We start from the raw sequence: 51,877 nt of genomic DNA on the forward strand, positions 1-51,877 counted from the left end.
GATCCGGCGTGCCGGGGTGCGCTGGAAAGGGTGTTGATCATCGGGTCGCGGGCACACCGAGCGGGGCGACGGGCGACGTGGCGGGTGTCGGTCCCGCTGGTTAGTGTCGACGCGTGACAGACGTCGAGGCCTCCGCACCACCGTACTCGACCCGGTCGGCGGCCGGCGGCTCCAGCCTCGCCCTCTACCGCAAGTACCGGTCGTCCACGTTCGCCGAGGTCATCGGCCAGGATCACGTCACGGTGCCGCTGCGGCAGGCCCTCGCGGCCAACCGCATCAACCACGCCTACCTGTTCAGCGGGCCACGTGGCTGCGGCAAGACGTCGAGCGCCCGGATCCTCGCTCGCAGCCTCAACTGCATCCAAGGGCCGACGCCCGACCCGTGCGGTGTCTGCGACTCGTGCACGGAACTCGCCCCCAACGGCCCCGGCTCGATCGACGTCATCGAGATCGACGCGGCGAGCCACGGCGGGGTCGATGACGCCCGCGACCTGCGCGAACGCGCGTTCTTCGCGCCCGTCCGCGACCGCTTCAAGGTCTACATCGTCGACGAGGCGCACATGGTCAGCAACCAGGGCTTCAACGCCCTGCTCAAGCTGGTCGAGGAGCCACCCGACTTCCTGGTCTTCGTCTTCGCGACGACCGAGCCGGACAAGGTGCTGACCACCATCCGGTCGCGGACGCACCACTACCCCTTCCGGCTCATCCCGCCGACCGTCATGCGGGCGCACCTCGAGACGATCTGCACGGCCGAGGGCATCGCGGTCGAGCCGGCCGTCCTGCCGCTCGTGGTGCGCGCCGGCGGCGGCTCGGCGCGCGATTCGCTGTCGATCCTCGACCAGCTGCTGGCCGGCGCCGGTCCCGACGGCGTCACCTACTCCAGCGCCATCGCGCTGCTCGGCGTCACCGACGGTGCCCTGCTCGATGACATGGTCGACGCGCTGGCCGCCGGCGATGCCGCGGGCGTGTACGGGACGGTCGACCGGGTCGTCGAGGCCGGGCACGACCCGCGGCGCTTCTCGGTCGACCTCCTCGACCGCTTCCGCGACCTCATCCTGCTCGACGCGGTCCCCGACGCCGGCGAGCGCGGCCTGATCGACGTGCCGCAGGACCAGCTCGCGCACATGGCCAACCAGGCGCTGCGTCTGGGTGGCGCCTCCCTCACCCGCTACGCCGAGATCGTGCACACCGCGCTGATCGAGATGCGGGGGACGACCGCGGCCCGGCTCGTCCTCGAGTTGCTCTGCGCCCGCATGATGCTGCCCGACGCCTCGACCGACGCGGCCGCCGTGCTGCAGCGCGTCGAGCGGCTGGAGCGCAGGCTGGCGGTGGCCGGTGACTCGGCCTCCGCCGTGACGAACGCGCCTAAGCAGGCGGACAAGCCGGTCACGCCGGCGAAGGCGGCGAGCAAGCCGTCGGTGCCGGCCGGCCCGGCCGCCGAGCGAGCCCACGAAGCGCAGCCCACGGCCACCGTCCGCCCCGAGGCAACCGAGCGCCCCCCGGCCGTGGCGGCGACGGCGCCGGCGCCCGCGACCGAGTCGGCGACAACCCCGGTGACAGCGCCGTCCACTACGCCGGGCGATCCCGGAGTGCTCGACGCCAACGCACTTCGCCGGCTGTGGCCCGAGGTGCTCGAGGTTGTGAAGCTGACGAGCCGGCGCACCCGGGCATTGCTCGACAACGCGCAGATCACCGAGGTCAGCGGCGAACTGGTCACGCTCGCTGCACCGGGCGCGCTGGCCAAGATGATCGGCGACGACAGCAACACCTCGGTGCTGCGGGCGGCCCTCACCAAGATCGTCGGCGGCGAGTGGAAGATCAGTGTCGACGGTGCCCCGGTCGCCGCGTCCGCCGGCGAGGCGACGCGTCCGGGCGGCGCCGCGCCCGCTGAGGAGCCCGACCCCCGCGACGACGCCGAGTACGAACCGGCACCGCGTGACCGCGCCGCGGCGCCGCAGAACGATCCCGAGGCCGAGGCGATGAAGCTGCTGCGCGACCAGCTCGGCGCCCGTCCGCTCGAGGGCTGACCGCCGGTTCATCGCGAAGACGACGAACGCGGCGCCCCCGTGCCCAGGGACGCCGCGCTCGCGCTTGATTCGAGGTCAGATCAGGCGGGCGCACTGTCCGAGCGCGTGGCCACCGACCGTGTTCAGGCCGTACCCGGGCGGCGCACCCTCGACCGCGTCGCCGAGCTGGTTGGCCGGGCTGTTGCCCGAGCAGATCAGGTTCCTCCCGATGGTGTTGGCAACGACCTCGTTGCCGTCCGGATCGCCGAGGTTGACGTTCTTGAGGATGACGTTGCCGCCGATGGTGCTGCGGATGACACCGAACCAAATCGTGGACAGGTTCGTCACGACAACGTTCTTGCCGATGGTGTCGTCCTTGATCGAGAACGGAATGAAGCCGGGGAAATCGACGCCGGCCCCACCGCCGGAGGAAATGACACTGCCACCGATGGTGTCGCCGTTCAGGGCGGCGTTGAACACGCCATTGAGGATGACGTTGTGAGCCACGTAGTCGTGGGTGGACGTGGTTTCCGATGCGTCGCCGTTGCACGGGTGCGCGGGCGTACAGCCGAGGCCCACACGGGAGCCGCGGCCCCCGATCAGGTTGCCGTAGATCGTCACCGTCGAATGCGTTTGCGCGTCGAAGGTCGCGTTCGCGGCCACTCGGACGTTGTGCTTGACGGTGACGTTCGCGCCGTCGGGCACCGTGCAGTTCCCGCTTAATGTTTTCGGATAAGCCAGCGCTGTTGGTCGGAACCGCGCTGGCCAGCCGGGTCAACGGCCGAGAAACGCGAGAATTCCCGCCGCCACCGCGCTCGCGATGCGCTCGCGGCCCGCTGCCGACGACTGCCGAGCCGCGTCGCCGGAATTGCGCATGTTCCCGAGCTCCAGGAAGGTCGCCGGCCGGGTGGCCAGATTCAGCCCGGCGAGGTCGCTGCGGTAGTAGTAGCCGTTCGATCCGATGTAGGTGGACGGGACGAGCCCCGACGACTGCTGCAATGCATCGTGCAGCGCCCGGCCCAGGTCCAGCGAACGCTGGGCGGTCGCGGCGCTCGCCCCGTCGGGTCGCCGGCTGTCCTGGTTCACGTGGAACCCGTGCCCTGAGCTCGGGGCGCCGTCGGCGTGGATCGAGATGACAGCGGCCACGCCGGCCCGGTTGCCGATGGCGGCGCGCTCGTCGACGCACGGCCCGACGCCGGTGTCGTCCGGCCTGGTCATCACGACGTGAACGCCGTGCGCCTGCAAAAGGGCCCGGACCCGCTTCGCGACATCCCAATTGAACGCGTGCTCGCTGTAGCCCGCGTTGGTCTCGGTGCCGGTCGTGTCGCACGCCTTGTAGTCGCCGTACCCGGCGGGCACCAGCCGGCTTATCTCGGCGGTATGACTGGCGTTGCCGCCGTTGTGGCCCGGATTGAGGACGACCGTCGTCCCGCTGTAGGACACCGGTGGCGCCACCGTGCGGCGCGCGGCCGACGTGCGCCCGGCCGCCGATGTGGTCGGACGGCGCGCGGCCGTCGAGCGAGTCGGTGAAACCGACTTGGACGGCGTCTGTGTCGCCACGGCGCTGGACGACGACGCGACGGACGCCGACGGCGGAACCGCGGGAGGCGGCGAACTGGATCGGGACGGACCCGCGGAGCTGCAGCCGGCGATGGAGAGGGCCACCAACGGCAGCACGGACAGCAGTCGGCGACGCACGGCCCCACCATCGCACGCGCCGGTTGACCGGCGGGCGTCAGGCGCGCCGGTTAGAGTTCAGCACAGGTGGAACAAGCGGACGACGCAGAACAGCGAGGCAATCCAGTGGCGCAGCGTGGCGGGCAATTCGGCGGCGGCGGCGGACAGCCGAACATGCAGCAGCTGCTGAAGCAGGCCCAGAAGATGCAGGAACAGCTGGCGGCCGCGCAGGCCGAACTCGCGGCCGCCGAGGTCACCGGGTCGGCCGGCGGCGGCCTGGTCACCGCCACCCTCACCGGGGGCGGCGAGCTCACTTCGCTGACCATCGACCCGAAGGCGGTCGACCCGGACGACGTCGAGACCTTGCAGGATCTGATCGTCGCTGCCGTGCGCGACGCGCACCGCGCGGTGGGGGAGCTCGCCGCCGACAAGATGGGCCCGGTCACGGGCGGCATGGGCGGGCTCGGTGACAGCCTCGGCGGTCTCGGCCTGCCGGGGCTGTAACCCGTCGATGTACGAAGGCGCCGTCCAGGACCTGATCGACGAGCTCGGCCGGCTGCCCGGCGTCGGGCCGAAGAGCGCGCAGCGCATCGCGTTCCACCTGCTCGCCGCCGAGGACACCGACGTCGAACGCCTCGCCGCCGTCCTCATCCGCGTCAAGAACGAGGTGAAGTTCTGCACGATCTGCGGCAACGTCTCCGAGGCCGACATCTGCCGTATCTGCGATGACCCCCGGCGCGACCTGACCATCATCTGTGTGGTCGAGGAGCCGAAGGACGTCGTGGCGGTCGAACGCACCCGCGAGTTCCGCGGGCGCTACCACGTCCTCGGCGGCGCGATCAGCCCGATCGACGGCGTCGGCCCGGACGACCTCCGCATCCGCGAGCTGCTCGGCCGGTTGCGCGACGGCGTGGTCACCGAGCTCATCCTGGCCACCGATCCGAATCTCGAGGGCGAGGCGACGGCGACCTATCTCGCCCGCATGCTGTCGCCCATGGGCCTCACCGTGACTCGCCTGGCCAGCGGACTGCCGGTCGGCGGCGATCTCGAGTACGCCGACGAGGTCACGCTGGGGCGGGCCTTCTCCGGTCGCCGCCGGGTGGAGTAGGCGGGTGAGCGTGCGCCGCCGGCTCTACTGGGTCGCCGTCGTGTGCGCGGCTGCGCTGCTGGCCGGTGGTCTGGTGGTCGGCATCCGCGGCTATGCGAGGACGGCCGGCGCGGACGGCGTGGTGCGAGGTTACTTCGCCGCCCTCGCCCGGGCCGACGCCCCGGACGCGCTCGCGTTCGGCGACATCCCGGCCGGCCCGCACACCCTGTTGACGGCCACCGTGCTCGCCGAGCAGCAACGGATCGCACCGATCCGGAACGTCACTGTCGGGGCCGTCCGGCGCAGCGGCGACGCGGCCGGCGTCGGGGTCAGGTACAGGCTGGCCTTCCCCGGTCGGCCGGTCGCGGTGAGCGGCACCGTGCGCCTGCACCGGGCGAACCACGTCTGGCGGCTCGACCGGGTCGCGGTTGCGACGGAGCTCGACCCCGGCACGGCGCGGCAGCGCGAGTCCATCGTCGGCGCCGGCATCCCGCTCGGCAGCACGCTCATGTTCCCCGGTGCCCTTCCCGTCCGGCTCGACACGCCCTACCTGCAGTTGGACCCCGATCAGGACTCCGTCGGCCTCGACCCCCTCGACCAGACCACCATCGACATCGAGGTCAGCCCGGCCGGTCGAAGTGTTGCCATCGCGGCGGTCCGGGCCAAGCTGCACCGGTGCCTGGCCGGCCGGGCCGACCCCACGTGCCCGTTGCCCTCCGAGCGGTTCGTGCCCGGTTCGGTCCGCGGCACCCTGAGCGGCGATCTGCACGACATCACCGTCGAGCTGGCCTCCGACCCGGTGGGCACCCTGCGCGTCCACGCCCGGGCCACGGTCATGGGCTCGTACGAGCGGCTCGACTTCCGCAACCGGCGGATCGCCGGACGGGGACGCGTCGACCTGACGGTGAACGCGGTGGGTTACGCCGTGTCGCCCTTGAGCCTGCGGTGGACCTCGTGAGACGCGGGGCCCTGCTCGCCGGCGTGGCCGCGCTCGCTCTCGCGCCGATGCCCGCAGCCGTCGCCGCGCCGGGCCCGGCCAACGCGCCGGAGTACTGGTTCGACGACTGGCACGTCCAGTCACTGTGGGACAGCGGGGCCCGGGGACAGGGCATCACGATCGCCGAGATCGATACCGGGGTGAACGCCGAGCTGCCCGAACTCCGGGGCCGGGTGCTGAGCGGGATCGACTACGGCCGGTCGGGCAACGGCCAGATCGATCGCGAGATCGACGGCTTCGGCCACGGGACGGCGATGGCGTCGATCATGGTCGCCCGTCCCGGTCTGCTCGGCATAACCGGGCTCGCGCCAGGCGCCAAGATCCTGCCGATCGCGGTCGCGCTGTCGGGCACCACGGACGCCGAGCGGCCGGACAAGCTCCCGGACGCGATCCGCTGGGCGGTCGATCACAAGGCGAAGATCATCAACATGTCGCTCGGTGGCAAGCGGTCCGCCGAGCACGACGGCGTCCCTTGCAGCACCGACGAGCAGGACGCCGTCTACTACGCGATGCGCAAGGGCGCGCTGGTGATCGCGTCCGTCGGCAACACGGGGCCGACGGCCAACACGGTCGAGGATCCCGGTGTGTGCCTGGGGGTCATCTCGGTCGGTGCGGTCGACTCGGCCGGCAAGGTGGCCGAATTCTCGGGGCGCCAGCCCTACCTCACGCTGGTCGCGCCGGGCGTGGGCATCGCGTCCCTCGGGCGGCAGCCCGGCACGGCGTATTCGGGCGACGGAACGAGCCAGGCGACCGCGCTGACGTCGGCCACGGCCGCGCTGGTGTGGTCGGCCCATCCGGAACTGGACGCGACGGAGGTGGCGGCCCGAATCCTGGCCACCCTGGACGGCCGGCGGACGACGCCCAGCCCATCGCTCGGGTACGGGGAGTTGAACGCCTACCGCGCCGTCACCGGCGGCGCGCCCCGCGTGCAGTCCGCCGCCGCGGCCGCGAGCAGCCGGGCGAACCCCGTCTACGCCGCCGCCGCACCCTTCGCCACCCGGGCCGAGGCGCTGCGCAGGGTGCTGGCCCACCCGCCGACGCCGGCGGCCAAGCAGCTTGCGTCGACCGGCTCGTTCGACGTGGCGACGCACCCGCGTGTGACGCCCGAGGTGATCACCGGTCTCGCGATGGCCGGCGCCGGTGCGATGCTGCTGCTCGTCCTGCTGGGATTCGGCCTGCGGGGGCAGGGCCATCGGCGCCGGCCCGCCGCCGCCGGGCCGCCCGTGCCGACGCTGCCGGAACAGGCGGCCGCGGCGCCGCATCCCGCCTGGACGACTCCGCCCGTGCCGGTCGCGCTACAGGCAGCGGCCCGCCCCCGCCCGAGGCCAGGCCCAGGGCGGATCCCTCCGACAGCTGGCCGTCCGACAGTTGGCCCCGTGGCGGCGCAACGCGCGGCGAGTTCTGCCGCGCGGCGGCCACGACCGGGGCCCGGGCCGAGAGCTCAGCCGGGAACCACATTCCACTCGTAGGGTTCCATCTCGCGGAGCACGCGCCGGCGGATGTTGCGCGGCAACCGGTCGATGAACAGCATGCCGGCCAGGTGATCGGTCTCGTGCTGCAGGCAGCGGGCGAAGAAGCCGGTGCCCGTCACCTCGATCGGCTTACCGGTGCGGTCGACGCCGCGCACGGTCGCGCCGCTCGGCCGTTCCAGCTCGCGGTACGGGCCGGGCACCGACAGGCAGCCTTCGTCGGCCGCCTCAGGCTCGCCGAACGTCTCGATGGTCGGATTGACGACGTGCCCGCGGTGCCGCGCGCCCGTCTCGTCCGGGCAGTCGTAGACGAAGACGGCGAGGCTGCGGCCCACCTGCGGCGCTGCGAGGCCGACTCCGTTGGCGACCGCCATCGACTCGAACATGTCGTCGACCAAGCGGCCGAGGGCGTCGTCGAACTCGCTGACCGGTTCGGCCCGCGCGGCGAGCACCGGGTGGCCCACCACCACGATCTTGGGCGGAGCCCCGGTCATGCCGGGGAGCCCTTCGGGAGCGGCCGGCGGGGACCGGGCGAAGGACGGAGGCGGGGCTGGGCCGCCGGGCCCTCCAGCTCGAACGTGGCCAGCAGCGGTTCGAGGGCAGTAGCGATCTCGCCGAGCGTCGCCTGCGCCCGAGCCGGTCCGGCGCGGTAGGGGTCGGCTACGTCGTCCAGCGCACGCGGAACCGCGCCGTACATCCCACGGATCTGCGCCGCCCGGTCGATGAGCTCGGCCGGTCGGCCGCGACCCACGTGCGGCAGCAGCCGGGCGAATTCCTTCATCGTGAACGTCCGGCGCAACGCGCCCGGCACCTCACCCATGACGGCCTCGCGGTGCGCGACCTCGGCCGTGAGGACGAGGTCGGCGTCGCCGGCCTCCCACGGGTCGAACTGGCGAGCACGGTGGGGACTGGAATCGATGCCCAGCTCGGCGAGTGCACTCGCCGAGCCGGCATCGACCGGGTCGCCCACCAGCGCCGCGATGCCGGCGCTGGCGACCCGCAGATCCGCACCCGCGTCCGCCCGGCTGCGAAGCAGGTACTCAGCCATCGGCGAGCGGCACACGTTGCCGGTGCACACGAACAGGATCGTCAACGACACGTCGTCAGTATCCCTGGTCGGCGCGGGAGGGCTGGACGCGCCGTCAGTCGCGAACCGCGCGGTTGACCGCGCTCACCACGGCCCGCAGCGACGCCTGCGTGGTGGATTCGCTGATCCCGACACCCCAGAAGACGCGATCGCCGATCTCGATCTCGAGGTAGGCCGCGGCCTCCGCGTCACGTCCGGACGTGAGCGCGTGCTCGTTGTAGTCGAGCACCCGCACGGTCAGGCCGCCGAAGCCGAGGTCGACGTTGGACAGGGCGTCGCAGAACGCGGCGATCGGGCCGTTGCCGAGGCCGCTGATCGAGTGTTCGGCGCCGTCCACCCGGATCGTCGCGCTGATCCGCTCGGTGCCCTCGTCGCTCACCGACGACGTCTTCACCACCTCGACGCGTCCGGGCGCGAGGTACTCGTCGGAGAAGATCTGCCACATGAGCGCGGCGTCGACCTCGCCGCCCTCGCCGTCGGTGTGGCGCTGGATGACGTGGCTGAACTCGATCTGCAGCCGCCGCGGCAGGTCGAGCTTGTGGTCGGCCTTCATGATGTAGGCGACCCCGCCCTTGCCGGACTGCGAGTTGACCCGGATGACCGCCTCGTAGGACCGGCCGACGTCCTTCGGGTCGATCGGCAGGTAGGGGATCTCCCAGCGGAGCTCGCTGACCGGTTTTCCGGTCGCGGCGGCCTGCCGGTCGAGGTCCTCGAAGCCCTTCTTGATCGCGTCCTGATGGGAACCGGAGAACGAGGTGTAGACCAGATCCCCCGCGTAGGGGTGCCGCTCGTGCACGTCGATGCGATTGCAGTACTCGGCCGTGCGGCGGATCTCGTCGATGTTGCTGAAGTCGATCATCGGGTCGATGCCCTGGCTGTAGAGGTTCAGCCCGAGCGTCACCAGGTCGACGTTGCCCGACCGCTCGCCGTTGCCGAACAGGCAGCCCTCGATGCGCTGCGCGCCGGCGAGCACGGCCAGCTCGGCGTCGGCGGTGGCGGTGCCCCGGTCGTTGTGCGTGTGAACCGAGAGCGCGACGAACTCGCGGCGCGAGAAGTGCCGCGACATCCACTCGATCTGGTCGGCGTAGACGTTCGGAGTCGACCGCTCGACCGTGCAGGGCAGGTTGATCACGATCTCGCGAGCGGCGTCGGGCTGCCAGACGTCCATGACGCCCTCGCAGATCTCGAGAGAGAAGTCGAGCTCGGTGTCCATGAATATCTCGGGTGAGTACTCGAGCCCGAACTCGGTGCCGGCCAGATGGATGTCGGCGTACTTCATTATCGCCTGGACGCCGTCGACGGCGACCGCACGGCACTCCGCCCGGCCGTCGCCCTCGAAGCCGAAGACGACGCGGCGAAAGACCGGAGCGGCGGCGTTGTACATGTGGACGGTCGCCTGCTTGGCGCCGACCAGCGACTGCACCGTGCGCTCGATGAGCTCCTCGCGCGCTTGGGTCAGCACAGAGATGCGGACGTCGTCGGGCACCCGGCCGCCCTCGATGAGGCTGCGGACGAAGTCGAAGTCGGTCTGGCTCGCGGCCGGGAAGCCGACCTCGATCTCCTTGTAGCCCATCCGGACCAGCAGGTCGAACATCGCGTTCTTGCGCGCGGCGTTCATCGGGTCGATGAGGGCCTGGTTGCCGTCGCGCAGGTCGGTGGACAGCCAGCGGGGAGCGGCAGTGATGCTCTTCGTCGGCCAGGTCCGGTCGGGCAGGTCGACGGCGGGGAAGGGACGATAGCGGTGGCACGGCATGCCAGAAGTTCGTTGTGCGAAGGATGCGGTCATGACGATCTGCTCTCTTGTCGAACACGAGGGAGCGTCGGCGCAGACGGGCGACCCGCGACGAGGGGCCGACCGGAGCGAAGCGGTTACCGCGCTCCCAGTGCCTCGTCGCGGCTGCGAAGAAGCAGCGCGCGGGTCATGATGGACCGAGTCTAACCGGTGTGCCGTTGCTCGCGCCGCACGCGTCCGGAAATGCGGAATCCGTTGTTCGGGCGATCCCATCTGACGGATTTCGTTGTTGATACGCAATCTGGCCGTGTGTAGCGTTCTTGGGACAGCCCACGTTTCCGGAGGCCTTCGTGACCCGTTCGGTCCGCAACTTCATCAACGGCGAGTCGGTCGACGCGCTGGACGGACGGAGGAGCGACCTCGTCGATCCCTCCACCGGCGAGGTCTTCGGATCGGCGCCGGTGTCCGGTCCGGAGGACGTCGACGCGGCCTACCGCGCGGCGGCCGGGGCGTTCGAGACATGGCGTGACAGCACCCCGAGCGACCGGCAACGCGCGCTGCTGAAGTTCGCCGACGCGATCGAGGAGCGGGCCGAGGAGATCATCGCCGCCGAGTGCGAGAACACCGGCAAGCCGATCGAACTCACCCGCACCGAGGAGATCCCGCCGGCTGTCGACCAGATCCGGTTCTTCGCCGGCGCCGCCCGGCTGCTCGAGGGCCGCAGCGCGGGGGAGTACCTCGCCGGCTACACGTCCTACGTCCGCCGTGAGCCGGTGGGCGTCGTCGGCCAGGTCACGCCGTGGAACTACCCGATGATGATGGCGGTCTGGAAGATCGCGCCGGCCTTGGCGGCGGGTAACTGCGTCGTGCTCAAGCCCAGCGACACGACGCCGGTCAGCACGGCGATGATGGCCGAGATCGCGGCCGAGTTCCTGCCGCCGGGCGTGTTCAACGTCGTCTGCGGCGACCGCGATACCGGTCGGGCGATCGTGTCGCATCCGGTGCCGGCGATGGTGTCGATCACCGGCTCCACCCGCGCCGGCTACGAGGTGGCGTCCGCCGCGGCGCTGGACCTCAAGCGCACCCACCTGGAGCTCGGCGGCAAGGCGCCGGTCATCGTGTTCGACGACGCCGACCTCGCTGATGCCGCCGAGAACGTCGCCATCGCCGGGTACTTCAACGCCGGGCAGGACTGCACCGCGGCCACGCGGGTCCTGGCCGGTCCGCGCATCGCCAACGACTTCGCCGACGCACTGGCCGAGCAGGCCCGCAACACCAAGGTGGGCGCGCCGGCCGACGCCGACATCCTCTACGGGCCGCTCAACAACTCCAACCAGCTCGACCGGGTCGGCGGGATGCTCGACCGGCTGCCCGACCACGCGCAGGTCCGAGCCGGCGGTTCCCGGCAGGGCGACCGTGGGTACTTCTGGCAGCCCACCGTCGTCAGTGACCTCCAGCAGGACGACGAGGTGATCCAGCAGGAGATCTTCGGCCCGGTGATCACCGTCCAGCAGTTCAGCGACGAGGACGAGGCGCTGCGCTGGGCCAACGGCGTCGAGTACGGCCTCGCGTCATCGGTGTGGACGAAGGACCACGGGCGGGCCATGCGGATGAGCCGGGCCCTCGACTTCGGCTGCGTCTGGGTGAACACGCACATCCCGCTCGTCGCCGAGATGCCGCACGGCGGCTTCAAGCACTCGGGCTACGGCAAGGACCTGTCCGTGTACGGCCTCGAGGACTACACCCGCATCAAGCACGTCATGCACAACATCGGGTCATGACAGCTGTCCGTCCGAATTCGCCCCGCGCCGGCACCGTACGCAATAGCCTCTGCGCATGAGCCATGCGATCGTCGCCGAACTGGTCGGGAACGTCATGTCCGTGGTCGTCCAAGAGGGCGCTCCGGTCAGCGCGGGCGACACGATCGTCATTCTGGAATCGATGAAGATGGAGATCCCGGTGCTGACCGAGTACGACGGCGTGGTGCGCGACCTGTCGGTGAGCGTGGGTGAGGTCGTCCAAGAGGGTGACGTGCTGGCCGTCATCGATCCCGTCCTCGCATAGGAGACTTCGATGTCCGTACCGCAGCAACGCGCACTGAAGACCGCAATCCCCGGGCCGCGCTCGCAGGAGCTGCACGCCCGCCGGGTCGCCGCCGTGTCGTCCGGCGTGGGCAGCACGCTGCCCGTCTACGTCGAGCGGGCCGGTGGGGGCATCATCGTCGACGTCGACGGCAACCAGCTGATCGACTTCGGCGCCGGCATCGCCGTGGTGTCCGTGGGCAACGCCGCGCCCCGCGTCGTCGAGCGCGTGCACCAGCAGGTCGCCGACTTCACCCACACCTGTTTCATGGTCACCCCGTACGAGGAGTACGTGGCGGTGGCCGAACAGCTGAACGAGCTGACTCCCGGCGAGCACGAGAAGCGGTCGGCTCTGTTCAACTCCGGCGCCGAGGCGGTCGAGAACGCGGTCAAGATCGCCCGGGCGTACACAGGCCGGCCCGCAGTCGTCGTGTTCGACCACGCCTACCACGGCCGCACGAACCTGACGATGGCCCTCACCGCGAAGAACATGCCTTACAAGCACCACTTCGGGCCCTTCGCCGGGGAGGTCTACCGCGTGCCGATGGCCTACCCGTACCGCTGGCCGACCGGTCCGGACAACTGCGCCGACGAGGCGTTCGAGCAGTTCGTCTCACTCACCCACGCCCAGGTCGGCGAGGAGAACTGTGCCGCAGTGGTGATCGAACCGATCCAGGGTGAAGGCGGCTTCATCGTGCCGGCGCCGGGGTTCCTGGCCCGGGTCGCCGAGTGGTGCGCCGACCACGGCATCGTGTTCGTCGCCGACGAGATCCAGACAGGCTTCTGCCGCACCGGCGACTGGTTCGCCTGCGACGCCGAGGGCGTCGTCCCCGATCTGATCACCACCGCCAAGGGCATCGCCGGCGGCCTGCCGCTGTCCGGCGTCACGGGCCGGGCCGAGCTCATGGACAGCGTCCACGGCGGCGGCCTGGGCGGTACGTACGGCGGGAACCCGGTGGCCTGCGCGGCCGCCCTCGGCTCGATCGAGACGATGCGGGCCGAGGACCTGTGCGGCGCGGCCCGGCGCATCGAGTCGGTGATGCGTCCGCGGCTTGCCGCGCTGGCCGAGAAGCATCCCGCGATCGGTGACCTGCGGGGCCGCGGCGCGATGCTGGCGGTCGAACTCGTCAAGCCCGGCAGCAAGGATCCCAATCCGGAGCTCACCGCCGCCGTGTCGCGCGCCTGCCACGCCGACGGCCTGGTCGCGTTGACGGCCGGCACGTACGGCAACGTACTGCGGTTCCTGCCGCCGCTCGTCATCGGCGACGACCTGCTGACCGAGGGCCTCGACATCCTCGAGGCGGCGTTCGCCGCGAACGCCTGAACTCAGGCCGCCTCGCCGGCCGGGGACAGCGAAGCGGGCCAGAGGTTGTCGGCCGGGGTCGACCGCAGCGCGCTGCGGCCGAGGAAGTACTGGACGTGGCGGGCCGGCCACGCGAGATCGATGTTTTCCCGCCGCAAGCACGGCACGGTGCCCGCCGCGACGGCGGACGTGTGCGCGCCGCGCACCGCCGACGCGCCGCTCACGTAGCCGGCCTGCTCCACCGCGGCGCGAGCCGCAGGAGTGAAGTCGGCGAACTGACCGTGCGGCCAGGCGAAGTGCGCGCCGGAGTCGAGCCGGGACGCGAGTTGCTCGCGCGAGGCGATGATCTGCCGAGCCGCTTCCTCGGCGGGGACGCCGGCGATGATCGGATGCGTCAGGGTGTGGCTGTTGATCTCGTGCCCCCGCGCGCGCAGGTCCTCGAGCTCGTCCCAAGTGAGGGATCCGCGCTCGGCCCGATCGATCAGCGGGAAGGTGCGGACCAGCTCGGCCCGGTCCTTGTCCAGCAGGTCGGGGCAGACGAAGAAGCAGGCCGTCGCGCCCTCTTCCTCCAGGATCCGCGCCGCCACCAGTCCGCTCGTGAAGCCGTCGTCGAAGCTGATGCTCGCGTAGCAGCCGTCGATGCGGTCCTCGAGAACGCGGCTGACCGCTTCGCTGTGGCTGACCAGTCGATGACCGCGCTGCATCTGGCGCACCAGGGTCCGGAAGGCGTCCTCCTCGCCGGGCCGGACCTCGTGGAACAGCAGGAAGAGGACGCGCGGACGGGCCAGTCCGCGTTCGGTCCGTCCGCTGCGCTCGGCGGTCAGGCTCAGCGCGTCCAAGGCCGCTGACCGCGCCCGCGAGCGGGCCCGGTCCTTCATCGTCGCCATCGACCCGATGCACATCTCAGCGGACCTCCGAGACAAACGTGTAGTGCCAACCCTCGACGTGGCGCAGGACGTACCCGGCATCGAGGACGCGGCGGATCCGGGCCCGCAGCTTGCGGGGCGACTCGTTCTGTTCGAACACGACCGACAGCACCCGGATCGGGATGCGAGCCGCGAGCGCATCGTCGACGACGGCCCCCTCGGCCCCCTCGATGTTCATCTTCAGCAGATCGATCTTGGTGTGCCCGAGTTCCTTCATCGCCGTACCCAGCCGCTTGACCTCGCCGGTGATGTACTGGTCGGTCTCCTGGATGTTGTCGATGGAGTGCGAGACGTGGTCGGGGTTCTCGGGGACGTAGAACTTCACGACGTCGTCGTTGTCCCAGATCCCGTAGGGCAGGAACGTGTACTCGGCGGGCAGGTCCTGCGTGGCGATCCAGTCGATGACGCGCGGCGTCGGGTCGAAACCCCACACGCGCATGCCGTAGCGCTCGATGAGCTCGAGGTCGAACGTGATGTCCTGCCCGACGCCGACCGAGTAGCAGACGCCGCCGGGCTCGAGCTCGGCCGTGGGCACCCAGGCGCCGCCGTACACGTTGCCGAGCCGGCGCAGGTCGTCGGTGGACTGCATCGGCAGCTTGAGCGCCGTGACCTGACCGGTGATCGGGTGCCGAAGGACCCGGCGAGCGGTGGACCGAATCTTGATCATGCGTCGTCTTCCTGCTCGGTGTCCGGATAACCGGCCGGGTTCTGGGACTGCCACCGCCAGGCGTCGGCGCACATCTCGTCGACGGAGCGGGTCGCCGACCAGCCCAGCTCGTGCCGCGCCCGGGAGACGTCGGCGTAGGACGCCGCGACGTCTCCGGGACGTCGCGGCCGTGGTTCCCACGGGAGCGCGTGCCCGACTGCGCGGGAGAACGCGGCCACCATCTGCAGGACCGTGGTGCCGGTGCCCGTCCCGAGGTTCCACGTGTGCACGCCGGACCCGGCGCGCGCGAGGTGGTCGAGGGCGGCGACGTGGCCGGCCGCGAGATCCTCGACGTGGACGAAGTCGCGCACGCAGGTGCCGTCGGCAGTGGGATAGTCCGTGCCGAACACCGGCAGCGTCTCGAAGTGACCGGCCGCGAGCTGAGCGATCCGGGGAACGAGGTTGGCCGGCGGGGCCAGTGGATCCTCACCGATGTCACCGGACGGATGCGCCCCGGCCGGGTTGAAGTAGCGCAGCAGCGCGACCGCGAAACGGGGCTCGCTCGCGGCCACGTCACGCAGGATCTGCTCGATCATCACCTTCGTCCAGCCGTACGGGTTCGCAGCCGACGTGGGCGCGTCCTCCGTCGCCGGGTTGGCCACGTCGGCGCCGTAGACCGTCGCCGACGACGAGAACACCAGGACAGGAACGCGGTGCCGGCTCATGGCGCGTACCAGCGTCACCGTGCTGGCGAGGTTGTTGTCGTAGTAGCTCAAGGGGTGCGCGACGCTCTCGGCGACGGCCTTCAACCCGGCGAAATGGATCACCGCGTCGAAGCGGTCGGATTCGAAGAGGGCGCCGACCAGGGCGGCGTCGCGCAGGTCGAAGGCGTGGACGTCGATCGGGGCGCCGGTGAGCTTCTCGAGCCGGTTGATCACAGCGGGCTTGGAATTGCCGAAGTTGTCGACGATCACCGGCTCGTGCCCGGCGGCGACAAGATGCACGACGGTGTGCGAGCCGATGTATCCGGCCCCGCCCGTCACCAGCACCCGCACCGAGGCACCCTATCTGGACGGGTCGCAGTTGGTGTCCGGGTCGTCATCGCGGTGCCGGCACACCCAGGATCGTGGCCGCGAACGTCTCCTGAGTCGGGAGCGGGATCTCGGCCATCTTCGAACCCGCACCCTCGACGAGTACCCGCCGCAAGCCCTCGGCGATGCCCTCGACCGTCACTTCGACGGCGACGCCGCTGCGCGTGGCGACGAGCTCCCGTTCGCGCGTCCGCGACCCCCCGGTCACGACCGGGACACCGGCAGCCAGGGCCTTGCCCTGGATGCCGCTCGGGCCTTCCAGGTTCATGACCAGCACGACGACATCCGCGGCGGCGATGTAGCGGTCGAGCACTTCGTCGGGCAGGAACCCGTCGGCGACGATCACCCGTGCGCGCTGGTCGGGCGCGAGGTTGTCGAGCCACTGCCGCGTCTCTGCGTCGACCCCGCCGGCGATGAGGAGGCCGGCGTCCAGGCCGCTGGTGATGACCGATTCCAGGACGAGCTTCGGGTTCTTGCGGATGTTGATGGCTCCGAAGATCCCTACCAGCCGGCGATCGGGCGGCAGTTCCAGTTCGGCGCGGAGCCGGTCGCGGTCGCGCGCATGGGCCGAGCACAGCGCCGGGTCGCGGGCCCGCTTGACCACCCAGCCGACCGCCATGTTGTCGCGGCTCGCGAAGCCGACCGCCCGGTGGATCGTGCGGGTGGAGTGGGCGAGGACGACCAGCACGGCCTTGGCGATCCGCATCGGCCAGTGGCCGAAGTCCGACCAGTCCAACCGGGCCGGGTAGCGGGTGAGGAAATAGACGATCCGCGGGCGGGGCGAGAGCCGCCGGAACTGCCGGGCCGCCGTCCACCACCATGTCTTGAGCGCGATGTCGCCGTCCATCACGACGACGGTGTCCACTCGGCGCGCGCGGCAGAAGTCGGCGATGCGGCTCGCCATCTCCGCAGCTTCCGGGATGGTGTCGCGGAACTGTTCGCTGACCTCGACGTCCAGGCCGGACAGATGAACCCGGAACTCGTCGCGCTCCTGGGCGCCCACCGAGGTCAGGAGGGCGACGTCGCCGGTGCGCGAGGCGAGCGCCGCAACCCCCGCGACCGCCTGGAACCGGTGACCGCCCGGGCTCGGTTCGACGATGAGGGTCAGCATGCCGCTGCCGCCGGTGCACGCGGGGTCTGCAGGTCGTCGCGCAGCCGGCGCTGGGCCGCGCCAGCCACCTGGTGGCGGTGCGCGAAGTGGCCGAGGACCGACTGCCGGCACGCCTCGCGGTCCTCGGCGTCGCGCAGCCGCCGCACGACCCGCGCGGCCGCTTCGGGGAAGTCGCCCGCCAGGTTGACCAGCCAGTCCGCGTCAGGGACCAACGAGGGCATACACCCGATGCTGAAGGCGACCGTGGGCACTCCGCACCGGCTGGCCTCGAGGACGACCAGCGGCTCCGCCTCGTTGCGGCTCGGGAAGACGAAGACGTCCACCCTCCGGTAGAAGGCCTCGACGTCGTCGGGCCGGATCGGGCCCAGGTGCTCGACCGCCTCACCGAACTCGGCGCGCGCCGCCTCGAGCTGCTGCCCGGCGTCGGCGTCGCCCACCGGTCCGCCCAGCAACAGCCGGACCGGCACGCCGTCGGACCGGAGCCGGCGCAGCGTCGCGAAGACGTCGCTGAGGCCCTTCTCCTCACTCAGGTTGCCGAGATGCCCCAGGACGATGCCGTCCTCCGCGCCGGGCCTCGGCGCGGGCGAGTCGAGCGGGTCGTAGAGCCACGCGTTCGAGCACACGTGCACGGAGCGCACGGCCGGGTAGCGGTCCTTCAGCGTGCGCGCCATGCCGTTGCACAGGGCGACGTGTTCCATACGGCGGCCGCCGGACCGGACCATCAATCGGACCGCGACGTTCGCCTGGACCAGGTAGGTATAGGAGTGGTGGTGGAACACCACGCGGTGACCCACCGCGCGGGCGATCAGGACGAGCACCGCCTGGTACCAGAGGCCGAGTCCGCCGGCGCCGGCGATGTAGTAGGACGCGGCCCGATGGCGCTCGCGCCAGGCGACCCGCGCGGCCGCGGCGTGGCTGCGGATGCGAGCCAGGTGATAGCGCAGCGGGCCGGCGTCGGCCGCCCCGCTCGTGTCGACGGCGACGACCTGCGCGCCCGCCTGCCGCAACTGCTCGACCATGTGCGCGGTCACCCTCGCGGCGCCATGGATCGGGGGCGGCAACGGGCCGACCACCACGACGGACGGGGAGCCGTCGTCGGTGCCCCGGCTACGGGCCATCGGCCCCGCCGGAGCGGCGCCTCGTGGCGATGATCCCGAACGTCTGTGGGCTGCGCACCCGGGCGCCCAGCTGCTGCATCCACCGACCCTGGGTCGAGAAGTACTCCCACAGCCGCACGTCGTCGAACCGCGGTTCCAGGACGCCGACCAGCGCTTGTTCGTCGACGCCGTTGCGCATCAGGTGGTACTCCACCATGTCGGACGGGTTGCTCTCGTCGAGCACTCCGCGGAACCGGCGCAGCTGGGTGGCGATGCCGCGCCCGACATTCTGGCCCTTGGAGATGCGCCACGCCAGGTACATGAGCCGGTCGAGCCTGACGCTCCCCGGCGAGCGCCGGGGGTACCAGCTCGGGTCCTGGAACGAGGCGAAGGCGCCGCCCTCCTCGATCAAGCCGGTGACGCGGTGGACGAACGTCTCGTAGTCGGGAATGTGGTGCAGCACGGAGACGCAGAGGACGAGATCGAAACGATCCTCGCGGGCGAAGGCCTGCTGACCGTCCGGATCGAACAGCAGGACGGCCTGCGAGTTGTGCGCGTAACGCGACTGGAGCATGTCCAGGCTGGGGCGGCTCATCTCGGTGACGGTGACCTCGGCGCCCATGGCCAGGACGTGGTCGGTGAAGGCCCCGTGCCCGGCACCGACCTCGAGCACCCGGCAGCGGCCCGACGCCTTGAACTGGGCGGCGACGAGCGCGCGGATCTCGCCGAGGATTGCCGACCGCAACTGCGGGTGACTCAGGTGCGGAGACCCGGCGTCGTAGTCGAAGTCGGCGCCGTGGATGGCCTCTTGCAGGCGGGCCATATCGGTCGGCTCGGCGGCGTAACCGGCTGCGGAACCCCGTGAGTCAGCGTGCACCCGCATCAGTCCCTTCACCGCAACCCGGCAAGATCTCCGGCCAGACTTTACATTCCGCCGAGGGCGCCGCGCTGTGGGGAAAGCCGGTCCGGCCGCCCAGTATCCTGGGGAGGTCCGCCGGTCCGGTTGAGGAAGGTTTTCCGTGACGCTCGTCGTCCAGAAGTATGGTGGCTCGTCGGTCGCGGACGCCGAACGCATCAAGCGCGTCGCCGAGCGCATCGTCGCGACCAAGAAGGCCGGCCACGACGTGGTCGTCGTCGTGTCGGCCATGGGTGACACCACCGACGAGCTGATCGACCTGGCCGAGCGGATCGTCCCCGTGCCGACCGGGCGCGAATTCGACATGTTGCTCACCGCGGGCGAGCGCATCTCGATGGCGCTGCTGGCGATGGCCATCAACTCGCTCGGGTACAAGGCGGAGTCGTTCACCGGTTCCCAGGCCGGGGTGCTGACCACGGCGGTCCACGGCAAGGCGCGCATCGTCGACATCACGCCGGGCCGGATCGAGAGTTCGGTGGCCGAGGGCAACATCGCCATCGTGGCCGGCTTCCAGGGGTTCTCGAAAGAGACCATGAACATCACCACGTTGGGCCGGGGCGGTTCCGACACCACGGCGGTGGCGCTGGCCGCAGCGCTGAACGCGTCCGTCTGCGAGATCTACACCGACGTCGACGGCGTCTTCACCGCCGATCCGCGAATCGTGTCGAACGCACGCCGTCTCGACTCGGTCACCTACGAAGAGATGCTCGAGCTGGCCGCCTGCGGCGCCAAGATCCTTCATCTGCGCAGCGTCGAGTACGGCCGCCGCTACGGCGTGCCGATCCACGTGCGGTCGTCGTTCTCCGGCCACCCCGGCACCACCGTCCAAGGATCGATCGAGGAGCTCCCCGTGGAACAGGCGATCATCAGCGGAGTCGCGCATGACCGCAGCGAGGTCAAGGTGACCGTCGTGAACGTTCCCGACAAGCCGGGCGAAGCGGCGGCCATCTTCACCGAACTCGCCGCGGCCGAGATCAACATCGACATGATCGTGCAGAACATCTCGACCGGGGGGACGGGGCGCACCGACGTCTCCTTCACCTTGCCGGCGACCGACGGCCCCACCGCGCTGGCCGCGCTGAAGCGGATCCAGGAGCGGATCGGCTTCAGCGACCTGCTCTACGACGATCACGTCGGCAAGCTCTCGCTGATCGGTGCGGGCATGCGCTCGCACCCCGGCGTCTCGGCCCGGTTCTTCTCGGCGCTGGCCGAGGCCGGCATCAACGTCGAGATGATCTCGACCTCGGAGATCCGCATCTCCGTCGTCTGCCGCGACACCGATCTCGACACCGCGGTCCGCGCCGTCCATGACGCGTTCGAACTGGGCAGCGACGACGAGCAGGCCGTCGTTTACGGAGGTACCGGACGATGAGAGTCGGAGTGGTCGGGGCCACCGGTCAGGTCGGCACCGTGATGCGCCGTCTGTTGGCCGAGCGCGCTTTCCCGGTGGACGAGATCCGGTTCTTCGCGTCGGCGCGCTCGGCCGGCGCCACGTTGTCCTGGGAGGGTGTCGACGTCCGGATCGAGGACGCGGCCACCGCCGATCCGTCCGGCCTCGACGTCGCGTTGTTCTCGGCCGGCGGGTCCACCTCCAAGGAGCTCGCCCCGAAGTTCGCCGCCGCAGGTGCGGTGGTGATCGACAACTCGTCGGCCTGGCGGATGGACCCCGACGTCCCCCTCGTGGTGGCCGAGGTCAACGGCGGCGAGGTGCGCAACGCCCCGAAAGGGATCATCGCCAACCCCAACTGCACGACGATGGCTGCGATGCCGGTGCTCAAGCCGTTGCACGACGAGGCCGGGCTGACGCGGTTGATCGTGTCGACCTACCAAGCGGTGTCCGGCGCCGGGCTAGCCGGCGTCGACGAACTGGACACCCAGGTCCGCAAGGTCGCCGACGTCGCGGCCGGCCTCACTCACGACGGCTCGGCGGTCGCGTTTCCGGAGCCGCACAAGTTCGCCCGGCCCATCGCGTTCAACGTGCTGCCGCTCGCCGGATCGATCGTCGACGACGGGGAGTTCGAGACCGACGAGGAGAAGAAGCTGCGCAACGAGTCGCGCAAGATCCTCGCCATCCCCGACCTCCTGGTGTCCGGCACCTGCGTGCGCGTTCCGGTGTTCACCGGCCACTCGTTGTCCATCAACGCCGAGTTCGCCGGGCCGTTGCCGGTGGCGCGGGCCCTCGAGCTGCTGACCGCGGCGCCGGGCGTCGAGCTCAGCGACGTGCCGACGCCGCTGGAAGCCGCCGGCCGCGATCCGTCCTACGTGGGCCGCGTCCGCCAGGATCCCGGCGTGCCGGGTGACCGTGGGCTCGCGCTGTTCGTCAGCAACGACAACCTGCGCAAGGGTGCCGCCCTGAACGCGGTGCAGATCGCGGAGTTGCTGGTCAGCTGACCGACCGCTGCCCGACGGTGCGGGCCGGCGAGGCCGAGACGACCGTGTAGGGCTCCACGTCGCGCATCACGACCGCGTTCGCGCCGATCACGGCGCCGTCGCCGATCGTCACCCCGCCGACCACGACCGCGTGGGTGCCGATGAACACGTCGTCGCCGATGACCGTGCGCTGCGGGCCGCCGCCGCCGTGCGTCTGCGGGCCGATCACGCTGCCGAGGTGCAGGGTGCAGTTCGCGCCGATCTCGACGTAGGCGCCCACGCCGACCCCGACGGAGTGCGCCAGATAGAGGCCCGGACCGATCTTGGCCAGTGGGTTCAGCTCGGCGCCCGACTTGCGGATCCCGTGCGTGCGCAGGATCAGCGCCACCGGGAGCAGGCCGTGCTGGGCCAGCCAGTGTCCGACGCGATAGGTGATCACCACGCGCACGTTCGGGCTGAACAGCAGCTTGAAGAAGGCCCGTCGCCAGAACCGCCCCGTCGAGTAGCGCCGGAAGTTCGGGTGCGTGGTTGCCTCGATGTCGGCGCGGACGAGCTTCAGCAACGACAACTCGTCCGACGGGCGTGGTCGACTCACGCGGGCGACTTTAGCTGGCGGCCTTGCGCCGTCGGGCACTCGCTAGGCTGCGGCGATGCACGATCGTCCGGCGTTGCCCGGCGCCCTCGGCCGGGTGGCCGAGCGCCCCCGCGAATACGCGAAGCTCGCCCTGCGCTCGCTGCTGCACAGGCGCGGGTTGGACTTGGTCAACGACCCGTACCCCGTCCGCGTCGCCACGACCTTGGCGTGGCTGAAGGCGACGACGGTGCTGGACGTCGGCGCCAACATCGGGCAGTACGCCACGGCGCTGCGTTCCAGCGGCTATAGCGGAGACATCGTGTCCTGCGAACCGCTCTCGGATGCGTTCGAGCACCTCCAGCAACGATCGTCGCGCGACCCGCGGTGGGAAAGCGTCCGGACGGCGGTCGGTGACAGCGTCGGCTCGATCGAGATCAACGTCTCGGCGAACTCCTACTCGTCCTCGCTGCTGCCGATGACCAGCGCGCACGCCGACGCCGCACCGGGGTCGGAATTCGTGGCCGCGGAGACGGTGCCGCTGACGACGGTGGCCGAGTTGGTCAGCAGCAGAAACATCGATCCGGCCCGCACCCTGCTCAAGATCGACACCCAGGGCTATGAAGCGCCGGTGCTGGACGGGGCCGGCGGCCTGCTGAACCGGTTCGCCGCGATCTCCCTCGAGCTGTCGTTCGTCCCCCTCTACGAGGGCCAGCAGCTCTACGACCAGCTGACCGGGCGGCTCCGGGATGCCGGGTTTGCGCTGTATTGTCTGGACGCAGGCTTCGGTGATCCCCGCACCGGACGGATGCTGCAGTGCGACGGCTTGTTCGTCCGCTCCGAGCTCGTCGAAGTATCCGGCTGACCCACGGCGGCCGGCCGAACAGTGGGTGATACCCCGGGCGAGGGGGTTCCCAAACCACTCGGCAGCAAAACGGCACGGATTCGCAACCTCACGGCACCGTACTCGTTGGTACCTTCATGCGGATCAACGTCCACGACTACAGCGGGCACCCGTTCCAGGTGCAGCTGTCTCGGCACTTGGCCGGCCGCGGGCACAGCGTTCTGCACGAGTACAGCACCCAGTACGTGACCGGCCGCGGGAACCTGGACGTCGGCGCAGCCGATCCCCGCACGCTGCGCATCGAGGGCGTCGCCGCCGACGCGCCGATCAACAAGTACGACGCGACGGCGCGGATGCGCTTCGAGCTCAGCTACGCGCGCTCGTGGCAGGAGCGCCTCGACCGCCAGGAGTTCGACGTCGTCGTCGCCTGCAACGTCCCGCTCTTCGCGCTGGCGAGCATGCGCCGCTACTTCGACCGGCGCAACCAGCCGTGGGTGTTCTGGCACCAGGACCTGTACAGCTTCGGCGTGTCGGCCGAAATCGATCGTAAGTTGCCGGCCGTGGCCGGTGCGCCACTGCGGCGCTGGGTCCAGGGGCTCGAGCGCAAGCAGCTGCTGAGCGCCCGCCGGGTCGTCGCGATCGGCGACGCGTTCGTCGCCCAGTACGAGCGTTGGGGCTTGCGGACCGACTACGTCGACGTGATCCCGAACTGGGCGCCGCTCGACACCCTCGTCCCCGTTGCCCGCGACAACGCGTGGGCCGCTGAGCAGAACCTGCCGACCAAGTCGGTGCGGCTGCTGTACGCGGGCACGCTCGGCCGCAAGCACAACCCGCTGCTGCTGCTCGAACTGCTCGACGCCGCCCGGGCGCGGGGCGTCGACGCGTCGCTGATCGTCTGCTCGGAAGGCGTGGGCGCGGACGAGCTGGCCGCCGCGGCCGGAGACCGCCCGGATGTCCGCATCCTCGGGTACCAGCCGGCCGACCGCTTCGCCGAGGTCCTGTCCAGCGCCGATGCCGTGATCGCGCTGCTCGAGCCCGACGCGGCGGCGTTTTCGGTGCCGAGCAAGGTCCTGAGCTACCTGGCCGCCGGCCGGCCGATCATCGCGCTCGTCCCGGACGGCAACCCGGCGGCGGCCGACGTCTGTCGCGCGGGCGGGTTCGCCGACGAGCCGACGGTCATCGGCGCCCACCGCGCCGCCGAATGGCTGGCCGCGACCATCGCCGCCGGGCGCGACCGGCTGGCCGAGATCGGCGTCCAGGCGCGCAAACTCGCCGACGAGCGGTTCGACATCTCAACCATCGGGGACCGGTTCGAGCGGATCTTCGTGGACGCAGTGCGGGGTGTGCCGGGCGTGAAGGCGCCGGCATCCGCGCCGTCGGAGGCGCCCGCCAAGGAGCGTGTTGCGTGACGCGACTCGCCCCCAGCATTGACGAGGGCGACGGTGGCTCCGTCACCTTCACGAGCATCCCGATCCCGCGGACACCGCACCGGGCACCGGCCGTTGCCCGGCCGGCCGCGCTGCCGGCGACCCGGACCGACTGGGCCGCCACGGTCATCGGCCGGTTGGTCGCCGCCGACGTGCTGTGCGCGCTGCTGGCTTCAGCGGCCGGGTTCGGCGCCCGGGTCGGCTTCGAGTCGGCCGCCGACGCCCGCGCCTACCTCATGGGCAGTCTGGTCGTCGCGGTGGCCTGGCTGATCAGCCTCTCCGTGCAGGGCAGCTACGAGATCCGCCGGATCACGACGGGCACCCGCGAGTACCAGGGTGTGATCCGCGCCGGCGCCGCGCTCGCCGGTTCCGTCGCGGTCATCTGTTACATGAGCGACGTGCTGGTCGGACGGACCTTCGTCGCGATCGTGATCCCGGTCGGCGCCGTACTGATGTTGGGGACCCGGTTCCTGCTGCGCAAGGCGGTCTACCGCCGGCGCCGGGCGGGCCAGTGGTCCAGCACGATCCTCGCGGTGGGGACGAGCGAGTCGGTGCAGCACCTGGCCGACATTGCGCGGCGTACTCCGGAGGCCGGGCTGATCGTCGTCGGCGCGTGCGTCGAGGACGCCGTCGAAGGGGACGAGGTCGCCCCCGGCGTCCCCGTCGTCGGCGACGTCGCCAATGCCGCCGAACTCGCCGAGGCCTTGGACGTCGACGTCGTCGCCGTAGCCGGCAGCGGCCTGGGGCCGCGACGCATCCGGCAACTGGGGTGGGCGCTCGAAGGCACCCGGCGCAACATGGTCATGGCCCCCGGGCTGACCGAGGTCGCGGGCCCGCGGGTGTACGTAAGCCCGGTCGACGGCCTGCCGCTGATGTGGGTCGACCAGCCCCAGTTCACCGGCACCCGCCGCATCGTGAAACGGGCCGTGGACATCATCGGCGCGATCGTGGCGCTCACCCTCGCCGCCCCGGTGCTACTGGTTCTCGCCCTCGCGGTCGGCCTGACGAGCCGCGGGCCGATCATCTACCGCAGCACCCGCGTCGGCCAGGGCAACCGCCACTTCACCGTCTACAAGTTCCGCTCCATGTACCGCGACGCCGACGTCCGCCGCGCCGACCTGCTGGAGTTCAACGAGCTGGGCGACAGCCTGCTGTTCAAGATGCGCCAGGATCCGCGCGTCACCCGGGTGGGACGGCTGCTGCGTCAGTTCTCGCTCGACGAGCTGCCCCAGCTGATCAACGTGCTCAACGGCTCGATGTCGCTCGTCGGCCCCCGTCCGCCGCTGCCGGAGGAGGTCGAGCGCTACCAGGGCGAGGTCGGCCGGCGGCTGCTGGTAAAGCCCGGGCTGACCGGGCTGTGGCAGGTCAGCGGACGTTCCGACCTGTCTTGGGAGGAATCGGTCCGCCTCGATCTCTATTACGTCGAGAACTGGTCGCTCGGATTCGATTTTGCGATCATCGCACGTACTGTATGGGCCGTGCTTCGCCGGCGCGGAGCGTACTGACCCGCAGTCGGTGCGGTCGTACCCGGCATCTCGCTCGCGAACCGGTCGCGCGCCAGTCCACATAGAGGGGCCCACAAGATGAGGTTCGTCTTCCTGCAGTTCGGGATGACCGGATACCAGGACGCGTGCCTGCGCGCCCTGCACGACCAGGGCAACGAGATCCTCAACGTGTTTCCCGAGGCGTACGAGAACGCCGCGTTCGATGCGCACTCGTTCCGCGAATACGGCGAGGCGTGGATCTGGCAGACCGAACCCGATGCCGACGAGCTGATCAAGCGGGTGGAGGCGTTCGCCCCTGACGCGATCATCATGGTGTCCTGGCAGCGGCCGGTGTACCGCAAGGTGATGGCCCACATGCGCGGCCGCGCGCTGCGCATCCTGCTGTCGAGCAACATCTGGGAGAGCCGGGCGAAGCAGTGGCTGGGCCGGGCGACGCACCGGGTGTACCTCCGGCCGCTGTACGACGCGGTGTTCGTCCCGGGCGACCGGTCGGAGTGGTTCGCCCGGCGGCTCGGTTTCCGGGCCGACCAGGTCATCCGCGGCACCAACTCCGCCGACGTCGACATCTTCGATCAGGGCCCGCGCTCCCCGGACGAGCTCGGGACCGCCCGCCGGTTCCTGTTCACGGGCCGGCTGATGCCCTACAAGGGCGTCACCGTCCTGCGCGACGCGTACCAGCTGTACCGCGCGGAGACGCCCGACCCGTGGGACCTCGACATCGTCGGCGCGGGCGAGATGGCCGCGCAACTCGCCGACCTGCCCGGCGTCCGGATGCACGGTTTCCTCCAGCCGGCCGAGCTCGCCAAGCTGATGCACGAGACCACCTGCCTAGTGCTGCCCTCGTTCATGGACTTCTTCGGCGTGGTGGTGCACGAGGCGGCGCTGTCCGGCCAGGTGCTGCTCTGCACCGACTCGGTGGGTGCGACGCCCTACCTCTTGCAGGACGGCTTCAACGGCTGGACGGTCGCGACCGGCAACGTCCGCTCGCTGGCCGACGGGATGGGGCGGGTCCATGCCCTGCCGCTCGAGCGGTTAATGGCGATGTCGGCGGGCAGCCAGAAGCTCGCGTCGCGATTCAGCCCGACGCTGTGGGCGCAGAACCTGACCGAGCAGGTCGCGATGCGCTGGCCGGTCCGGACACCCACGCCGGGGGCCAGCCATGGCTGACCACCGGTCCAAGCACGGGGAACGGCGGCCGGCACCGGTGCCGAGCCGGACGCCACTGATCGCCCCCGAGCGCGCGGCCGCCTACTCCCGTCCTACCCCCGGCGGCCCGCCCACCCGTCGGCGCGTGCGCGGCCCGCGCCGGACCGCGCGCAAGCTGAACCGGTGGCTGCGTACGTCACGCGGACGGTGGACGCTGATCGCCCTGGCGTGCGCCGCGGTCATCCTCATCGGACTGCTCGCCAGCGGCTTCCTGTCCGGGTCGTCGAAGTCGCCGTCGGTCGCGCCGCCGCAGGCCGGAGCGAGCGGCTCCACCGACACCGCCCTGGCCTCGCCGTCGCCGTCCAAGGCCAAGGGCAGCAGTACCCGCACGAGCGCGGCGGGCGGCCTCGTGACCGATCCGGTCGCCGCGCTGCGCGAGCAGTTCCCGGACAACCCGCTCAATCACCTGCACGGTCCGGGGCTGCACCACGTGGTGCTGGACGTGCGGTCGTCGCGAACGATTCCCGTCCTGGGCTACCTCGTCCCGACCGGGCTGGGCGCGCCCTACGGCGCCGTGAAGCACCAGACCCACTGGACCAACCAGCAGCAGGCGGTCGGCCGCGGCTACCTCGCCGCGATCTTCGTGCAGACCGACGGCAGCGGGGCACCGATCACCTGCTCGGTCACCGTCGACGGCAAGCGCACCAACACCGAGACCACGTCCGGCGCATACGGCCGTGCCGTCTGCTTGGGATGAGCGAAGCTCGATCAGTGGTGCCGCTAGGCTGCGGCCGATGACTTCCGAGGTATCGCTGGTGCACCGTGTCGTGCACGGCGCCAAGATCTTCGTGCACCGGGCGGGCTTCGACGTCACTCGGGAAACGTTCAAGCGCCGGTTCGTCCGCTCGTTGCATGTCCACGGCGTCGACACCGCGCTCGACATCGGCGCCAACACCGGACAGTTCGGCGCGGCGTTGCGACGGGCCGGGTTCGCCGGCCGCATCGTGTCGCTGGAACCGTTGCAGAGTGCCTTCGACGAGCTCAGCCGGCATGCGGCTGCCGATCCCGGCTGGACGGTGCAGCGCAGCGCGGTCGGCCGCACGATCGGCACGTTGACGATGAACGTCGCGGCCAACTCGGTGTCGTCGTCGCCGCTGCCCATCCTCGACCGGCACACCGACGCCGCCCCTGGCTCCACCTACGTCGGCACCGAGGATGTCGCCGCGACGACGGTCGACGAGCTGGTCGCCGCCCATGCGATCACGCCGGAGTCGACACTGCTGAAGATCGACGTGCAGGGCTACGAGCAGGCCGTCCTCGACGGCGCCCAGGCGACGCTGTCCCGCTTCGCCGCGGTGCGGACCGAGATGTCGCTGGTCCCCCTCTACGGTGGGCAGGTCCTCATGCCGGAGCTCATCTCCTACCTCGGTGCGCGCGGCTTCGCGCTGTGGATGTTCGAACCGGGCTTCGTCGAGCCGGCGACCGGGCGCCTGCTGCAGGCCGACGGCGTCTTCTTCCGGGAGGCAGCATGACAACCCTGACCCGCAGCGCGAAACGACTGGCCCAGGACACGTTGCCGACCCCGCTTGTGCGCTGGCTCGACGGCCTCGTGTTCGCCGCCCGCCGGGCCCGCGTCCGCCTCGTCCGGCGCATCTTCGCCCTCCTCGGGTTCAACATCGTCAAGCGCGGCGACTACTACTCGACCCTGCCGGTGCTGGAGGAGATCGAGCAGACGCGAGCACGGTGGGACCGCCCGAGCGCCTTGGCCGGGCTGGACGTGGACATCGACGCGATGAAATCCCGCATGACCGACCTCACGCGACGGTGGGAGGCCGACTTCCGCGCGTTCGCCGGCAACTACCGCGCCAACCAGGAGGCCGGGTTCGGGCCGGGCTACCCGCCCTTCGACGCCCGCACGCTGTACTACATGCTGCGCGAGAACAAGCCGGCCCGCTACCTCGAGATCGGCTCCGGGCTGTCGACCTACTACGCGACCCTGGCCGGCACCCGCAACGCCGACGACGACCGGCCACTGCACATCACCTGCGTGGAGCCCTATCCGTTCCCGGCCCTGATCGAGCTGTCCGGCTTGGACCTCATCCAAGGCTTCGTCCAGGACGTCCCCGTGTCGCGGTTCGAGGAACTCGACGACGGCGACGTGCTCTTCATCGACTCGTCGCATGCACTGAAGATCGACAGCGACGTCGCGTACCTGTTCCTCGAGGTGCTGCCGAAGATCAAGCCGGGCGTGTTCGTGCACATCCACGACGTCCCGTTCCCGTACAACGTCCCCTACCCGGCCGACACGTGGCTGTTCGGCGAGCGGTGGCCGGTGTACTGGAACGAGGCGATGGTCGTGCAGACGTTCCTGGCCTTCAACTCCGCCTTCGAGATCCTGCTGTCCACGCCGATGCTCAGGCACGCCGATGAGAGCTTCCTCGTCGACCGCTTCGCCGACTACGTGCCGGTCGCCGCCGACCCCAACCCGCCGTCGTCGCTCTGGTTGCGCCGAACCCGCTGAGCGCTGAGCGCACCGCCTCGACGGCGATCTGTGAGTCGCCGGCCTCGCCGCGCTGGTCGAGGCCCTTGAACTCGGGCTGCTCGCTCTCGCCGAGGTCGAGCCGCGCGACCGAGTGGAAACCGGCGCGCTTCAGCTCGGACTCGAGGGTGTCGAAGTCGTAGACGTATCCGGTGTGGTGGCCGAAGGACCCGATGGGAATGCGGACCAGATCGATCGGGTGCTCGACCACGAGCCCGGCGTCGCGGTAGCGGCGCCCCACGGACGAATCGACCGCCTGGGCGCCGGACAGGTACAGCTCGACGTGGCCGCGGATGTCGGGCGTCACCAGCCGGATCATGCCCCCCGGGCGCAGGCAACGGTGCGCCTCGGCGAGCATCGCCCGACCGGCGTCGAGTGTGATGTGCTCTATGACGTTGTCGGCATAGATGTGGGACACCGAGCCGTCCTCGAGCGGCCAGCGCGTCGTCGCGTCGAGGAAGTTGCGCGTCACCGCGTTGACGTTGGTCACGACCCAACCCGGACGTTTCTGCAGGCCGCCGATCTCGATCTTCAACGGCCGCGGCGCCTTCGCCAGCGCGCGGGTGGTGCGCGCCTTGGCGATCGGCGTGTTGACGGTGCGGACGGCGACACGTACGACAGCGCGCAAGCGAGGGTTCACGGCGGGAAGGTTACCGGTCCGTCAGTCGGCCAGTTGCTCGAGGACGACCGGCGGCGGCAGCGTGGCGACGGCCGACGCCGAAGCCATCGGGCTCGGGCCGTAGCGCGATCGGCGATGGCGGCCGGCCGTCTGCCGGTCGCGGCTGTAGACCAGTCCGGGCACCGCCTGCACGAGGATGCCGACGATGCAGGAAGCCAGCAACGGGCCGGGTGCGCCGAGTCCCTTGCCCAGCACGACCGAAAGACCGATGTTGAGCGGGAGGGCGATCGCGGTGCACCACACGACGAAGCGCACCCCGATGGGATCCATCAGGCTCATCGCCACCGGGTACGAGGCCGCCGCGGTCACGACGGCCAGCGCACCGGAGAACGCGAGCAACGGGCTGACATGCACGTGATGGCCGCCGATCAACGACGCCATCGGATTCGCGATCAGGGCCAGCACCGCGCCGACGACCGCACCGATCCCGCAGAACATGCTGATCATGCGCACCACACTCGGGCCACGCTTGCCCTCGCTGCGGGCCTGCGTGTAGATCGGCCACAGGGGCTGTGCGGACGCCGCGATCAGCACCAGGGCGGGCGCGAAGATCTGGAACGCGATGGAGTAGTCAGCCACCGCCTGAGTGCTCGACACGTGGCTGAGGACGATCCGGTCGCTCTGCAGCGCGATCGGCGTCGCCAGCGTGATGATCAGGACCGGCCCTGACATGGAACGGATGGAGGTGCCGGGATGCCGCCGGCGGTTGGGCAGCTCGCGCATCACCGACCACCAGGACAACGCCACCGATCTCGCCGCCGCCCAGGCGGTGATCCCGTGGATGATGATCAGCGCCACGCAGGGCACGACGAGGATCCCCCCGGCCGATACGCCCGCGAGGATGGCGGCGCCGACGAGCACGGCCACGAGCGGGTTGAAGAACGCCTGGACCAGGATCGTGATGTGGTTGCGGTGCACGCCGAGCAGGACGCTCTGGCCCAGCCCGGGCAGGAAGGTGAGGGCGTAGAACACCATCGCCACGGCGCACCAGAAGTTCGGCCCCGATGCGTCGCCGAGCAGGTCCGGCCAGAGGTGCAAGACGCCGAGCAGCGCCGATGCCGCGGCCGTGCCGATGGTGGAGATGGCCAGCACCCGGGAGGCGGTCAGCACGGTCCGGTGAACGTGATCGGGATCGGCGTCGCGCTGGGCGTAGGCGGCGGTCACCGAGGCGCCGACGCCCAGGTTGTTCAACGGGATGAGGTTGATCAGCGCCAGGATCAGGGCGAAGCTGTCGAACGCCACGACGCCGTAGTGCTCGATCACGAGGCGGCTCGTCAGCAGGGTCGCTAGCGCGGTCGGGACGAATGACGCGATCCGCGCGAGCGCGCTGCGGGCGACGGCGTTCATGGCAACCTCAGCGCCGGATCAGCACGTGAGCCCGCCGTCGATGACGAGGATGTGCCCGGTGAGGTAGCTGTTCGCCGGATCGGTCAGGAACCGGATCGCCCGGGCGACGTCCTCGGGCTCGCCGAGCCGGCCGGCGGGCGTGCGTCGCACGATCTGCCCGAGCTGATCCTCGTCGAGTCCGTGGCTCATCTCGGTGCGCAGGTACCCCGGCGCGACGCCGTTCACGGTGATGCCGCGGGAGCCGAGTTCGCGGGCCATCGCGCGGGTGAAGCCGTCGAGCGCGGCCTTGGTCGCGCTGTAGACACCAAGGCCCCGGTAGCCCGACCGGCCGACGATGGAAGAGATGTTCACGATGCTTCCGGCGCCGCGGGCGAGCATCCGGCGGCTCACCAGGCGGGTCATGTAGATCGTCCCCTTGAGATTCAGGTCGACGACGGTGTCGATGTCCTCGTCGGGTACGAGCGCGAGGATGCCGTCGCGGGCGACGCCGGCGTTGTTCACCAGGACGTCGATCCGTCCCCATCGGTCGATCACGTCCTTGACGAACGTCGCCGCGTGATCGGACCGGGACAGGTCGGCCGGCGTGAACAGGAACCGGTCGGCGACCGCGTCGTCCTTCGACCAGGCGTCGGTCTGCGGCGTGGTGGTGCGGGCGCAGGTCGCGACGCGGTCACCGGCGTCGAGGAACGACTGCACGATCCCGGCGCCGAGACCGCGGCTGCCGCCGGTGATCACGACGACCCGGGGGTCGGACGCGGTCGGTTCGCTCACTGTCATCTCCTGACGATCTTGTTACCGGCCATAGTGACCGAATCGACGAACTTGATGCTGCGCGGACGCGACGCCGGCGGGAGATCCGCGCAGGCCTCACGGATCGCCTGGTCGATGGTGGCCCGGTCCGCGTCGGGAGCAGCGACGACCTCGACCGCGACGATCGCACCGGTCATGGCATTCGGCCGGCCGTAGACGCGGGCCATGTCGACGCCGGGCACGGCCGCGACGCGCTCCTCGATGGGCAGGGGGTGAACCTTGACTCCGCCCACGTTGATCACCTCGGAGGTCCGGCCCCGGAACACGATGCGGTCGTCGACGATGTCCACGAGGTCGCCGGTCGGCCGCCAGGCGTCGGGATCGGTCGGTGGATCGCCGTAATAGCCGAGCATCCCCGTCCGCGACCGGACCCACAACTGTCCGTCGACGATCTTCATCGCGACGTCGGCATCATCTCCGCGGGACAACACGTCCAGGGAAAGGCCGCTGCGGCCGTCGCGGACCGAGCCGCTCGAACCGAACTCGCTCGCGGCGTAGACCTGCGAGATCTTCGCGTCCGGGAACGTCTGGCGGATCTCGTCCAGCAGCGGGCCGGGAATGGCCTCGCCGCCGAGGGTGATCTGCTGCAACGGCGGGACCGGGCCGCCGTCGGCGCGCAGCTCGGCAAGCAGGAAGCGCCAGTACGTCGGTGTCGCGCTGGCGAAGCCGACGCCGTGCGCGCGCATCGCCGCCAGCCCTTCGCGCGGCCGGCGCGGTGCCGGCGCCACGAGGGTGGCTCCGGCCGCGAAGACGTGCAACAGGATCTGCAGGCCGGCGAACTGGTGCAGGCCGTAGGCGAGCAACCACCGCTGCTGCGGCGTCGGCGGGATGCGCTTCGTGCTGCGCAGCAGCCGGTTCCAGTCGTGCCGCACACCGCGCGGGGTACCCGTGGTCCCGGTGGTCAGCACCAGCAACGGACGCTCGGTGGGCGGGGAAGCCGGCGCCGCCGATCCGTCGGCGGCCAGCAGGCCGGCCGGATGCAGCAGCCGCCCCGGCAGGTCGAGATCCGTGCGCCTGGTGACGAGCACGTCGTGGCCGAAGCGCTCGGCCAGACCGGCGAGTTCGGCCGCGTCGTCGGTCGGCGGGTACTGGCACGCCTCGGCGCCGGCCAACGACGCGCCGCCCAGCAAGGCGGTGACCATCGCGGCGTCGGTGTCGAGGACGGCGAAGCGGGACACCTCGGCCGCGACCAGCGCGGCGGCGACGGCCCGGGCGCGGAGGTAGAGCTCGCCGTAGGGCAGCTCGTACTCGTCGGTGACGACAGCGGGGCGGTCCGGCCCGGCCTCGGCCGCCCGCTGCAGCAGCTCGATCAAGCCTGCGGGACGGCGGAGGCGTAGAAGGCCAGGATGTCGCCGACCGTCTGCGGCATCTCACCGGCCCCGAACGGGTCAGTGCCCAGTTCGTCCTCGAGCATGGCCGAGAGTTCGGCGGTCTCGAGCGAGTCCAGGCCGATCCCGTCGGCGTACAGCGGAGTGCTGGGGTCGAGTTCGGTCGGCTTCTCGACACGCTGCAGGAACGTCGAGATCGTCGCGAGAACGTCCGCGTCGGCACTGGCCATACGTCCTGGTACCTTCCGGGAAAGTTGGTCCGGCCGGGAGCGTCCGGAGGCATCGAAGGTTATCCCACCCCGCCCGCAGCGGCGCGCCGGATCGGCCTGATCATGATGCGGTTCGCGTCACCCGACCGGCTTGCCTAAAGTGAGCGACCATGACCGACGGTGGGGTGGGAGAGCGGATCATCGCCGCCCGGCTGCGGGCCCGAGATGCGCTGCAGCGCCAGGTCCGGCAATGGGTGTTCGGGGTGGAGGCGAACTTCCCCGGCGACCCTCGCCGCCGCCTGATCGCCGACGAGACGGTCAGCCCGGAGATGCGGCTGGTGCAGTACAGCGACTCGGACGGGTCCGCGGTGCGCATCGGCAGCTACACAGCCCTGGCGCCCACCGCGATCATCTTCCACGGTGGGCTGCACCGCTCCGACTGGGTCAGCGCGGTGCACGTCCACTTCGACGGTAACCGTTGGGTGTGGCCCGAGGGCGCCTTGCACGACGACGGTCCGGTCGTCATCGGCAGCGACGTCCTGGTGACCTTCGAAGCGTTGATCATGTCCGGTGTCACCATCGGCGACGGCGCGATCATCGCGCCTCGTGCGGTGGTGACCCGCGACGTCGAACCCTACGAGATCGTCGGCGGCAATCCGGCGAAGCACATCAAATGGCGCTTCGACGAGGACACCCGGGCCGCGCTGCTGCGCATCCGGTGGTGGGACTGGCCCCGCGAGAAGGTTCTGGCGCACCGGGCCGAGATCGACTCGCCGGACGTGCAGGGCTTCATCGAGCGGCACGACCCGGCCCGGCGCGACGCCTGACGATCGGTTGATCAGGACGCGGCGGCCTCGGTGTCCGCGTCGGTGTCGCGCGTGCCGATCCGCCGAGCGGGCACGCCCATGACGACTGCGTTGTCGGGCACGTCGGAGAGCACGACCGAATTCGCCCCGACCATCGCGTTCACCCCGATCCGGACTCCGCCGACCAGCACCGCGTGGGCCCCGATGATCGCGCCGTCGCAGATCGTGGCGAAGTCCTGCTCGCCGGTCCGGTCGTAATAGCGAGCCGCGGCCGTCACGCCGGCCGCGAAGGTGACGTTGTCACCGATGACGAGCCCGTAGCCGATGTTCACGCCGATCGGGTGCGGCATCATGAGCCCGGTTCCGACGGTCATGCCGGGGCCGAAGTCAGCGCTGAGGACGACCGTGCTCACCGTGCGCAGGACCGTGGCGAGGCGCACCCGCCCCGACCGGTAGAGGCATTGCTGCGCTCGCAGGATGACCGACGCGATCATGCCCGGCAGCGTCGGCAGCCGGGCGATCACCCGCAGCCAACTCGCCTTCTCGCCGGGCCGGTAGCGGGCCATGTCGGAGAACACGAGTTCGGAGAAGGTGTGGGCGGCGACCGGATCCGACGTTGTCACGCGGACAGATTAGGCCACGCTCCCGCTGATACTCTTCCCCGCGCGGCCCGCCCGTCCGACCGACGCGTTTCATCCCCCGGAGGACCCGTCCATGCCCGACCCGCTGCCCCTTCCGATCCGCGTCCTGGTGAAGGGCGCGTCGACGGTCGGTTGGTCGTCGCCGATGAATGGCCCGCGGACCGATTTCACCTTCCCCCGCGTCATCGAGGAGCAGTTGCTCAAGGCCGGCCGGCCGATCGAGATCCGCACGCACTCCGTCCCCTCCGAGCGGACGAAGAGCACCCTCCTGCACTGGGAGGACGAGGTGATCGGCTTCTCGCCGGACGTCGTCATCCTCGTCTACGGCCACTACGAGACCGTCCACCTCTTCCTGCCGTGGTGGCTCGAGCGGCACGCCAACAGCCTGAAGAAGCGCTCGCGACCGGTCCGCGACGCCTACCGCAAGTACGTGCTGCGCCCGGTCTGGATGTTCCTGGCCAAGCTGCAGGCCAAGGCCGACATCGCCCTCGACCCGACCCTGCGACGGTCCCGTCCCCGCCGGGTCGTCGCCGACCTCGAGGCGCTCATCGAACACATCGAGGAACTGCACAGCCCGCTGGTCTTCCTGTTCGAGCTGCTGCCGCCGGCCAAGCGGTACCAGAGCTGGTTCCCGGGCATGGCCGCCCGCATCGAGGTGATGAACGAGGCGATCTCCGGTCTCGTCACCCGGTTGGACAACCCGAACGTCCGTTACAAGAAGATCAAGCCGATCGTCGACGAGCACGTCGGCGGTGACCTCGACGCCGCGACGCCCGACGGCTTCCACTACTCGCCGGCCATCCACCGGGTCATCGGTACCGAGCTGGCCGTCGAGATCATGCAGTGGGCCGACACCCAGGATCATCTGCGGGTCGCGAGCCGTCCGCGCTCGATCGGCCGGAAGGCAGCCGAACCCGGTCCGCGGAAGGCCACCGAGAAGGCGGGCTGACGCGGTTACTCGCCGGCTAGCTCGTCGATCAACCGGCCGAGCGCCGGCAGATCGACGGTGATGTCGCTGACGATCGCCGCGCCGCGCGACGCGCGCGCCGCCGTGCGGGGGCCGGACAGGTACCGGTAGCGCAGGCCCGGTACGCCCGTGGCCATCCGCCAGAAGTCGGGGAGCAGGGTCCCGGCCGGGAACAGCTCGATCACCGCCGCGCCGCTGCTCGCGAACATGATGTTGGTCAGCGCCGCCCCGTGCGGCGCGACGATGAGCGACGCCTCGGCGAAGGCCCGGATCTGCTCGGCCACCGATATCGCGCCTGGATCGATCGCGGTGAAGCCGCGGGCCTCGAGGAACGCGATCACCCCGGCCTCGTCCAGGACGGCCCGGTTGTTCAGCGCCGCTCCGCGGGTGATGTAGATCCGCCGCCGCTCGCGGCCCACGTCGACCTGGTCGAGCAGCCGTCGGCGCAGGAACTCCACCACCCACGGTGGGTTCTTCTCGTTCATCGCGGGCGCCCCGGCCACGACGAGACACTCGGCCCGCACGTGCGGGTGCCGGTCGGCGTCGATCACCCGGCTCTCGTCCAGGCCCATCATCGCGAGCAGCTCGCGCTGGAACCGGGTGGTGGCCGGGACGTACCAGCGGTCGGGTGGCGCGACGTCCGGGCACTGCTCGACAGCGCCGACGCGCGACAGCGCATCGAAGACGAAGTGGTAGTAGTTCCCGTCGCCGCGCGTGGCCAGCACGCCGAGCCGCCCGTCCACCTCGAGCGGCGGGCCGACCAGTGGGTTGAGGAACAACGGATGCTCGCGCGGGCGAGTGGTACCGAAGTACCGGCTGACCTCGTGAACCAGGTCGCCGCGTCCGGTGATCACGGCGCGGTGCGGTCCGAGGACGCGTCCGCCCGGCAGTTCGGCGACGGCCAGCCGGTCGACGTGCTCGCCGTCGGTGTCGTCGGTCAGCTCTAGGCCGGGCGGCACCCCCTGCATGGTGGGGCGGGTGAGCACCTCGGCCGGACGCGCGACCCAGCTCCGGCCGCCGGACGAGCTCGCCGCGTCCTCGAGCGAGTGCACCCAACCGGTCGGCAGGTAGCCGTCGCGCCGGCGGCTGAGCCACTGGCTCGTCGGCGCGACCAACCGGGTGCCCCGCACGTACGCCGGCTTGAGGTACGGGAAGAGCGGGCGTAACCGTGGGGGGAGCCGGACCATGCGTCAGGCAGCGAAGCGCGGCAGCGGATCGCGGGAGAGCCAAACGCAGCCGTGCAGGCCGACGAAGTCCTCCTCCTGCTCCTGCAGGCCGACGCCGGCGAAGTACTCGCGCAGTTCCGGCCACGAGTGACCGGTCACCGGATGGTGCTCGATGACCACGCGTTGGACGGTCGACCAGCTGGCCGGCGACGAGCCGAGAACGAGGTCGTATTCGCCGCCCTCGCAGTCGATCTTCACCACGTGGACCGGCCCACCGGCCGACGCGATGGCGTCGTCGAACGCGACGGTCTCGACCTCGGTGGCCACGCCGGTGCCGGAGTTGTTCCCGGTGGCGACCAGGCCGTTGAGGCCGCTGCCCGCGCCGTTGTCGTCGAAGACGGCGTGACCGGTGTTGGCGGCGAGCGCGCGTTGGACGACGGTGACCCGGTCGGCGACGCCGTTCTGCTCGACGTTGCGGCGCAGGTAGTCCGCGGTGGTGGCGGACGGTTCGAAGGCTGTGATGGCCGCCTGCGGGTGCAGTTGAGCCAGGCGGCAGGAGAACGTGCCGACGTGGCCGCCGACGTCGAGCACCCGGATCGGGCGGCGCAGGAGGGGGCCGAGGAACCACTCGAAGCGGTAGCTGTCGTCGGCGAAGATCTCGTACACCGGAACGCGAGCCCCCGGCCGGTTCGGCGTGTCGATCCGCAGCCCGGAGCGCGTCTGGAAGCTCAGCGTCTCCGGTCCCCGACCGGCCCGGCCGAGCGCCATGTCGCGCAGGATCGGCGCCCAGTTCGTGAACGTCCGCGGCGTCTGGACCAAACGACGGGTCCAGTAGAGCCGTGCCTTGACGGCCTCGTTCATGCGGTCGTTCCTCTCGAGCTGTCGGAATCGGGGCGGGCGAGCCAGGCGGTGCCGAGACCGGGCGAGTCCGACTCGTGCCGGGTCACCCGAAGGCCGAGACGTTCGAACCAACCGCGGAGCTCGTCCCAGGACTCGCCCTTGACCGGGTGATACTCCATCACGATGCGCCGGACGCTCGCCCAGCTCGCATCCGACGACGCGTAGACCAGGGCGTACTCGCCGCCCTCGCAATCCATCTTGACGACGTCGGGCGGTGCCGGCGCGGCCGCCACGGCGTCGTCGAAGGTGGTGGTCGGAACCTCGATGGCGTGCCGGCGGTCGAGCGCGTCCTGGCCGGCGACGAGGCGGTGGTCGGCCTGCATCAGCCCGTTGTGCACCGAACCGCCGTCGTTGTCGTCGAGCAGCGCCATCCCGCGCTTGTCGGCCAAGGCTGCCTCGTGCACGGAGATGCGCCCACCGAGACCGTTCTGGTCGACATTGCGCTGCAGGAAACGCGCACTGGACGGCGAGGGCTCGTAGCACTCGATGCGCGCCCGGGGATGCACGGTCGCGACGTGGACGGCGAACGAGCCGATGTGCGCGCCGACGTCGAGCACCTGCAGCGGGCGCCCCTGCAACGGCGCCAGCAGCTCGCCCAGCCGGTAACAGTCGTCGGCGAACTGCTCGTAGAGCGGCAGCCGCGCACCGGGCACGTTCGGGCTGCTCAGCGTCGGACCGCCTTTGACCCGGAACGTGAGTTCGTCAGGTCCGCGCCCGAACCGTTGGGCGGTCATCTGCCCGAGCAGGGGGCGCCAGTTGGCGAAGGTGCGTGTGGTCTGGACGACGCGCTTGCCCTCGTGCCGGACCGCGTCCAGCCGGTCGGCTACGGTCACCGGGACGATTCCGCCCGGATCAGGCGCGGAAGGTGCAGGCGGCCGGGCGGCACGGAGTCCCCGTCGGCTACCTGGGTGTCTTGCTTGTGCACCGTCAACATCGCGATCAGGATCGCCTCCGGGACGTAGTAGAAGCGGTCGGTGAGGTCGGCCTCGAACAGGTTGAGCGCGAGGGTGGCGCCGACCGACGCGAGAATTGCCGCCGCCAGCGAGTTCTGGGGGATGAAGCGGAACGCGGCCCACGCGGCGCCGATCATGTACAGGGACATGCCGAGGAACAGCACCAGGCCGCCGGAAGCCAGTTCCTGGATGTAGACCTGCGACGCGTCGGTCGAGGCTTGCAGCCCGATGCCGTGGAACGGCGAATAGTAGAAGTCGCGCATGCCCTGTGCGCCGACGATCGATCGGACCTCGTCGCTTCCCGCCGTGGCCGCCGCCGCGTCCCCCGACAACCGGGTGACGTGCAGGATCCGGTGGCCGAAGGAGGGCACCACGGCGGCGATGACTGTGACGAAGGTGAGTGCGCCGAGCACGATGGTCGGCATGTGGGGGCGCGTACGGGGCAGCAGCAGCAGCGCCAGGAACAACGCGCCGACCGAGCAGACCGCGCCCCCGCGTGACCCGCTGGCGAACACGCCGCCCAGCATGCTGAGCAGGCAGATGAGACCGACCCGCTGTTCCCACCTGACGTGGGAAACGAGCATCCAGCAGGCGAACGGGATGGCCAGGACGAGGCCCGCGGCGAGGAAATTGGGGTGGTCGGCGAAGCCGACCTGGCGGGTGTCGATGTTCGGCAGCCCGGTGAGAATCTCGCCCACCGACGCGATCCCCAGGTGGTCGATGAACGCCGCCAGCCCGGAGAGCGCGGCTCCGGCCGCGAACGCGATGCCGAGGCGGTGCACCGCTCGGCGCTCGACCAGTGCCGCCGCCGTGAACGCCATCGGGATCGCCGCGACGGCGATGATGAACTTGACGGCGATGCCGATGTTCGTCAGCTGCAAACCGAACGGCTTGACCGCGATCAGCTGGCCACCCGCGCTCAGGTGCTGGCGGTGCACGAGGTAGTCCGGGCTCGGCGGGAACATCACGAACAGCAGGGCACCGAGCAGCAGCACGAACACCAGCTGCTTCACCCACCACGGCGGCGTGCGGAATGAGGTCGCGGGCGCGGCGATCGCGAAACACAGCAAGGTGATGAGCACGAGGACGTCGCCGGGCCGGACCGGCCCCACGAACCAGCCGTTCCAGGTGAGCGTGAAGGCACACAGGTAGGCCGCGCCCAACGCGACCCGCCGCATGTCGGCCCGGGCCGCGAGGACGATCAACGCCAGGCCGCACGCGATGCCGATCAGGACGACTCCGAGCGTCCGCGCCTGGAGCGCGAAGGCCTCGACGAGGCACATGACGGCGAGCAGGACCACCACACTGGCGTTGCCCCGCGCGCGCTTGATCATGTGGTTCCCGAAGTCGGCCGGCGGCCCTCGGATCGGCCGTGTTGTCAGAGGATACGCATTGACAACGAGCGTGTGGGCCGGGTCGGTTCCATTGCTTAATAGGCACTTGCTCGTTGGACCGGTTAACATCTGCCGCAGAGACGTCCCGGTCGTCGCGCCCTCTACGAGGGAAATATCAAGAGGAGTCTGGTCTGTGACGCTTCGCGCCTATCTGCGAGTGCTGCGGGAGCGGTGGCGGCTCGTCGTCGTCTTCGTCCTCGTGGCGACCGGCGTCGCGCTGCTCATCACCAACCTGACACCGAAGACCTACAGCGCCACGGCCCAGGTGCTCGTGTCGACCAGTTCCGCGGGTGATGCCTCGGTGCTGAACCAGGCAAATGCGTTCGTCACCGTCCAAGTGCCCACCTTTGCGCAGACGATCGACAACCCGGACATCCTGAAGTACATCCAGAGCGACCTGCACCTCGGCCTCGACCCGGCGACGCTGAAGAGCAAGATCAGCGCCCAGGCCGTGACCGGCGAGGCGATCATCGACGTGATCGCCACCGACGGCAACGCGGCGCGGGCGGCCAACATCGCCAACTCGGCGGCCCGTGGCTTCATCCAGGCCGTCGAGGGGTTCAACAGCTCGGTGAAGCTGTTCCTCACCGGCCCGGCCGACGAGCCGGCCTCGGCCACGAGCCCCAAGCCCGTGCTCAACATCGCTCTGGGCGTCCTGCTCGGGCTGTTGCTGGGCGCGGCGCTGGCCGTGGCCCGCGACGTCCTCGACAACCGGATCAAGGACGCCGAGACCCTCTCGAAGGTGGCCGACGCCGCGATCATGGGCGTGGTCGTCGACGATCCGAAGACCAAACGGCATCCCGTCGCGACTCGGGCCGGCAACCGCAACATCCGGGCCGAGAACTTCCGCCAGCTCCGGGCCAACCTGCAGTTCGCGAACGTCGACGAGCACCCCCGGGTCATTGCCGTGACGAGCTCGATCCCGGAAGAGGGCAAGACGACGGTTGCCATCAACCTGGCGTCAACACTGGCCGAGGCCGGCTTCAGCGTGTGCCTCGTCGACGCCGACCTGCGGCGCCCGACGGTGGCCAAGGTGCTCGGGCTGGTCAGCCCGGTGGGCCTCACCAGTGTTCTCATCCAGCAGATCAGCCTCCAGAAGGCGCTGCAGCACGCCGGCTCGAGCCTGTACGTGCTGGCGTCCGGACCGACGCCGCCCAACCCCAGCGAGGTGCTCGCGTCGTCCTACGTGCGCGACGTGATCCGCTCGCTGCTCGACCAGGTCGACTACGTCGTCATCGACACCGCGCCGTTGCTGCCGGTGGCCGACGGCTCCGAGGTCGCCGCGCTGGCCGACGGCACGCTGCTGGTGGCTCGCCACGGCGTGACCACCGACACGAACGTCGAGCGGGCGGCCCAGACGCTGCGCCGGGTCGACGCCAAGTTGCTGGGCGTCGTGTTGAACCGCGCCCCGATGAAGCGCAACAACGAGTACGGCTACACGTACTACCAGACCGATGATCTGCCGCACTCCAAGCCGAACAACACCGTCGAGTCGTCGCGCCGCGGACGCCGTGCCGCGCGCTCGGCCGACGAATCCAACAGGGAAGGTAGTCGCGCGTGAGCTCTGTCGACGCCGTCGTCACCGGTGCCGGTGGCTTCATCGGTGGCCACTTGGTCGGATCGCTTCTTGCTGAAGGCAAGTCCGTCCGCGGGATCGACGTGAAGCCGCTGGACGAGTGGCATCAGGTCCACCCGGATGCCACCAGCGTGCAGGGCGACGTGTCACTGCTGGACACGGCTCGCTCGGCCGTCGACGGTGCCGCCGTCGTCTACAACCTGGCCGCCGACATGGGCGGCATGGGCTTCATCGAGAACAACAAGGCCGCCTGCATGCTTTCGGTGCTGACCAGCACCCACGTGCTGCTGGCCGCGAAGGACGCCGGCGTCGAGCGCTACTTCTACTCGTCCTCGGCCTGCGTGTACGCCGCCGAGCACCAGACCTCACCCGACGTCGTCGCGTTGCGTGAAGAGGATGCGTACCCCGCCATGCCGGAGGACGGCTACGGCTGGGAGAAGCTGTTCAGCGAGCGGATGGCGCGCCACTTCCTCGAGGACTACGGCGTGCAGACGCGGGTGGCCCGCTATCACAACGTCTACGGCCCCGAAGGGACGTGGACCGGCGGCCGCGAGAAAGCACCGGCCGCCATCTGCCGCAAGATCGCCACCGCCGCAATAACCGGTGAGCACTCGATCGACATCTGGGGCGACGGCCTGCAGACGCGCACGTTCATGTACATCGACGACTGTGTGCATGGCACGCGGACGATCACCGACGGCGACGACCCGAACCCGGTGAACCTGGGTAGCGACGAGTTGGTGACCATCAACGAGATGGTCGACATCGTCGAGAAGATCGCCGGGATCACGGTGGCGCGCAACCACGACCTCACGGCCCCGCAGGGCGTGCGCGGACGCAGCAGCGACAACACCGAGATGATCCGCCGGTACGGCTGGGCGCCGTCGATCACGCTGACCGACGGGCTCGAGCACACGTACCGGTGGGTGTACGACGAGGTCAAGAAGTCTCTCGCCGGATGACCCTCCCGGAGGATCCGGATCCCGCCGCCCACTACGACCGGGTCACCGACGCCTGGCGGTTGCTCCTGGGCGAGTCGCTGCACTACGGGCTGTTCGCGCACGGCGACGAGTCATTGGCCGACGCCACCCGGGCGCTGACCGATCGGATGGCGGCCGCCGCGGCGTTCGCGCCGGGCCAGCGGGTGCTCGATGTGGGCTGCGGAACCGGCGATCCGGCCTGCCACCTCGTGCGCACGCAGCAGGTCGATGTCCTCGGCATCACGACGAGTGCGATCGGCGTGGAACGGGCCTTGGCCCGCGCCGCGGCGGCGGGGCTGCTGGGCCGGGCGCGGTTCGAGGTCCGCGACGGCACCGACAACGGCCTGCCGGACGAGACGTTCGATCGGGTATGGGCCCTCGAGTCGTCGCACCTGATGCCGGCGCGGGACGCACTGATCGCCGAGTGCGCCCGAGTGCTCCGACCGGGTGGCCGGCTCGTGCTCTGCGACTTGATCCGACGCCGGGACGTCCCCTTCGCCGAACTACGTGCCCGCAGCGCCGAGTTCGCCACCCTGCGCGAAGCGTTCGGCGAGGCCCGGATGGATCCGCTGGACCGCTATCTCCACCTGGCTGAGGGCGAAGGTCTGTCGGTGGACCTCGCCGAGGACCTGACCGACGCCACACTGCCCACCTTCGACCGATGGCGGGCCAACGTCGAGCGCCACCGCGACGAGGTGACGCCGCTGCTGGGCCAGTCGGGTGTGGACGCGTTCGCGCGCTCGGCCGACATCCTCGAATCCTTCTGGCGCGACGGGACGCTGGGCTACGGGATCTTCGCCGCCGTCAAGCCGTCCTGATGACCGACCCCCGGTAGCTCGCTGAGATACCCTCCCTGCGAATTCGATCGAGAAGGAGTCCCCATGGCCGAGAACGCCCGGGTCGAGGCTGCGATCAGGGATTTCCTGCGCCGCTCCAAGAAGAACGACCAGATCGACAGGGACACCGTGCTCTTCGCCGGCGGTATCGGCCTCGATTCCTTGGCCACCGCCGAGTTGTCGGTCGTGCTCGAGGACGAGATGGGAACCGATCCGTTCAGCGAGGGCCAGATGCCGCAGACCGTCGGCGAGATCCTCGACTTCTACGCCGCCGACGCGCCGACCCCGTGATTGCCTAGCACTTCGGCGCGGATTCGCCGGCTGCGCCGGCGATGGCGCCGCTCCGCCCTCAGGCGCGCGGTGCGGTCGCGGGTGCGCTACCTGCGCTATCACCGCCGTCCCATCCGCATCGGGCTCCTGGCCGCCGGCCTCCTCGCCGGTCTCGGCCTGGTCTGGATCGCGATCACCGCCTACCTCGCCCGCCAGCAGACCCGAGAACTCGACAACCGATTGCAAGAAGTGCGGATGCTGATCGCCGACGGCCGAGTCGACGATGCCCGGACTCTGGCCAAGGGGATCCCAGCCGTCGCCGACCGGGCCCACCAGCTGACGAGTGGCCCTGCCTGGTGGTTCGGCGCCCACCTGCCCTGGGTCGGCGACCCGCTCGAGGTCGCGCGCGGCACCACGCTCGCCGGCGCCCAGGTCGGCAGTACCGCCCTTCCGAAGCTCCTGAGCGTGGCCGACGCCCTCAACCCGACGACCCTGCGGGCTTCGGGCGACACGATCAAGCTGGCCCCGTTGGTCCGGGCCGTGCCGACCTTGCAGCAGGCGGCGCGCGACATCGACTCGGCCAGCGCGCTGCTGGCGAGCCTGCCGCACAGCACCTGGATCGGTCCGGTGGACAGCGGGCGGGCGAAATTCGCGAGCGACCTCGACATCATTCGCGGCTACACCGACGCCGCGGCCCGGGTCGCCGAGGTGCTGCCGACGATGCTCGGTCGGGAGCGTTCGCAGACCTACTTCATCGGCCTGCAGAACGAGGCCGAGCTGCGCGGCACCGGCGGCCTGCCCGGCGCTTTCGCGATCGCCCGGGCCTCGCACGGAACGCTGAAGTTCACCCGCTTCGAGAGCGACGCCGTCCTCGAGCCGGCCGCGACCAATCAGGAGATCAGGACCGGCCTGTCGTTCGGCGCGGGCTACGACTCCGCGTACGGCCCGTCGTTGCCGACCAACACGTTCGTCGACTCCAATGTCAGCCCGCACTTCCCCTATGCCGCCCGCATCTGGCAGGCGATGTGGAAGAAGGTCAGCGGCCAGCAGGTCGATGGCGTGCTCGCTCTGGATCCCACGGCGCTGAGCTACTTCCTGGCCGTGACCGGTCCGGCCGGCCTGTCCGGCGGCGGGACGATCAGCGCGGCGAACGTGGTCACCCTGACGCAACGCGACGAGTACGTCCTGTTCAACGACAACATCAAACGCAAGCAGTTCATCGTGTCGGTCTTGCGCGCCGCGTCGAAGAAGATCATCAGCGGTTCGGGCAACGGCCTGTCGATCGTGCAGGCGGCGAGCCGCTCGGCGACCGAGCAGCGACTGCTGGCCTGGTCGGATGACCCGCACGTGGAATCAGTACTCGAACGCAGCCATTTCGCCGGAGCGATCCCGCAGGGCAACCACCCGTTCGCCGGCCTCGTCGTCAACAACGCCGCCGCCGGCAAGCTGGACTTCTACCTGACGCGCTCGATCACCTATGAGCGCACCGGATGCGGGCCCACGCGGGACAGCCTGGTCACGATCAAGCTGACGAACAACGCCCCGGCCGGCGGCCTGCCGTTGTATGTCGTCGGGCGGGCCGACCATCCGCCACCGACGGCCCGGCCTGGAGACAACCACTCGATCGTCGACTTCTACGCCACGGCCGGGTCGCAGCTCAACAGCGTCACGCTGAACGGCCGGCCGAGTACCGCCGCGGTCGAGCACGACCTCGGGCACCCAATCTTCCGCTTCGATCTGGAGATCCCGCGGGGGACGACGCAGACACTCGCCGTGCACCTGCAGGAACCGGCCGGTCAGGGCGCCACGCGGATCTGGCGCCAGCCCGGCGTCGCGCCGCTGGCCGTCCAGAAGTACGAGCAGAACTGCGGCTGATCAAGAAGAAACCGGCGCGGTGAACGTCGCCGGGTACTTCGCGGTGGCCGTCGCGGTGATGATGGCGTTCTTCGGCGTGTGCGACCGGAAGCGGGCGTCGACCGAGTCGATCACCAGCCCGAGCCGATGGCCGGAATCGATCGACCACGACACCGGTTGCATGGTGATGGTCACCGGGACCGGGTGGGCAGTCGTACCGCCGTCCGCGGTGTAGGGCTGGAAGTCGATCAGCGTGCCGAGCCCGTTCGAGTCCACGTCGTACAGGTAGACGAACACCGTCGGCCGTCCTGCGGAACTGCCCAGCGACAACTGCAAGGTCGGGATCCCGGTCAGCGTCACCGGTGTCACGCTCGGCGGGCCGATCCAGACGAAGGCCGTTCCCTTGTTGAGGGTTGTGACGGGGTCGTGCGGCGGGTTGTAGCTCGCGCCCGGGACGAGCTGCGCCTGGCCGCTGGCCGCCGTGCTGTCGTAACCGGCAAGGATCTGGGCCCTCCACGTGGGCGCCGCCAGGTTGCCCGTCTGGTTCGAGGTCGCTCCCGGAATGCCCAGGTGGACGCGCTGACGCACCGGTGCCTGGGGCCAGCTGGCGAAGCTCCGCGTCGAGACCCGCTGGGCGTCCTTGATGATGATCGGGCCCTCCGACTGGATACCGTTGTCCTTACCGAGCAGGTAGTGGTCGAACCACGCGAGGGCGTCGGTGATCGGACCGCCGACCTTCTCACCGAGCAACTCGCCGAGCTCGGCGCCGCCGTGGTCGCCGCCCGCGAGTTGCAGCCGCTTGGGCGTCGTCAGCGCGGTGAAGAACGGCACCAGCTGGGCCGGCGGGAAGATGGAGTCCTGGAAGCCGTTGGCCAGCATGATCGCCGGGTGGTTCGCGTTCAGGTCCCGGACGTAGGTCACCGGCGAGCGGGTCCTGGCGATGGCCCGCACCGCGGCCCCGGCGGCGATAGGATCGGTGAGCAAGGTGTTGCGCAGCCGCGTCGTGGTGGCGTCGTAGTGCACTCCGTTCAACTTGCCCCCGATGAGCGAGGCGAGCGCCGCAGTGCTCGGCGTACCGGCCGGATCGAAGACGGCGCCGACGTCGGCCCACGTACTCAGCGCGGCCACCGCCCGGATCCGCTTGTCGTGCGCGGCCGCCAGCAGGCCGACGCCGGCTCCGTACGAGACACCCAAGACGGCGATGCGGGACGCATCGGCGGAAGTGTTCGCGAGTGACCAGTCGATGACCGCCGTGACGTCGTGCTGGCTGCCGGCCCCGGCGAAGTCCACCGCTCCGGTGGATTTGCCGAACCCGCGCTGCCCGTAGGCGACGACCTCGTAGCCGCTCTGGGCGAACCGCAGGCCGACGAAGTGGTACTCCGTCCCGGCTTGCCCCCATCCGGCCGGCATGACGACGAGCGGGGGATGCGCGACGCCCTTGGGCGTGATCACCTCGGCCGCGAGCTTCGCGCCCTGGCTCGGGATTATCTGGCCGACGTCCGAGGCGATGCTCGGCTTGGACTGGCCGTCGGTCCGCTCGGCCAGGTACGTGACGAGCCCGGCGGCGAACACCCCGACCGCGAGCACCGCGATGATCAACTGCGTGCGGTTCGGGCGTCTCATGTCGCACACCCTATTGAAGGGTGTTCACCGGCCGTGCCTGGGTTGCATCCGCTACTCAGGTACAGGCTTACCGTGGATCCATGACTTACAGTCCCGACTGGGCACCGGCGGTCTGCACGCTGCCCACACCGGAGCGGCCGCTGCGCAGCGGCGAGTTCGACCGGCTGTTCGCGTCGGTCTCCGCGGTCGAGCGCCGCAGTCCGACCGCGCTGCGCCTTGTCGTCGACGGCGCAGAATTCCCGGTCGGGGTGGTGGCCGACCTGGCCGCGAAAGAGTCCGAGTGTTGCTCGTTCTTCACCTTCGCCGTCGCCGCCGTGTCGGAGACGGTCACGTTGGACATCGCCGTGCCCGACGTCCACGTCGACGTTCTCGACGGGCTCCAGGCCCGGGCGCTCGCTGTGTCGGCGGCCGGTGCGCCGTGAACGAAAGCAATCGTGCCCTGCGGACCGGACAGGTCGCTGCCGCCGCGGGGGTGAACCGGCAGACGTTGCGCTACTACGAGCGCCGCGGGCTGCTCACCCAGCCGCAGCGGAGCCTGGGCGGTCACCGGCTCTACCCTCCGGAGACGGTGGTCGAGCTGCGGATGATCAAGGCCGCACAACGGCTGGGTTTCTCGCTGGCTGAGCTCGCCGAACTGCTCGACTCCGCCCGGCGTCACCGCTGCGGGAGCGGGGGCCTCGCGGCCCGGACGGCGGCGAAGCTGGAGGAGATCGAGGCCAAGATCGCCGACCTCGCGACGATCCGGGATGCGCTGGCGGAAGCGTCGCTGGCCGGCTGCGACGACCTGCTCGAGTGCGCGGCGTCGCCCGAGTGCCCGCTCTGGACATCGGCCGGCTGATTGTTCAGCGGCCGTTGCGTTGCGCGTCGGTTTAGGAGATGTGGCCTGCCGAGTTCGGGACGGCATTGATCGCGCGGGCGTCCGACCGGCCGTCGCGGGGCCGCCGCTCGTTCACCGACGTGGTGTGCCCGCGCTTACGGCTGCGCCGGTCGATCAGATAGCACAGCAGGAAGATCGGTCCCAGCACCGGCGACCCGGCTCACCGACGTGGCGTCGAACCCGAACTACGAACAGTTCGGCGTGTGGACCGATTCCCGCAACACCGTGGCCGGTGCTGACGCCCGGGAGGGCGACGACAACGACGCTGATCCCGGCGCCGACGTCATGCAGTGCCGCCAGGTGCTGGCCGACGGGTCCTTCACCGGCGACACCTGCCCTCGCGCCGGCGGCCTCGACCAGGACATCTACGGAGACCAGACGCCGTAGCGGCATCGTCGCACCGTCAGTGGCAGGAGTGCTCGGCTGCGCCGTGGACCCGGGTGGCGCCGGGCCGCGTCCACTGCGCCGTCGGCCGGCCGTCCCTGCTCCAGATCGCGTAGGTCGGGCCCTGTGGCCAGCCCGCGGGCGAGTCCTCCCACACCTCCTGGCGGCCGTACGCCGTCAGGTCGAGCAGGCGCAGTGACGGCATGATCGTCTCGACGCCGCGGCGCGTCGTCTCGCTGGTGAGAAAGACCCGGTCCCCGATCCGCAGGTAGCAGGCGATCAGTCCGCGGTCGTCGTCGGAGATACCGGCAGCCACCGCGGGGTCGTCCACGCCGGAGACCGAGTACCACGGCAGCGTGTAGCCCATGAAGTCGCGGAACGGCGCGACCTCGTCCCAGCGTCCTTCGCAGAACACCGCGAAACTGACGCCCCGCGCGTGCAGGTAGCAGGCGTCCTGGAAGTTCCAGATGGTGAACGTGCAGCCCTCGCACTGCTGCTCGATGGGCCGGCCGGGGTGCCACATGTGCTTGTAGGCGATGAGTTGATCCCGGCCGGCGAAGGCGTCCAGAAGAGTCGTGCGGCCGGCATGGCCGACGAGCTCGGCGCTGGCATCGACCTCGGTCATCGGCAGCCGGCGGCGTGTGGCCGCGATCGCGTCACCCTGGCGGGTGTAGGCCTTCTCGGTGAGCCGTAGGTCGTGCTGTTCGCGCCGCCAGGTGTCGCGGTCGACGATGGGCGGGGCTGCAGGCGTTGTCACTGGCACTCCTGGCGTGTGGCGGAATCGTCGGTCACAGGTACAGACGAGGAACCCGGCGAACCGTCATCGGTGAATGTCGATCGGCGAGGCCGCGGTTCGTCAGTACCGTGTTCGACCATTGCCGCACGAGGAACCAGGAGGAACATGCCGCCCGAGGACGACCCCGCCGCCTGGCTGCGCAGCGCCTTCGACGAGCACCGTCGCGCGCTACATGCGCACTGTTACCGGCTGGCCGGTTCGGTCGCCGACGCCGACGACCTGGTCCAGGAGACTTTCCTGAGGGCCTGGCGCGCCCGCGACCGGTTCGAGGGTCGGGCGTCGGTGCGCACGTGGCTGTACCGGATCGCCACCAACGTCTTCCTCGACACCCGCAAGGCGGCCGCCCCGCGCTCGATCCCGGCTGGGGACCCGCTGGAATGGTGCGCGGACCTGGGTCCGTACCCCGATGCCCTGCTCGGCGCCGACCCGCAGCAGGACTTCGTCGCCAACGAGACGGTCGAGCTGGTCCTCATCGCCGCCCTGATGTATCTGCCGCCGCGGCAACGGGCCGCCTTCGTCCTGCGCGACATCTCCGGCTGGACGCCGGGTGAGATCGCCGACGCGCTCGGGGTCGCCGTGCCGGCGGCGAACAGCCTGATCCAGCGCGGGCGTCGCCTCCTGCGCGAGCGGGTGCCCGACGACCCCCGGCAATGGCGGCGTCCCCAGTTGACGGCCGAGGACGAACGGATCCTGCGCCGCTACACCGCGGCCCGGCATCCGGACGACTTCCGGGCGCTGCTCGCCGAAGACGTCCGCATCACGATGCCGCCCGACGCGCCGGTCGTAGGGATCGACGCGGCGGCGGAGTTCCTCGGCCGGCCGTTGGACTGGCGCACAGTGCCATCCGCGGCCAACGGCCGGCCGGCGCTGATCGGCTACCTGCGGCGACCCGGGGGCGCGCACTATGAGGCGCTGGTCGTCGACGTACTGCGCATCGTCGACGGCCGAATCGCCGAGAGCAATGCCTTCGTCGGCGCCCACCACGTCGCCGCCTTCGGCCTGCCTCCAACCCTGCCCGCAGGCGACTGAGCGGGCCCGCGTTCGACGGCGGGTTTGCTGGTTCCCGCTAGCCGCCCAATCCGCAGAGCGCTACGCCCACGGCGAAGAAGTGGGATCCGCCCTGCTCGGAGCTGTGGCCGTACGGACCGGCGTTGGGGTTGTGGGACAGCACATTGGCACAGGCCGTGCCGGCGTGCGCCGGAGCGTTCGGATTCGGGTTCGGCGCGGCGTCGGCGGGGGCCGCCGACGCCACGATCACAAGAGCCAGAGCCAGTGCATAACGCTTCATGAGCGCTCCTCCGAGTTCGTCGGTGGTCGCAACGCGCGGCCTTGATGAGAAGAGCGCCCCGTGTCGCACGCCCGTTACACGCGAAGCGATGCGATGCGCTGCGCGCGCCGGAGTCTCCCCGAGGGCGACGCACCGTCTGCTGATGCCCCCTCGCCCCCGGCGGCCGGCGCCGCGCGCAAGGCGTGCAGGCCGACCGCGAACAGCGCGGCGAATAGCAGATAATCCGGAATCAGGCTCACCGCTCCGGACATACCGGACACGGCCAACAGGGGCACCGCGAAGAAGGCCACAGCGACCCAGACGGGCAGCACCCGCGCGCGGAACACGGCGACGGCGAGACAGATCGTGCCGACGAGCACCACGATCAACGCGGGCGCCTCGAAGTCGGCGAGCCCCGGAAGGTCGGACCCGGGTAGGCCGCCGTGCTTGGCCAGATAGGGCTTCACGAATCCCTCGACACTCCCTTCTCCGATGTTGAGGATCACGAGGGGGACCAGAATGCCGGCGTAGCCGATCAAAGTCAGGCGGCGCGACCTGTCTCCCTGCACATGCAGCAGAACCGGCA

General features: G+C 70.3%; 54 protein-coding genes and 1 pseudogene. 28 read left to right on the plus strand and 27 right to left on the minus strand.

Annotation, left to right across the window (positions count from 1 at the left end; translation table 11 throughout):
• The first annotated feature begins 113 nt into the window (after nucleotides 1-113).
• Complete coding sequence (locus tag ABR571_RS05915) at nucleotides 114-2,027, plus strand: DNA polymerase III subunit gamma and tau (protein WP_409452261.1); 1,914 nt, start codon at nucleotides 114-116, stop codon at nucleotides 2,025-2,027.
• Between the two features lie 75 nt (nucleotides 2,028-2,102).
• Here ABR571_RS05915 and ABR571_RS05920 read toward each other — a convergent pair whose 3' ends face one another.
• Nucleotides 2,103-2,711: a hypothetical protein gene (locus ABR571_RS05920; RefSeq protein ID WP_409452262.1), complete on the minus strand. Its 609-nt coding sequence runs from the start codon at nucleotides 2,709-2,711 to the stop codon at nucleotides 2,103-2,105.
• A gap of 69 nt (nucleotides 2,712-2,780) precedes the next feature.
• Entirely contained in the window at nucleotides 2,781-3,704 is a 924-nt protein-coding gene (locus ABR571_RS05925; RefSeq protein WP_409452263.1) for an N-acetylmuramoyl-L-alanine amidase, read from the minus strand.
• Nucleotides 3,705-3,857: 153 nt separating this feature from the next.
• Here ABR571_RS05925 and ABR571_RS05930 point away from each other — a divergent pair, with 153 nt between their 5' ends.
• From ABR571_RS05930 to ABR571_RS05945, 4 genes are read left to right on the plus strand one after another with little or no spacing between them, the layout of a single operon-like run.
• Nucleotides 3,858-4,187, plus strand: coding sequence for a YbaB/EbfC family nucleoid-associated protein (locus ABR571_RS05930; protein ID WP_409452264.1), 330 nt, complete (start codon nucleotides 3,858-3,860; stop codon nucleotides 4,185-4,187).
• Between the two features lie 7 nt (nucleotides 4,188-4,194).
• The gene (recR, locus tag ABR571_RS05935; protein WP_409452265.1) at nucleotides 4,195-4,791 is read left to right on the plus strand and encodes a recombination mediator RecR; all 597 of its coding nucleotides are present in this window, start codon (nucleotides 4,195-4,197) and stop codon (nucleotides 4,789-4,791) included.
• Nucleotides 4,792-4,795: 4 nt separating this feature from the next.
• Nucleotides 4,796-5,728: a hypothetical protein gene (locus ABR571_RS05940; protein ID WP_409452266.1), complete on the plus strand. Its 933-nt coding sequence runs from the start codon at nucleotides 4,796-4,798 to the stop codon at nucleotides 5,726-5,728.
• Nucleotides 5,725-7,236 (plus strand): S8 family peptidase, encoded by a 1,512-nt coding sequence (locus tag ABR571_RS05945; protein ID WP_409452267.1) that lies wholly within the window; start codon nucleotides 5,725-5,727, stop codon nucleotides 7,234-7,236. Before ABR571_RS05940 ends, ABR571_RS05945 begins: the two co-directional genes overlap by 4 nt.
• Here ABR571_RS05945 and def read toward each other — a convergent pair.
• The 3 genes from def to leuA are packed head-to-tail and all read right to left on the minus strand — an operon-like array spanning nucleotide 7,209 to nucleotide 10,109.
• A complete protein-coding gene (gene def, locus ABR571_RS05950; RefSeq protein ID WP_409452268.1) occupies nucleotides 7,209-7,730 on the minus strand; it encodes a peptide deformylase in 522 nt (173 codons plus the stop codon). The two genes, ABR571_RS05945 and def, sit on opposite strands and share 28 nt — an antisense overlap.
• On the minus strand, nucleotides 7,727-8,335 hold the full coding sequence (locus ABR571_RS05955; RefSeq protein WP_409452269.1) for a low molecular weight phosphatase family protein: 609 nt from the start codon (nucleotides 8,333-8,335) through the stop codon (nucleotides 7,727-7,729). The genes def and ABR571_RS05955 overlap by 4 nt, the downstream gene beginning before the upstream one ends.
• Before the next feature lie 43 nt (nucleotides 8,336-8,378).
• Nucleotides 8,379-10,109, minus strand: coding sequence for a 2-isopropylmalate synthase (gene leuA / locus ABR571_RS05960; RefSeq protein WP_409452270.1), 1,731 nt, complete (start codon nucleotides 10,107-10,109; stop codon nucleotides 8,379-8,381).
• Between the two features lie 296 nt (nucleotides 10,110-10,405).
• On the opposite strand from leuA, the gene ABR571_RS05965 reads away from it, so the two are divergent.
• The 3 genes from ABR571_RS05965 to gabT are packed head-to-tail and all read left to right on the plus strand — an operon-like array spanning nucleotide 10,406 to nucleotide 13,460.
• Entirely contained in the window at nucleotides 10,406-11,836 is a 1,431-nt protein-coding gene (locus ABR571_RS05965) for a gamma-aminobutyraldehyde dehydrogenase (protein ID WP_409452271.1), read from the plus strand.
• Nucleotides 11,837-11,891: 55 nt separating this feature from the next.
• Nucleotides 11,892-12,119, plus strand: coding sequence for a biotin/lipoyl-binding carrier protein (locus ABR571_RS05970; RefSeq protein WP_409452272.1), 228 nt, complete (start codon nucleotides 11,892-11,894; stop codon nucleotides 12,117-12,119).
• A gap of 9 nt (nucleotides 12,120-12,128) precedes the next feature.
• Nucleotides 12,129-13,460, plus strand: a complete 1,332-nt coding sequence (gene gabT / locus ABR571_RS05975) for a 4-aminobutyrate--2-oxoglutarate transaminase (RefSeq protein ID WP_409452273.1) — start codon at nucleotides 12,129-12,131, stop codon at nucleotides 13,458-13,460.
• A gap of 2 nt (nucleotides 13,461-13,462) precedes the next feature.
• Here the strand turns inward: gabT and ABR571_RS05980 are convergent, their stop codons facing one another.
• Genes ABR571_RS05980 through ABR571_RS06005 form a run of 6 tightly spaced genes read right to left on the minus strand, consistent with a single transcriptional unit; the run spans nucleotide 13,463 to nucleotide 19,187 of the window.
• Nucleotides 13,463-14,341, minus strand: coding sequence for a polysaccharide deacetylase family protein (locus ABR571_RS05980; RefSeq protein WP_409452274.1), 879 nt, complete (start codon nucleotides 14,339-14,341; stop codon nucleotides 13,463-13,465).
• Nucleotide 14,342: 1 nt separating this feature from the next.
• Nucleotides 14,343-15,032 (minus strand): FkbM family methyltransferase, encoded by a 690-nt coding sequence (locus ABR571_RS05985; protein ID WP_409452275.1) that lies wholly within the window; start codon nucleotides 15,030-15,032, stop codon nucleotides 14,343-14,345.
• Nucleotides 15,029-16,066, minus strand: coding sequence for a UDP-glucose 4-epimerase GalE (gene galE / locus ABR571_RS05990; RefSeq protein WP_409452276.1), 1,038 nt, complete (start codon nucleotides 16,064-16,066; stop codon nucleotides 15,029-15,031). Before galE ends, ABR571_RS05985 begins: the two co-directional genes overlap by 4 nt.
• Before the next feature lie 43 nt (nucleotides 16,067-16,109).
• Nucleotides 16,110-17,213: a glycosyltransferase gene (locus ABR571_RS05995; RefSeq protein WP_409452277.1), complete on the minus strand. Its 1,104-nt coding sequence runs from the start codon at nucleotides 17,211-17,213 to the stop codon at nucleotides 16,110-16,112.
• Complete coding sequence (locus tag ABR571_RS06000; RefSeq protein ID WP_409452278.1) at nucleotides 17,207-18,331, minus strand: glycosyltransferase family 4 protein; 1,125 nt, start codon at nucleotides 18,329-18,331, stop codon at nucleotides 17,207-17,209. Before ABR571_RS06000 ends, ABR571_RS05995 begins: the two co-directional genes overlap by 7 nt.
• Nucleotides 18,321-19,187 carry a class I SAM-dependent methyltransferase gene (locus ABR571_RS06005; RefSeq protein ID WP_409452279.1) on the minus strand — a complete coding sequence of 289 codons (867 nt, stop codon included), beginning with the start codon at nucleotides 19,185-19,187 and terminating at the stop codon, nucleotides 18,321-18,323. Before ABR571_RS06005 ends, ABR571_RS06000 begins: the two co-directional genes overlap by 11 nt.
• 142 nt (nucleotides 19,188-19,329) lie before the next feature.
• On the opposite strand from ABR571_RS06005, the gene ABR571_RS06010 reads away from it, so the two are divergent.
• Entirely contained in the window at nucleotides 19,330-20,598 is a 1,269-nt protein-coding gene (locus tag ABR571_RS06010) for an aspartate kinase (protein ID WP_409452280.1), read from the plus strand.
• A complete protein-coding gene (locus ABR571_RS06015) occupies nucleotides 20,595-21,617 on the plus strand; it encodes an aspartate-semialdehyde dehydrogenase (protein WP_409452281.1) in 1,023 nt (340 codons plus the stop codon). Before ABR571_RS06010 ends, ABR571_RS06015 begins: the two co-directional genes overlap by 4 nt.
• Here the strand turns inward: ABR571_RS06015 and ABR571_RS06020 are convergent.
• On the minus strand, nucleotides 21,610-22,191 hold the full coding sequence (locus tag ABR571_RS06020) for a serine O-acetyltransferase (RefSeq protein ID WP_409452282.1): 582 nt from the start codon (nucleotides 22,189-22,191) through the stop codon (nucleotides 21,610-21,612). The genes ABR571_RS06015 and ABR571_RS06020 overlap by 8 nt on opposite strands.
• 55 nt (nucleotides 22,192-22,246) lie before the next feature.
• Here ABR571_RS06020 and ABR571_RS06025 point away from each other — a divergent pair, with 55 nt between their 5' ends.
• From ABR571_RS06025 to ABR571_RS06055, 7 genes are all read left to right on the plus strand, one after another.
• Complete coding sequence (locus ABR571_RS06025; RefSeq protein WP_409452283.1) at nucleotides 22,247-23,032, plus strand: FkbM family methyltransferase; 786 nt, start codon at nucleotides 22,247-22,249, stop codon at nucleotides 23,030-23,032.
• A 116-nt stretch (nucleotides 23,033-23,148) separates the two neighbouring features.
• Nucleotides 23,149-24,420, plus strand: a complete 1,272-nt coding sequence (locus ABR571_RS06030; protein ID WP_409452284.1) for a glycosyltransferase family 4 protein — start codon at nucleotides 23,149-23,151, stop codon at nucleotides 24,418-24,420.
• Complete coding sequence (locus ABR571_RS06035; protein WP_409452285.1) at nucleotides 24,417-25,943, plus strand: sugar transferase; 1,527 nt, start codon at nucleotides 24,417-24,419, stop codon at nucleotides 25,941-25,943. Before ABR571_RS06030 ends, ABR571_RS06035 begins: the two co-directional genes overlap by 4 nt.
• A 78-nt stretch (nucleotides 25,944-26,021) precedes the next feature.
• Nucleotides 26,022-27,110: a glycosyltransferase family 4 protein gene (locus ABR571_RS06040; RefSeq protein ID WP_409452286.1), complete on the plus strand. Its 1,089-nt coding sequence runs from the start codon at nucleotides 26,022-26,024 to the stop codon at nucleotides 27,108-27,110.
• On the plus strand, nucleotides 27,103-27,846 hold the full coding sequence (locus tag ABR571_RS06045; protein WP_409452287.1) for a hypothetical protein: 744 nt from the start codon (nucleotides 27,103-27,105) through the stop codon (nucleotides 27,844-27,846). The genes ABR571_RS06040 and ABR571_RS06045 overlap by 8 nt, the downstream gene beginning before the upstream one ends.
• Before the next feature lie 37 nt (nucleotides 27,847-27,883).
• On the plus strand, nucleotides 27,884-28,621 hold the full coding sequence (locus ABR571_RS06050; protein ID WP_409452288.1) for an FkbM family methyltransferase: 738 nt from the start codon (nucleotides 27,884-27,886) through the stop codon (nucleotides 28,619-28,621).
• Entirely contained in the window at nucleotides 28,618-29,610 is a 993-nt protein-coding gene (locus tag ABR571_RS06055; protein WP_409452289.1) for a class I SAM-dependent methyltransferase, read from the plus strand. The genes ABR571_RS06050 and ABR571_RS06055 overlap by 4 nt, the downstream gene beginning before the upstream one ends.
• Here the strand turns inward: ABR571_RS06055 and ABR571_RS06060 are convergent.
• The 5 genes from ABR571_RS06060 to ABR571_RS06080 are packed head-to-tail and all read right to left on the minus strand — an operon-like array spanning nucleotide 29,504 to nucleotide 34,022.
• Nucleotides 29,504-30,268 (minus strand): class I SAM-dependent methyltransferase, encoded by a 765-nt coding sequence (locus tag ABR571_RS06060; RefSeq protein ID WP_409452290.1) that lies wholly within the window; start codon nucleotides 30,266-30,268, stop codon nucleotides 29,504-29,506. The genes ABR571_RS06055 and ABR571_RS06060 overlap by 107 nt on opposite strands.
• Nucleotides 30,269-30,289: 21 nt before the next feature.
• A complete protein-coding gene (locus ABR571_RS06065; RefSeq protein ID WP_409452291.1) occupies nucleotides 30,290-31,654 on the minus strand; it encodes a lipopolysaccharide biosynthesis protein in 1,365 nt (454 codons plus the stop codon).
• A gap of 18 nt (nucleotides 31,655-31,672) precedes the next feature.
• Nucleotides 31,673-32,425: an SDR family NAD(P)-dependent oxidoreductase gene (locus ABR571_RS06070; RefSeq protein WP_409452292.1), complete on the minus strand. Its 753-nt coding sequence runs from the start codon at nucleotides 32,423-32,425 to the stop codon at nucleotides 31,673-31,675.
• Between the two features lie 2 nt (nucleotides 32,426-32,427).
• A complete protein-coding gene (locus ABR571_RS06075) occupies nucleotides 32,428-33,777 on the minus strand; it encodes a class I adenylate-forming enzyme family protein (protein ID WP_409452293.1) in 1,350 nt (449 codons plus the stop codon).
• Complete coding sequence (locus tag ABR571_RS06080; protein ID WP_409452294.1) at nucleotides 33,774-34,022, minus strand: phosphopantetheine-binding protein; 249 nt, start codon at nucleotides 34,020-34,022, stop codon at nucleotides 33,774-33,776. Before ABR571_RS06080 ends, ABR571_RS06075 begins: the two co-directional genes overlap by 4 nt.
• A 149-nt stretch (nucleotides 34,023-34,171) precedes the next feature.
• Between ABR571_RS06080 and ABR571_RS06085 the strand changes: the two genes are divergently transcribed.
• Nucleotides 34,172-34,828 (plus strand): CatB-related O-acetyltransferase, encoded by a 657-nt coding sequence (locus ABR571_RS06085; protein WP_409452295.1) that lies wholly within the window; start codon nucleotides 34,172-34,174, stop codon nucleotides 34,826-34,828.
• A gap of 11 nt (nucleotides 34,829-34,839) precedes the next feature.
• Here ABR571_RS06085 and ABR571_RS06090 read toward each other — a convergent pair whose 3' ends face one another.
• Complete coding sequence (locus ABR571_RS06090) at nucleotides 34,840-35,430, minus strand: serine O-acetyltransferase (protein WP_409452296.1); 591 nt, start codon at nucleotides 35,428-35,430, stop codon at nucleotides 34,840-34,842.
• Between the two features lie 91 nt (nucleotides 35,431-35,521).
• Between ABR571_RS06090 and ABR571_RS06095 the strand changes: the two genes are divergently transcribed.
• Nucleotides 35,522-36,397 carry an SGNH/GDSL hydrolase family protein gene (locus ABR571_RS06095; RefSeq protein ID WP_409452297.1) on the plus strand — a complete coding sequence of 292 codons (876 nt, stop codon included), beginning with the start codon at nucleotides 35,522-35,524 and terminating at the stop codon, nucleotides 36,395-36,397.
• A 5-nt stretch (nucleotides 36,398-36,402) separates the two neighbouring features.
• On the opposite strand, the gene ABR571_RS06100 is transcribed toward ABR571_RS06095, so the two are convergent.
• Genes ABR571_RS06100 through ABR571_RS06115 form a run of 4 tightly spaced genes read right to left on the minus strand, consistent with a single transcriptional unit; the run spans nucleotide 36,403 to nucleotide 40,768 of the window.
• The gene (locus tag ABR571_RS06100) at nucleotides 36,403-37,602 is read right to left on the minus strand and encodes a glycosyltransferase family 61 protein (protein ID WP_409452298.1); all 1,200 of its coding nucleotides are present in this window, start codon (nucleotides 37,600-37,602) and stop codon (nucleotides 36,403-36,405) included.
• A gap of 3 nt (nucleotides 37,603-37,605) precedes the next feature.
• Nucleotides 37,606-38,442: an FkbM family methyltransferase gene (locus tag ABR571_RS06105; RefSeq protein ID WP_409452299.1), complete on the minus strand. Its 837-nt coding sequence runs from the start codon at nucleotides 38,440-38,442 to the stop codon at nucleotides 37,606-37,608.
• Nucleotides 38,439-39,314, minus strand: a complete 876-nt coding sequence (locus ABR571_RS06110) for an FkbM family methyltransferase (RefSeq protein WP_409452300.1) — start codon at nucleotides 39,312-39,314, stop codon at nucleotides 38,439-38,441. The genes ABR571_RS06105 and ABR571_RS06110 overlap by 4 nt, the downstream gene beginning before the upstream one ends.
• Entirely contained in the window at nucleotides 39,311-40,768 is a 1,458-nt protein-coding gene (locus tag ABR571_RS06115; protein ID WP_409452301.1) for an O-antigen ligase family protein, read from the minus strand. The genes ABR571_RS06110 and ABR571_RS06115 overlap by 4 nt, the downstream gene beginning before the upstream one ends.
• A 193-nt stretch (nucleotides 40,769-40,961) precedes the next feature.
• Between ABR571_RS06115 and ABR571_RS06120 the strand changes: the two genes are divergently transcribed.
• From ABR571_RS06120 to ABR571_RS06140, 5 genes are all read left to right on the plus strand, one after another.
• Complete coding sequence (locus ABR571_RS06120; protein WP_409452302.1) at nucleotides 40,962-42,389, plus strand: polysaccharide biosynthesis tyrosine autokinase; 1,428 nt, start codon at nucleotides 40,962-40,964, stop codon at nucleotides 42,387-42,389.
• The gene (locus ABR571_RS06125; protein WP_409452303.1) at nucleotides 42,386-43,366 is read left to right on the plus strand and encodes an NAD-dependent epimerase/dehydratase family protein; all 981 of its coding nucleotides are present in this window, start codon (nucleotides 42,386-42,388) and stop codon (nucleotides 43,364-43,366) included. The genes ABR571_RS06120 and ABR571_RS06125 overlap by 4 nt, the downstream gene beginning before the upstream one ends.
• Complete coding sequence (locus ABR571_RS06130) at nucleotides 43,363-44,202, plus strand: SAM-dependent methyltransferase (RefSeq protein WP_409452304.1); 840 nt, start codon at nucleotides 43,363-43,365, stop codon at nucleotides 44,200-44,202. The genes ABR571_RS06125 and ABR571_RS06130 overlap by 4 nt, the downstream gene beginning before the upstream one ends.
• A 63-nt stretch (nucleotides 44,203-44,265) precedes the next feature.
• Nucleotides 44,266-44,511 carry a phosphopantetheine-binding protein gene (locus tag ABR571_RS06135; RefSeq protein WP_409452305.1) on the plus strand — a complete coding sequence of 82 codons (246 nt, stop codon included), beginning with the start codon at nucleotides 44,266-44,268 and terminating at the stop codon, nucleotides 44,509-44,511.
• Nucleotides 44,512-44,580: 69 nt separating this feature from the next.
• The gene (locus ABR571_RS06140) at nucleotides 44,581-46,365 is read left to right on the plus strand and encodes a DUF4012 domain-containing protein (RefSeq protein ID WP_409452306.1); all 1,785 of its coding nucleotides are present in this window, start codon (nucleotides 44,581-44,583) and stop codon (nucleotides 46,363-46,365) included.
• Here ABR571_RS06140 and ABR571_RS06145 read toward each other — a convergent pair whose 3' ends face one another.
• Nucleotides 46,366-47,967 carry a CocE/NonD family hydrolase gene (locus ABR571_RS06145; RefSeq protein WP_409452307.1) on the minus strand — a complete coding sequence of 534 codons (1,602 nt, stop codon included), beginning with the start codon at nucleotides 47,965-47,967 and terminating at the stop codon, nucleotides 46,366-46,368.
• Between the two features lie 80 nt (nucleotides 47,968-48,047).
• Between ABR571_RS06145 and ABR571_RS06150 the strand changes: the two genes are divergently transcribed.
• Together ABR571_RS06150 and ABR571_RS06155 are read left to right on the plus strand one after the other, a co-directional pair.
• Complete coding sequence (locus tag ABR571_RS06150; protein WP_409452308.1) at nucleotides 48,048-48,389, plus strand: hypothetical protein; 342 nt, start codon at nucleotides 48,048-48,050, stop codon at nucleotides 48,387-48,389.
• The gene (locus ABR571_RS06155; RefSeq protein WP_409452309.1) at nucleotides 48,386-48,805 is read left to right on the plus strand and encodes a MerR family transcriptional regulator; all 420 of its coding nucleotides are present in this window, start codon (nucleotides 48,386-48,388) and stop codon (nucleotides 48,803-48,805) included. The genes ABR571_RS06150 and ABR571_RS06155 overlap by 4 nt, the downstream gene beginning before the upstream one ends.
• 31 nt (nucleotides 48,806-48,836) lie before the next feature.
• Here the strand turns inward: ABR571_RS06155 and ABR571_RS06160 are convergent, their stop codons facing one another.
• A complete protein-coding gene (locus tag ABR571_RS06160) occupies nucleotides 48,837-48,992 on the minus strand; it encodes a hypothetical protein (protein ID WP_409452310.1) in 156 nt (51 codons plus the stop codon).
• A gap of 20 nt (nucleotides 48,993-49,012) precedes the next feature.
• On the opposite strand from ABR571_RS06160, the gene ABR571_RS06165 reads away from it, so the two are divergent.
• Nucleotides 49,013-49,231: a hypothetical protein gene (locus ABR571_RS06165; protein ID WP_409452311.1), complete on the plus strand. Its 219-nt coding sequence runs from the start codon at nucleotides 49,013-49,015 to the stop codon at nucleotides 49,229-49,231.
• A gap of 16 nt (nucleotides 49,232-49,247) precedes the next feature.
• On the opposite strand, the gene ABR571_RS06170 is transcribed toward ABR571_RS06165, so the two are convergent.
• Nucleotides 49,248-49,985 (minus strand): DUF899 family protein, encoded by a 738-nt coding sequence (locus ABR571_RS06170; RefSeq protein ID WP_409452312.1) that lies wholly within the window; start codon nucleotides 49,983-49,985, stop codon nucleotides 49,248-49,250.
• Between the two features lie 144 nt (nucleotides 49,986-50,129).
• Between ABR571_RS06170 and ABR571_RS06175 the strand changes: the two genes are divergently transcribed.
• Complete coding sequence (locus ABR571_RS06175; RefSeq protein WP_409452313.1) at nucleotides 50,130-51,053, plus strand: RNA polymerase subunit sigma-70; 924 nt, start codon at nucleotides 50,130-50,132, stop codon at nucleotides 51,051-51,053.
• A gap of 37 nt (nucleotides 51,054-51,090) precedes the next feature.
• On the opposite strand, the gene ABR571_RS06180 is transcribed toward ABR571_RS06175, so the two are convergent.
• Entirely contained in the window at nucleotides 51,091-51,312 is a 222-nt protein-coding gene (locus ABR571_RS06180) for a hypothetical protein (RefSeq protein WP_409452314.1), read from the minus strand.
• Between the two features lie 74 nt (nucleotides 51,313-51,386).
• Nucleotides 51,387-51,877 (minus strand): annotated as a pseudogene (locus ABR571_RS06185) (hypothetical protein); the annotation flags it as partial.

Origin of the sequence: Jatrophihabitans sp. (assembly GCF_046262535.1) — a bacterium.
In the GTDB taxonomy this organism is placed as follows: Bacteria; Actinomycetota; Actinomycetes; order Mycobacteriales; family Jatrophihabitantaceae; genus Jatrophihabitans.

Coding starts and splice junctions, on each gene's coding strand:
- ABR571_RS05930 (WP_409452264.1), top strand. CDS start 3,858: ATGCAGCAGCTGCTGAAGCAGGCCCAGAAGATGCAGGAACAGCTGGCG.
- recR (WP_409452265.1), top strand. CDS start 4,195: ATGTACGAAGGCGCCGTCCAGGACCTGATCGACGAGCTCGGCCGGCTG.
- def (WP_409452268.1), bottom strand. CDS start 7,730: ATGACCGGGGCTCCGCCCAAGATCGTGGTGGTGGGCCACCCGGTGCTC.
- leuA (WP_409452270.1), bottom strand. CDS start 10,109: ATGACCGCATCCTTCGCACAACGAACTTCTGGCATGCCGTGCCACCGC.
- ABR571_RS05970 (WP_409452272.1), top strand. CDS start 11,892: ATGAGCCATGCGATCGTCGCCGAACTGGTCGGGAACGTCATGTCCGTG.
- gabT (WP_409452273.1), top strand. CDS start 12,129: ATGTCCGTACCGCAGCAACGCGCACTGAAGACCGCAATCCCCGGGCCG.
- ABR571_RS05980 (WP_409452274.1), bottom strand. CDS start 14,341: ATGTGCATCGGGTCGATGGCGACGATGAAGGACCGGGCCCGCTCGCGG.
- ABR571_RS05985 (WP_409452275.1), bottom strand. CDS start 15,032: ATGATCAAGATTCGGTCCACCGCTCGCCGGGTCCTTCGGCACCCGATC.
- ABR571_RS05995 (WP_409452277.1), bottom strand. CDS start 17,213: ATGCTGACCCTCATCGTCGAACCGAGCCCGGGCGGTCACCGGTTCCAG.
- ABR571_RS06000 (WP_409452278.1), bottom strand. CDS start 18,331: ATGGCCCGTAGCCGGGGCACCGACGACGGCTCCCCGTCCGTCGTGGTG.
- ABR571_RS06015 (WP_409452281.1), top strand. CDS start 20,595: ATGAGAGTCGGAGTGGTCGGGGCCACCGGTCAGGTCGGCACCGTGATG.
- ABR571_RS06025 (WP_409452283.1), top strand. CDS start 22,247: ATGCACGATCGTCCGGCGTTGCCCGGCGCCCTCGGCCGGGTGGCCGAG.
- ABR571_RS06030 (WP_409452284.1), top strand. CDS start 23,149: ATGCGGATCAACGTCCACGACTACAGCGGGCACCCGTTCCAGGTGCAG.
- ABR571_RS06040 (WP_409452286.1), top strand. CDS start 26,022: ATGAGGTTCGTCTTCCTGCAGTTCGGGATGACCGGATACCAGGACGCG.
- ABR571_RS06045 (WP_409452287.1), top strand. CDS start 27,103: ATGGCTGACCACCGGTCCAAGCACGGGGAACGGCGGCCGGCACCGGTG.
- ABR571_RS06050 (WP_409452288.1), top strand. CDS start 27,884: ATGACTTCCGAGGTATCGCTGGTGCACCGTGTCGTGCACGGCGCCAAG.
- ABR571_RS06055 (WP_409452289.1), top strand. CDS start 28,618: ATGACAACCCTGACCCGCAGCGCGAAACGACTGGCCCAGGACACGTTG.
- ABR571_RS06065 (WP_409452291.1), bottom strand. CDS start 31,654: ATGAACGCCGTCGCCCGCAGCGCGCTCGCGCGGATCGCGTCATTCGTC.
- ABR571_RS06080 (WP_409452294.1), bottom strand. CDS start 34,022: ATGGCCAGTGCCGACGCGGACGTTCTCGCGACGATCTCGACGTTCCTG.
- ABR571_RS06085 (WP_409452295.1), top strand. CDS start 34,172: ATGACCGACGGTGGGGTGGGAGAGCGGATCATCGCCGCCCGGCTGCGG.
- ABR571_RS06095 (WP_409452297.1), top strand. CDS start 35,522: ATGCCCGACCCGCTGCCCCTTCCGATCCGCGTCCTGGTGAAGGGCGCG.
- ABR571_RS06100 (WP_409452298.1), bottom strand. CDS start 37,602: ATGGTCCGGCTCCCCCCACGGTTACGCCCGCTCTTCCCGTACCTCAAG.
- ABR571_RS06105 (WP_409452299.1), bottom strand. CDS start 38,442: ATGAACGAGGCCGTCAAGGCACGGCTCTACTGGACCCGTCGTTTGGTC.
- ABR571_RS06115 (WP_409452301.1), bottom strand. CDS start 40,768: ATGATCAAGCGCGCGCGGGGCAACGCCAGTGTGGTGGTCCTGCTCGCC.
- ABR571_RS06130 (WP_409452304.1), top strand. CDS start 43,363: ATGACCCTCCCGGAGGATCCGGATCCCGCCGCCCACTACGACCGGGTC.
- ABR571_RS06135 (WP_409452305.1), top strand. CDS start 44,266: ATGGCCGAGAACGCCCGGGTCGAGGCTGCGATCAGGGATTTCCTGCGC.
- ABR571_RS06145 (WP_409452307.1), bottom strand. CDS start 47,967: ATGAGACGCCCGAACCGCACGCAGTTGATCATCGCGGTGCTCGCGGTC.
- ABR571_RS06150 (WP_409452308.1), top strand. CDS start 48,048: ATGACTTACAGTCCCGACTGGGCACCGGCGGTCTGCACGCTGCCCACA.
- ABR571_RS06175 (WP_409452313.1), top strand. CDS start 50,130: ATGCCGCCCGAGGACGACCCCGCCGCCTGGCTGCGCAGCGCCTTCGAC.
- ABR571_RS06180 (WP_409452314.1), bottom strand. CDS start 51,312: ATGAAGCGTTATGCACTGGCTCTGGCTCTTGTGATCGTGGCGTCGGCG.